At 67.6% G+C, this 52,453-nt stretch carries 48 protein-coding genes, 1 tRNA gene and 1 pseudogene; 24 read left to right on the top strand and 26 right to left on the bottom strand.

The window, feature by feature from the left end:
- Positions 1-564, top strand: a 564-nt coding sequence (locus MBTS_RS09255; RefSeq protein ID WP_192215472.1) for an extensin-like domain-containing protein, incomplete at its 5' end; no start/stop codon positions are given.
- A 77-nt stretch (positions 565-641) separates the two neighbouring features.
- Positions 642-1,943 carry a L,D-transpeptidase family protein gene (locus MBTS_RS09250; RefSeq protein WP_147833454.1) on the top strand — a complete coding sequence of 434 codons (1,302 nt, stop codon included), beginning with the start codon at positions 642-644 and terminating at the stop codon, positions 1,941-1,943.
- A 51-nt stretch (positions 1,944-1,994) separates the two neighbouring features.
- Here the strand turns inward: MBTS_RS09250 and MBTS_RS09245 are convergent, their stop codons facing one another.
- The gene (locus tag MBTS_RS09245) at positions 1,995-2,894 is read right to left on the bottom strand and encodes a LysR family transcriptional regulator (protein WP_056140402.1); all 900 of its coding nucleotides are present in this window, start codon (positions 2,892-2,894) and stop codon (positions 1,995-1,997) included.
- A gap of 96 nt (positions 2,895-2,990) precedes the next feature.
- Here MBTS_RS09245 and MBTS_RS09240 point away from each other — a divergent pair, with 96 nt between their 5' ends.
- Entirely contained in the window at positions 2,991-4,121 is a 1,131-nt protein-coding gene (locus MBTS_RS09240) for an aldo/keto reductase (protein WP_192215471.1), read from the top strand.
- A 341-nt stretch (positions 4,122-4,462) separates the two neighbouring features.
- Here MBTS_RS09240 and MBTS_RS09235 read toward each other — a convergent pair whose 3' ends face one another.
- From MBTS_RS09235 to MBTS_RS09220, 4 genes are all read right to left on the bottom strand, one after another.
- Positions 4,463-4,759 carry a hypothetical protein gene (locus MBTS_RS09235; RefSeq protein WP_147833456.1) on the bottom strand — a complete coding sequence of 99 codons (297 nt, stop codon included), beginning with the start codon at positions 4,757-4,759 and terminating at the stop codon, positions 4,463-4,465.
- 259 nt (positions 4,760-5,018) lie between these two features.
- Entirely contained in the window at positions 5,019-5,759 is a 741-nt protein-coding gene (locus MBTS_RS09230) for an ABC transporter permease (RefSeq protein ID WP_056140852.1), read from the bottom strand.
- Positions 5,756-6,913, bottom strand: coding sequence for an ABC transporter permease subunit (locus MBTS_RS09225; protein WP_192215470.1), 1,158 nt, complete (start codon positions 6,911-6,913; stop codon positions 5,756-5,758). Before MBTS_RS09225 ends, MBTS_RS09230 begins: the two co-directional genes overlap by 4 nt.
- Positions 6,914-6,936: 23 nt before the next feature.
- Complete coding sequence (locus MBTS_RS09220) at positions 6,937-7,830, bottom strand: glycine betaine ABC transporter substrate-binding protein (protein ID WP_192215469.1); 894 nt, start codon at positions 7,828-7,830, stop codon at positions 6,937-6,939.
- A gap of 262 nt (positions 7,831-8,092) precedes the next feature.
- Between MBTS_RS09220 and MBTS_RS09215 the strand changes: the two genes are divergently transcribed.
- Positions 8,093-8,482, top strand: coding sequence for a response regulator (locus MBTS_RS09215; RefSeq protein WP_018045115.1), 390 nt, complete (start codon positions 8,093-8,095; stop codon positions 8,480-8,482).
- 39 nt (positions 8,483-8,521) lie between these two features.
- Here the strand turns inward: MBTS_RS09215 and MBTS_RS09210 are convergent, their stop codons facing one another.
- Both MBTS_RS09210 and rsmI read right to left on the bottom strand, forming a co-directional pair.
- Positions 8,522-8,914, bottom strand: a complete 393-nt coding sequence (locus MBTS_RS09210) for a YraN family protein (RefSeq protein WP_192215468.1) — start codon at positions 8,912-8,914, stop codon at positions 8,522-8,524.
- Positions 8,901-9,863 (bottom strand): 16S rRNA (cytidine(1402)-2'-O)-methyltransferase, encoded by a 963-nt coding sequence (rsmI, locus tag MBTS_RS09205; RefSeq protein WP_192215467.1) that lies wholly within the window; start codon positions 9,861-9,863, stop codon positions 8,901-8,903. Before rsmI ends, MBTS_RS09210 begins: the two co-directional genes overlap by 14 nt.
- 208 nt (positions 9,864-10,071) lie before the next feature.
- Here rsmI and MBTS_RS09200 point away from each other — a divergent pair, with 208 nt between their 5' ends.
- Positions 10,072-11,244 (top strand): penicillin-binding protein activator, encoded by a 1,173-nt coding sequence (locus tag MBTS_RS09200; protein WP_238253753.1) that lies wholly within the window; start codon positions 10,072-10,074, stop codon positions 11,242-11,244.
- Positions 11,245-11,355: 111 nt separating this feature from the next.
- Here the strand turns inward: MBTS_RS09200 and MBTS_RS09195 are convergent, their stop codons facing one another.
- The 5 genes from MBTS_RS09195 to MBTS_RS09175 all read right to left on the bottom strand — a co-directional run bounded on the left by MBTS_RS09195 (position 11,356) and on the right by MBTS_RS09175 (position 14,683).
- Positions 11,356-11,583, bottom strand: coding sequence for a hypothetical protein (locus MBTS_RS09195; protein ID WP_147830412.1), 228 nt, complete (start codon positions 11,581-11,583; stop codon positions 11,356-11,358).
- A 16-nt stretch (positions 11,584-11,599) separates the two neighbouring features.
- Positions 11,600-12,778: a radical SAM family heme chaperone HemW gene (hemW, locus tag MBTS_RS09190; protein WP_147830410.1), complete on the bottom strand. Its 1,179-nt coding sequence runs from the start codon at positions 12,776-12,778 to the stop codon at positions 11,600-11,602.
- 114 nt (positions 12,779-12,892) lie between these two features.
- A complete protein-coding gene (gene rdgB / locus MBTS_RS09185; RefSeq protein ID WP_192215466.1) occupies positions 12,893-13,528 on the bottom strand; it encodes an RdgB/HAM1 family non-canonical purine NTP pyrophosphatase in 636 nt (211 codons plus the stop codon).
- Entirely contained in the window at positions 13,525-14,238 is a 714-nt protein-coding gene (rph, locus tag MBTS_RS09180) for a ribonuclease PH (RefSeq protein ID WP_018045122.1), read from the bottom strand. Before rph ends, rdgB begins: the two co-directional genes overlap by 4 nt.
- Before the next feature lie 124 nt (positions 14,239-14,362).
- Positions 14,363-14,683, bottom strand: coding sequence for a hypothetical protein (locus tag MBTS_RS09175; RefSeq protein ID WP_238253752.1), 321 nt, complete (start codon positions 14,681-14,683; stop codon positions 14,363-14,365).
- Between the two features lie 490 nt (positions 14,684-15,173).
- Here MBTS_RS09175 and MBTS_RS09170 point away from each other — a divergent pair, with 490 nt between their 5' ends.
- Positions 15,174-16,214, top strand: a complete 1,041-nt coding sequence (locus MBTS_RS09170; protein ID WP_018045125.1) for a glutamine synthetase beta-grasp domain-containing protein — start codon at positions 15,174-15,176, stop codon at positions 16,212-16,214.
- Between the two features lie 187 nt (positions 16,215-16,401).
- Here MBTS_RS09170 and MBTS_RS09165 read toward each other — a convergent pair whose 3' ends face one another.
- Positions 16,402-17,004 (bottom strand): glutathione S-transferase family protein, encoded by a 603-nt coding sequence (locus MBTS_RS09165; RefSeq protein ID WP_192215465.1) that lies wholly within the window; start codon positions 17,002-17,004, stop codon positions 16,402-16,404.
- A gap of 75 nt (positions 17,005-17,079) precedes the next feature.
- Between MBTS_RS09165 and MBTS_RS09160 the strand changes: the two genes are divergently transcribed.
- Entirely contained in the window at positions 17,080-17,784 is a 705-nt protein-coding gene (locus tag MBTS_RS09160; protein WP_192215464.1) for a helix-turn-helix transcriptional regulator, read from the top strand.
- A gap of 29 nt (positions 17,785-17,813) precedes the next feature.
- On the opposite strand, the gene MBTS_RS09155 is transcribed toward MBTS_RS09160, so the two are convergent.
- Positions 17,814-18,743 carry a glutaminase gene (locus MBTS_RS09155; protein ID WP_082473002.1) on the bottom strand — a complete coding sequence of 310 codons (930 nt, stop codon included), beginning with the start codon at positions 18,741-18,743 and terminating at the stop codon, positions 17,814-17,816.
- Between the two features lie 213 nt (positions 18,744-18,956).
- Here MBTS_RS09155 and hrcA point away from each other — a divergent pair, with 213 nt between their 5' ends.
- Positions 18,957-20,054: a heat-inducible transcriptional repressor HrcA gene (hrcA, locus tag MBTS_RS09150; RefSeq protein WP_056140363.1), complete on the top strand. Its 1,098-nt coding sequence runs from the start codon at positions 18,957-18,959 to the stop codon at positions 20,052-20,054.
- A 411-nt stretch (positions 20,055-20,465) separates the two neighbouring features.
- On the opposite strand, the gene MBTS_RS24115 is transcribed toward hrcA, so the two are convergent.
- Positions 20,466-20,843, bottom strand: a complete 378-nt coding sequence (locus MBTS_RS24115; protein WP_308444979.1) for a DUF1236 domain-containing protein — start codon at positions 20,841-20,843, stop codon at positions 20,466-20,468.
- Positions 20,840-21,277 carry a hypothetical protein gene (locus MBTS_RS24110; protein ID WP_308444978.1) on the bottom strand — a complete coding sequence of 146 codons (438 nt, stop codon included), beginning with the start codon at positions 21,275-21,277 and terminating at the stop codon, positions 20,840-20,842. Before MBTS_RS24110 ends, MBTS_RS24115 begins: the two co-directional genes overlap by 4 nt.
- A 389-nt stretch (positions 21,278-21,666) precedes the next feature.
- On the opposite strand from MBTS_RS24110, the gene MBTS_RS09140 reads away from it, so the two are divergent.
- Positions 21,667-23,028 (top strand): MFS family transporter, encoded by a 1,362-nt coding sequence (locus MBTS_RS09140; RefSeq protein ID WP_056140357.1) that lies wholly within the window; start codon positions 21,667-21,669, stop codon positions 23,026-23,028.
- A 93-nt stretch (positions 23,029-23,121) separates the two neighbouring features.
- On the opposite strand, the gene MBTS_RS09135 is transcribed toward MBTS_RS09140, so the two are convergent.
- Positions 23,122-24,954, bottom strand: coding sequence for a chloride channel protein (locus MBTS_RS09135; RefSeq protein WP_147830402.1), 1,833 nt, complete (start codon positions 24,952-24,954; stop codon positions 23,122-23,124).
- Positions 24,955-25,189: 235 nt separating this feature from the next.
- Between MBTS_RS09135 and MBTS_RS09130 the strand changes: the two genes are divergently transcribed.
- The 6 genes from MBTS_RS09130 to MBTS_RS09105 all read left to right on the top strand — a co-directional run bounded on the left by MBTS_RS09130 (position 25,190) and on the right by MBTS_RS09105 (position 30,333).
- A tRNA-His gene (locus MBTS_RS09130) sits at positions 25,190-25,266 on the top strand.
- A 317-nt stretch (positions 25,267-25,583) separates the two neighbouring features.
- Positions 25,584-26,729 (top strand): transglycosylase SLT domain-containing protein, encoded by a 1,146-nt coding sequence (locus MBTS_RS09125; protein WP_018045134.1) that lies wholly within the window; start codon positions 25,584-25,586, stop codon positions 26,727-26,729.
- Between the two features lie 207 nt (positions 26,730-26,936).
- The gene (locus MBTS_RS09120; RefSeq protein WP_018045135.1) at positions 26,937-27,548 is read left to right on the top strand and encodes a response regulator; all 612 of its coding nucleotides are present in this window, start codon (positions 26,937-26,939) and stop codon (positions 27,546-27,548) included.
- Between the two features lie 221 nt (positions 27,549-27,769).
- Positions 27,770-28,690, top strand: coding sequence for a transglutaminase family protein (locus tag MBTS_RS09115; protein WP_056140840.1), 921 nt, complete (start codon positions 27,770-27,772; stop codon positions 28,688-28,690).
- A 72-nt stretch (positions 28,691-28,762) separates the two neighbouring features.
- The gene (locus MBTS_RS09110; RefSeq protein ID WP_018045137.1) at positions 28,763-29,569 is read left to right on the top strand and encodes a transglutaminase-like domain-containing protein; all 807 of its coding nucleotides are present in this window, start codon (positions 28,763-28,765) and stop codon (positions 29,567-29,569) included.
- A gap of 110 nt (positions 29,570-29,679) precedes the next feature.
- Positions 29,680-30,333, top strand: coding sequence for a L,D-transpeptidase (locus tag MBTS_RS09105; RefSeq protein WP_026176166.1), 654 nt, complete (start codon positions 29,680-29,682; stop codon positions 30,331-30,333).
- 75 nt (positions 30,334-30,408) lie between these two features.
- Here MBTS_RS09105 and MBTS_RS09100 read toward each other — a convergent pair whose 3' ends face one another.
- The 4 genes from MBTS_RS09100 to MBTS_RS09085 form a co-directional block, all read right to left on the bottom strand.
- Complete coding sequence (locus MBTS_RS09100; protein WP_018045139.1) at positions 30,409-30,741, bottom strand: hypothetical protein; 333 nt, start codon at positions 30,739-30,741, stop codon at positions 30,409-30,411.
- A 141-nt stretch (positions 30,742-30,882) separates the two neighbouring features.
- Entirely contained in the window at positions 30,883-31,050 is a 168-nt protein-coding gene (locus MBTS_RS09095; RefSeq protein WP_187273350.1) for a hypothetical protein, read from the bottom strand.
- 215 nt (positions 31,051-31,265) lie between these two features.
- Positions 31,266-31,463 carry a DUF2798 domain-containing protein gene (locus MBTS_RS09090; protein ID WP_373321320.1) on the bottom strand — a complete coding sequence of 66 codons (198 nt, stop codon included), beginning with the start codon at positions 31,461-31,463 and terminating at the stop codon, positions 31,266-31,268.
- 332 nt (positions 31,464-31,795) lie between these two features.
- A complete protein-coding gene (locus tag MBTS_RS09085; RefSeq protein ID WP_026176167.1) occupies positions 31,796-32,284 on the bottom strand; it encodes a phasin in 489 nt (162 codons plus the stop codon).
- 328 nt (positions 32,285-32,612) lie between these two features.
- On the opposite strand from MBTS_RS09085, the gene MBTS_RS09080 reads away from it, so the two are divergent.
- The 7 genes from MBTS_RS09080 (at position 32,613) to MBTS_RS09050 (ending at position 43,704) form a co-directional block, all read left to right on the top strand.
- Entirely contained in the window at positions 32,613-35,405 is a 2,793-nt protein-coding gene (locus tag MBTS_RS09080; protein WP_192215463.1) for an ATP-binding protein, read from the top strand.
- A 141-nt stretch (positions 35,406-35,546) separates the two neighbouring features.
- Positions 35,547-36,839: an ABC transporter substrate-binding protein gene (locus MBTS_RS09075; RefSeq protein ID WP_147830398.1), complete on the top strand. Its 1,293-nt coding sequence runs from the start codon at positions 35,547-35,549 to the stop codon at positions 36,837-36,839.
- Positions 36,840-36,952: 113 nt separating this feature from the next.
- Positions 36,953-37,213 (top strand): hypothetical protein, encoded by a 261-nt coding sequence (locus MBTS_RS09070; protein ID WP_056140337.1) that lies wholly within the window; start codon positions 36,953-36,955, stop codon positions 37,211-37,213.
- 169 nt (positions 37,214-37,382) lie between these two features.
- Positions 37,383-39,332 (top strand): acetate--CoA ligase, encoded by a 1,950-nt coding sequence (gene acs, locus MBTS_RS09065; protein ID WP_147830396.1) that lies wholly within the window; start codon positions 37,383-37,385, stop codon positions 39,330-39,332.
- Between the two features lie 246 nt (positions 39,333-39,578).
- Complete coding sequence (locus MBTS_RS09060) at positions 39,579-39,887, top strand: DUF485 domain-containing protein (protein ID WP_018045146.1); 309 nt, start codon at positions 39,579-39,581, stop codon at positions 39,885-39,887.
- Positions 39,884-41,578: a cation acetate symporter gene (locus MBTS_RS09055; RefSeq protein WP_056140331.1), complete on the top strand. Its 1,695-nt coding sequence runs from the start codon at positions 39,884-39,886 to the stop codon at positions 41,576-41,578. The genes MBTS_RS09060 and MBTS_RS09055 overlap by 4 nt, the downstream gene beginning before the upstream one ends.
- 386 nt (positions 41,579-41,964) lie before the next feature.
- Positions 41,965-43,704: an MFS transporter gene (locus MBTS_RS09050; RefSeq protein ID WP_147830394.1), complete on the top strand. Its 1,740-nt coding sequence runs from the start codon at positions 41,965-41,967 to the stop codon at positions 43,702-43,704.
- A gap of 143 nt (positions 43,705-43,847) precedes the next feature.
- Here MBTS_RS09050 and MBTS_RS09045 read toward each other — a convergent pair whose 3' ends face one another.
- The 3 genes from MBTS_RS09045 to MBTS_RS09035 all read right to left on the bottom strand — a co-directional run bounded on the left by MBTS_RS09045 (position 43,848) and on the right by MBTS_RS09035 (position 48,733).
- Entirely contained in the window at positions 43,848-45,218 is a 1,371-nt protein-coding gene (locus MBTS_RS09045) for a DUF2252 domain-containing protein (RefSeq protein ID WP_192215462.1), read from the bottom strand.
- A gap of 57 nt (positions 45,219-45,275) precedes the next feature.
- Positions 45,276-46,874: a bifunctional phosphoribosylaminoimidazolecarboxamide formyltransferase/IMP cyclohydrolase gene (purH, locus tag MBTS_RS09040; RefSeq protein ID WP_056140322.1), complete on the bottom strand. Its 1,599-nt coding sequence runs from the start codon at positions 46,872-46,874 to the stop codon at positions 45,276-45,278.
- Between the two features lie 74 nt (positions 46,875-46,948).
- Positions 46,949-48,733 (bottom strand): heparinase II/III family protein, encoded by a 1,785-nt coding sequence (locus MBTS_RS09035; RefSeq protein ID WP_056140317.1) that lies wholly within the window; start codon positions 48,731-48,733, stop codon positions 46,949-46,951.
- A gap of 385 nt (positions 48,734-49,118) precedes the next feature.
- On the opposite strand from MBTS_RS09035, the gene MBTS_RS09030 reads away from it, so the two are divergent.
- Positions 49,119-49,673, top strand: a complete 555-nt coding sequence (locus tag MBTS_RS09030; RefSeq protein WP_192215461.1) for a hypothetical protein — start codon at positions 49,119-49,121, stop codon at positions 49,671-49,673.
- Positions 49,674-49,682: 9 nt separating this feature from the next.
- Here MBTS_RS09030 and MBTS_RS09025 read toward each other — a convergent pair whose 3' ends face one another.
- A complete protein-coding gene (locus MBTS_RS09025) occupies positions 49,683-50,825 on the bottom strand; it encodes a hypothetical protein (protein WP_192215460.1) in 1,143 nt (380 codons plus the stop codon).
- A gap of 8 nt (positions 50,826-50,833) precedes the next feature.
- A complete protein-coding gene (locus MBTS_RS09020) occupies positions 50,834-52,231 on the bottom strand; it encodes an RsmB/NOP family class I SAM-dependent RNA methyltransferase (RefSeq protein ID WP_192215459.1) in 1,398 nt (465 codons plus the stop codon).
- 86 nt (positions 52,232-52,317) lie between these two features.
- Here MBTS_RS09020 and MBTS_RS23750 point away from each other — a divergent pair.
- Positions 52,318-52,453, top strand: a pseudogene (locus tag MBTS_RS23750) (DUF1674 domain-containing protein); the annotation flags it as partial.

Genomic DNA, 52,453 nt, shown 5'->3' with positions numbered 1-52,453 from the left:
GCCCTCACCCTTACGGTCGCCCCCCTCGACGACACCGCCTGCCGCAAGCGCCTGGAGCGCCTGGGCGCGACCTTCGAGGCGCTGCCGCCGATCTCGAACGGTCAATGCGGCGCGGAGAAGCCGCTGAAGCTCACCCGCCTCTCCGGCGACGTGGCGCTCACGCCTCCCGCGACCCTGGTCTGCAACACGGCCGAGGCCCTGGCGCGCCTGGCGACGGAGGCGCAGGAAGCCTCCGAGCGCATCCTGAAGGCCCCCCTCAGGAGCCTGTCCATCGGCACCTCCTACGAGTGTCGCGGCCAGAACCACGATCCCGAGGCCAAGCTCAGCGAGCATAGCTTCGCCAACGGCGTCGACATCATGGGCTACGGTTTCGACGGGCGTGCACCGATCAAGGTCGGCGCCGGTCTCGACGACGCACCGGAGGCGACGTTCCAGGCCGCCATCCGGGCCAAGGCCTGCGGCTTCTTCCGCACCGTGCTCGGACCCGGATCGGATGCGGCTCACGGCAACCACCTCCATCTCGACGAGCGCGAGAGGAATGCAGGACATCGTCTCTGCCAGTAGGAGATGTGGAACGCCGAAGGGGCGCGCCGGCTTTAAGGAGCGCACCTGTCGATCCCCCGGCGAAAGTTGATCCCGAAATGGCCCATCTGCCCCTGCCGAGTGCCGTCGCGCTCATGGCCCTCGTCTGCCTGGCGACACCGGCGGCGCTAGAGGCGAAGCCGGCAGGAACCACGTCCTCCGACGCGGGCAAGACCACACCCGGCGAGGCCCTGACCGTCGAGGCGATCAACGGCGCGACCTTCACAATGCAGGAGAGCGGCGACAAGGCGGGCGGCAAGAAGGCCCGCACGAGCGCGAAGGACAAGCGACCCCAGCCGCTTCTGGTGAAGGTCCAGGTGCTCCTCGACCGGGCGCATTTCTCCCCCGGCGCCATCGACGGCCGCGACGGCGAGAACATGCGCAACGCCCTGTCGGCCTACGCGGTGGCGCAGGGGCTGCCTGCGAGCCAGACCCTGAACCAGGAGCTCTTCGACAAGCTCGCCGCCTCCAGCGCCGACCCGGTGGTGGTCTCCTACACGATCACCGAGTCCGACGCGGCGGGCCCCTTCGCGGAGAAAATCCCCGCCAAGATGGAGGAGCAGGCCGATCTCGAGGCGATGAGCTACACCAATCCGCGCGAGATGCTGGCCGAGCGGTTCCACATGTCGCGCGACCTCCTCACCGCCCTGAACCCGGACGCCGCCCTCGACAAGGCCGGCACCGGCATCCTCGTGGCGGCGGTCCCGCCCCTGGATACCGGCAAGCCGGCGAAGGACGAGACGAAGCCCAAGGGCAAGGCTGACGGCAAGGCTGGCGGCAAGTCCGACGGAAAGGCGGCCGGCAAATCCGAAGACAAGGCCCGCGATGCATCGGACGGCAAGGTCGAGGGCAAGCCGGCCGCGGACAACGGCACGGACACGTCGAAGAAGGACGATGCGTCCAAGAGCGATGAGGCGCAGAAGAAGGACGACACACCCAAGAAAGACATCGTGCGGGTCGAAGTCGACAAGGTCACGCGCCATGTCCGCGGCTTTGGCGAGGACGGCACCCTGCGGGCCTATTACCCCGCCTCCATCGGCAGCGCGGAGAAGCCGGCCCCGTCAGGCGAGGCCAAGGTGAAGGGCGTCGCCTTCGCGCCGGTCTACACCTACAACCCCAAATACGCGTTCAAGGGCGTGAAGACGAAGAAGACCTTCTCGATCCGCCCCGGCCCGAACAACCCGGTCGGCATCGTCTGGATCGACCTGTCGATCCCGTCCTACGGCATCCACGGCACGCCCGAGCCGGAGAAGGTGGGCAAGACCGAATCCCACGGCTGCATCCGCCTGACCAACTGGGACGCCCGCGACCTCGCCACCCGCATCGAGCGCGGCGCCAAGGTGGTGTTCAAGGACGAGTGAGACCTGTTGCGGCGTGGGATCGATGGTTGGGCCGCCGTCGACCCATAGGGGTCACGGTCTCACCCATCGCAAGGCGTCGATCAGAGCGCGGAGCGCTGGCGTGACCTGCCTGTTGGGATAATAGAGGTGACAGCCCGAGAAGGGCGGGCACCACGCGTCGAGCACCTGAACCAACGTTCCGGCCGCGAGATCGGCTGCGACCTCGTCCTCCAACATGTAGCCGAGCCCCGCCCCCGCGCGCACGGCCGCAGCTGCGAGGGGGCCGTCATTGACGATGAACTGTCCGCCCGCGCGCACCCGTATCTCGCGGCCCTTGTCCATGTCGGTGAACTCCCAGGGCAGGAGGCCGCCGCCACCGATCAGGCGGTAGTTCACGCAGTTATGGGCTTCCAAGTCGCTTGGAGTCGCCGGCCGAGGATGGTGGGCGAAATAGCCCGGCGTGCCGACGACGACCGTGCGCAGGTCCGGTCCGACGCGGACCGACACCATGTCCTGCTCCACCGTGTCGCCGAAGCGTATGCCGGCATCGAAGCCGGCCGTGACGACGTCGGCGAGGCGATCGTCGATCACCACCTCGACCGAGACCGCCGGGTGTTCGAGCAGGAACCGTGGCAGGGTCGGCTCGAGGATGGTGCGGGCGGCGTAGGAGAACGTCGTCAACCGGAGGGTGCCGGACGGCGCGTCGCGCCAATCGGCCAACGCCGCGAGGCCACGCTCGACCTCTTCCAACGCCGGGCCGAGCGAGCGCAACAGTCGCTCGCCGGCTGGCGTCGGGGCGACGCTACGCGTCGTGCGCGCGAGCAGGCGCACACCCAGACGCGTCTCCAAGCCTCGCATCGCATGGCTGAGGGCCGACGGGGACAGGCCGAGTTCGGCCGCGGCCCGTGTGAAGCTGCGGGTCCGTGCCACCGCCGCGAAGGCCGCGAGATCGTCGAGTGCGCCACGCCGCATTGCTGCATTCCATTCACAGACCCTTGCCGCCGGCAACGGCTAATCGAATGGGGGCGGTATCGCTACCATCCGCTGGATCATTAGCGAGGCTCAACAATGGATTTGACGCATTATCGGTCGCTGGGCCGCTCCGGACTCGCGGTGAGCCCCCTGGCGCTGGGCACCATGACGTTCGGCGCGGCGCGCTGGGGTCTCGACGAGGCCGGCAGTCGCGCGGTGTTCGATGCCTATGTCGAGCGTGGCGGCAACTTCGTCGATACGGCCGACGTCTACGCGAGTGGCGGCAGCGAGACGATGGTCGGTCGTTTCGTCGCCGAACGCGGCCTGCGCGACCGGCTCGTCCTCGCCACCAAATCGGGTTTCGCCACCGGGAGCGGACCGCATGCAGGTGGCTGTGGCGCCAAGCACGTCCACGCGGCGATCGACGGTTCGCTGCGCCGCCTGGGAACGGACTACATCGACCTGTACTGGCTGCACGTCTGGGACGGGATCACGCCGGCGGAAGAACTCCTCGAAACGATGGTCGGCCTCGTTCGTGCGGGCAAGGTTCGCTACTGGGGTCTGTCGAACACGCCGGCCTGGTATGCCGCCAAGCTCGCGACCCTCGCCGCCTCGCGCGGTCTGCCGGGTCCGATCGCGCTCCAGTATTTCTACTCGCTCGTCAATCGGGAGGTGGAGGACGAGCACATCCCGCTCGCGGCTGAATTCGGCATGGGCATGGTGCCTTGGTCACCTCTCGCCTACGGGTTGCTCACGGGCAAGTACGACCGCGCCACCGTGGAGGCGGCCGGCCCACTCGCGGGTGGCCTGCCGAAAGACGCGGCGCAGGCCGGTGAGGCGCGCCCGGCCGACGACAAGCGCCTCGACGGCGCGAATCCGTTCGGCGACCGCCTGTTCACGCCGCGCAACTGGGATATCGTGGAGGCCGTCCGCCGCGTGGCCGACGCGATCGGACAATCGCCGGCGCGTGTCGCGCTCGCTTGGGTCGTGGGCAAACCGGGCGTGGCCTCGACCCTGATGGGCGTCAGCCGCGCGGCACAGGTCGCCGACAATGTGGCGTCCCTCGGCCTCGTACTGGAACCCCAGCACCGTGCCGCCCTCGATGCGGCCAGCATGCCCGCCGAGCCGCGACTGATCTACGCCCTGGCGCAACCGCCGTTGCGGCAACAGGTCGTCTTCGGAGGTGCGCAGGTTCACGCTTCGGCAGACATCTCTCGATGCCGCTGACATCCGCCCAGCGCGGTTTGCTGTAGAACGCGCGCGGGGCAGTGCCAGACGTCTCGCACGCGAGGGACAACAGGGATCGTTGTCCCCTCGAACGTCTGATTTTACGCACCGGCTTCCACGAACCGTCCCGTCTCAAGACCACCCGGGATGGACACGGCCTCGTCATGCCGTTCTGGTCGACGACAGGCGAGCGCCGCATCCGGTCGCCTCGGACGATGTCCTGGCCACGGCACCGGCCCGACACGCCCTCGGTGGCCGTTCACGCCGTCCGGCCAATCAGGTGCCAACGCCGAGCAGGCTCGCGTCGCCGCGGATACCGAGAAAGTCTCACATCCTGTCGGCTAGATCGTTTGTTTGCGCCAATGCGGATCTTCGAGTTTTCTCCGCGCCATGTGCATCAGATCGTCCCGCACGGACTTCGTCGCGCTGAACGGGATGTCGAAGTTCAAGCTATGATAGATCAGGCCGAGGACGGTGCCGTAATCGGGATCGTCAGCGCCGCCGTCGATGAAGTCCAAGCCCCATCGGTAGACCGCTTCATGATCCGATGGAGAGGGATCGTCCCCGACGACCAGCCGGCCTCCGGTGATCCACTCGCTCCGCAATGCCGCGATGTCCTGCGCCGTCGGGTTTGTCATGCCGCCTCGTGACGTTCGAACAGGCCCGGAAACGACCGCACCGATCGCCCCAGCCGACCACCTCATCCTGAGGTGCCGAAGCGGAGCGGAGGCCTCGAAGGAGCCCTCCAGTTCGCGCAGCGGGTTCTGGAGCCCTCCTTCGAGGCCGCTGCGCGGCACCTCAGGATGAGGTTAATGCGTTGGACAAACAACTCAAACAGGCTCCAACTCGTCGCCGATTTCAGATCGCAAAATCGGTCACCGCCTTTGCGAAACCCGTTCATCCCCGCGCCCGGTCCGCCGAGGCGATGCTCGCCAGCGCCAACATGGCTGCGTCGCAGAGGAAGGCCAGGGCGGCGGTGGCCAGGGCGCCCTGGAGCATCGGCAGGACGTTCTGGTTCTGCAGTCCGGCGACGATGGGCGTGCCGAGGGTCGAGGCCCCCGCCAGCGCCCCCACCGCCGTGGTGGCGATGGCGAGGACGAGGGCCGTGCGCAGGGCATCGACGAGGCCCGGCATCGCCAGAGGCAGTTCCACGCGCAAGAGGATCTGGAGGCGCGTGAACCCCATGGCTTGCGCCGCCTCGCGTGCCTCGGGCGAGACCGCTTCCAGCGCCCCCACCGTGCCGCGCAGGACCGGCATGATGCCGTAGGCGACGAGCGCCAGCAGGGTCGGCGGACCGCCGAAGCCGAGGATGGGCAGGGCCAGGGCCACCATCACCACCGGCGGCACCGCCTGCGCGGCGGCCGCGATGCCGTCGATGCCACCGCGCAGGGATGCCGCGCCGGCGCGCGTGGCGAGGATGCCGAGGCCGAGGCCGAGCAACGCCACCAGGGCGAGCCCGGTCCCGGCGAGGGCGAGGTGATGCGTTGCCAGGGCCAGCAGGCGCTCCGCGCTCAAGCCGCGCCGCGGCGCCTCCCCGAGGCCCGAGACGATCCAGGCCGCCACGGTCGGATGGCTCATGGCGGCGAGGGCCGCCCCGACGAGACCGGTGGCGAGGGCGGTGCGCAGGCCGGGCCTCATGCGCGCCACCGCGCCCGGCAGGAGGCCTCGACGGCGCTCAGCGACCCTTCCGCCGCCAGGGACAGGAGGATGATGGGGATGGCACCCAGCAGGATCAGGTCCGGGGCGAATTGCGCCATGCCGTCGAAGACGATCCGCCCGAGGCCGCCCGCGCCGATGAGGGCGCCCAGCGTCGCCAGGCCGAGGCTCTGCACCGCCGCGACCCGCAGGGCGCCCACGAGCATCGGCGCGCCGAGGGGCAGCGTCACTCGGGCCAGGATCTGGGCCTTCGTCAGGCCCATGGCCTCGGCGGCGTCGATGGCGGCGGGATCGGCGGCGCGCAGGGCCGTGCCGATCCCGCGCCAGAGGGGCAGCAGCAGGTAGGCGGCGATGCCGAGGAGCGCGGGCCACGGCCCGAGGGCCGAGAGGCCGAGATCGCGCAGCGCCGGCACGGCGCGCAGCACTCCGCCGACGAGGGCGACGAGGGCGCCCAGCAGGGCGACGGCGGGGATCACCTGCACGCCGCTGACGAGGAGCCCGACGAGCCCCTGCGCGGAGCGCCAGAGAGAGAGGAGCACGGCCGCCGGGATGGCGAGGGCGATCGCTCCCCCCGCCAGGAGCAGGTGCTCGGCGATGGCCTCGTGCACCGCCTCCCGCCGCGCGGCATATTCCACCGCCAGGGACAGCCCGTCCAACCCGCCGCCGCGCCAGGCCGCGACCAGGAAACCCGAGGCCGCGAGGATGGCGAGCACGCCGAGCCCCCGGCCTCGAACCCGTGCGATGCTGCCTCCGGCCAGCGCCAGGAGGCAGGACGAGGCCAGCCAGAAGCCGGAGCCGAGGCTGGCCCTCGCGGCCGGCGGCATGGAGGACACGATCCGGGCGGCCTCCGCGCCGAGGCCGAGCAGGAGCACGGCCCAGGCCGACAGGAAAAATCCCAGGGCGAGAAGGCCGCCCGTCCGCCGGGCCGGCATCACACCGACGACGAGGCCGGCCAGCGACAGGAGCGAGACGAGGCCGATCGACCATTCGTGGAACGCGGACGCACGGACGGGATCGCCGGGCAGGAGACGGTTTGCCGCCACATCGAGGAGCGCCATCCCATGGAGGGACGCGACGAGAAGGCCGGCCGCGAAAAGCCCGGCCCATGGCGCTCGATGGCCCGTCGCATGGCGCATCGAAGCGGGCGGCGATGGCGCTCTCACCCGATCAGCCCGCGCTCGTTGAGGTAGCGCCGGGCGACCCGATCCGCGACCTCGCCGTCCACGGTGATTCGTCCGTTGAGGCCGCGCAGGGTCGGTGCGTCGAGGCCGGCGAAGACCCGCGCCAGGGCCGGACCGATGGCCGGGTAGCGCTCCAGCGCGGAGGCCCGGATCACCGGGGCGACCTCGTAGACGATCTGGGCCGCCTTGGGATCGCCCATGACCACGAGATCGAGGGCGGCGAGCGCCCCATCGGTGCCATAGACCATGCCCGCATTGACCCCGCTGATGCGCTGCGCCGCGGCCCGGGCCGTCACCGCCGTGTCGCCGCCGGGCAGGCTGACGATGCGGTCGAGGGGCAGGCTGAAGCCGTAGGCCGCCTCGAAGGACGGCAAAGCCGCCGGGCTCTCCACGAACTCGGTGGAGGCCGCCAGCAGGATGAGGCCGTCATTGGCGGCCCTGGCGAAATCCGCCATCGTGGCCAGATGCCGCGCCCGTGCGAAATCCCCGTTGAGGGCGATGAGCCAGGTGTTGTTGGCGGGCGCCCTGGCGAGCCAGACCAGCCCCCGTTCGGCATCCTTGCGCCGGATGGTCTCATAGGCCTCCTGCGGGATCTTCCAGGCGGGATCGGTCTCGGTGCCGGTGAAGAACGCGCCGTTGCCGGTGTATTCCGGGTAGATGTCGACCTCGCCGGAGAGGAGGGCCTCGCGGACGATCAGGGTGGGGCCGAGGCCGAGCTTGCGGACCACCGGCACGCCGAGATGCTCGAGCACGAGGGCGATCATCGCCCCCGTGAGCGCGCCTTCGGTGTCGCTCTTCGAGGCCACGACGAGGGGTCGCTCCGCCCGCGCGGACGTGCCCGCTGCGACGATCCCGGCAGCCAGCAGCGCCATCGCGCCGCGCCGGTTCGTCGCTCCGGGCGCCACAGGTCCCGCCGATCTGCGTGAAAATGTATCGTCCGATAACATTAACCCGATCCTGAACCTCCGCGGCCGCTTCCTGCGCCTTGACACGCCAAGCGGAACGGGCGACGGCTCGACCGTTGCCGCAGGCGCTAAACGTCATTCTCGCCAACCTCACGGATGGCAAGCCTGTAAGGCTCCGGATGACGGCACCGTTCCAGGCCGGAACGAATCGAAGGGAAGAATCCCCAGCGTGAGTGCTGAACAGAACGACACTCTCCTCGACGGCGCCAGGGTTCTGGTGGTGGAGGACGAAGCCGCCATTTCCATGCTGCTCGAAGACATGCTGCTCGATTTCGGGTGCACCGTCGTCGGGCCCGCGGCTCGTCTCGCGACGGCCCTGGAAATGGCACGGAGCGAGACCTTCGAGGTCGCCATCCTCGACGTGAACGTCGCTGGCGAACCCATCTATCCGGTGGCCGAGGCGATCACGGAACGCAACCTGCCCATCGTTTTCTCGACGGGGTATGGCGGCGCGGGAATCCGCGAGCCGTTCCGCGACCGTCCCGTGGTCCAGAAGCCGTTCAGCCAGGCCGATCTTAAGCGCACGCTGATCGCCGCCCTCGCCGCAGCGAGGAAGTAAGCGGCGACCTTCGATGTGCAGTACGGCCGTCGCGCCGCCTCACATGCCCTCGATCGCGAAGGCATCGGGCAGGTGGCGAGGCCAGGTGCGCGGTGCCACGAAGACGGCATCCGCACGCAACGTCATGGTGGCATAGCGCGGATTGCGCGCCATCCAAGTGCGCACCGCGCGCGAAAAACGGGCGCGCTTCTTCGCATCGATGGCGGTCCGGGCCGTGTCGAGGGTCGCCCTCGCCTTCACCTCCACGAAAGCGATCGTGTCGCCCCGGCGCAGGATGAGGTCGATTTCCCCGCCGCTCGCGCTGAAGCGCCGGGCGAGCGGGCGATACCCCTTGATCATCATGGCGAGGAGGGCGAGGGTCTCGCCCGAATGGCCGCGCAGGTAGGTGGCGCGCCGCCGCTCTTTCGCGTCGATGAGCTTAGACGTCCGCATCGGAGCGCCGGGCGAGGACGAGGGCGCGGGCATAGACCACGCGACGGGGCTGGCCGGTGGCATCGGCCACGAGGGCGGCGGCGTCCTTGATCGAGTGGCGGGACAGCGCCGCTTCGATCGCCGCATCGAGACCGGCCTCGACCTCCTCCTCCGGCGGTTCTTCCGGGTTGGTCCCGATCACCACCACCACCTCGCCCTTGGGAGCCCCCTCCTCGGTGAAGGTCTCCGCCAGGGTCGCGAGGGTGCCGCGCCGGATTGTCTCGTAGAGCTTGGTGAGTTCGCGGGCGACTGCCGCGGGCCGGCTCCCTCCGAGGATCGCGGCGGCATCCACCAGCATCTCGGGCAGGCGGTGGGGTGATTCGAACAGGACCAGCGTTCCGGGGATCTGCCCGAGCGCCGCAAGGCGATTGCGCCGGGCACCGGATTTCTGCGGCAGGAAGCCTTCGAAAAAGAAGCGGTCGGTGGGCAGGCCCGCCGCGACGATGGCGGTCATCACCGCGGATGGACCGGGGATAGGCGTCACCGCAATGCCCGCCTCGATCGCAGCCTGGACGAGCTTGAAACCGGGGTCGGAAACCAACGGCGTTCCGGCATCCGAGACCAGGGCCAAGGCCTCGCCGTTCTGCATCCGTGCGATCATACGCTCACGCACCGCCGCGTTCGAATGCTCGTGATAGGCGACCAGCGGCGTCGTGATGCCGTAATGCATCAGGAGGGTGCGAGTGACGCGGGTGTCTTCGGCGAGCACGGTATCGGCCGCCGCCAAGGTCGCCAGCGCACGGAACGAGACGTCCTTGAGGTTGCCGATCGGGGTCGCCACCACGTGCAGTCCGGGGTCGAGCGGTTCGGCCTCCGCCGCAAGGCCGAAAGCGGTGAAGGTGGAGACGGGCTTGGCCGGATCGTGGACTGCCTTGGAGCGGCGCGTCCGATTGTCGATTCTCTGAGTCATGAGGCGGACTTTGCCACGGGGACACGGGCCGGAGGAATGCCCGCGCCGGGGGTGTCGGCACATTTACTTTTGTCGTCCAGGCTTTAACCGTGCGCGGATCGGGCGGGCGATGCAGATGAGCGACGGGGAGTACCGTGCAATGGGGAAAAGCCTTGCAAGGGGCCACGGTCCCGCCACGGTCGGTTGGGCAAGGGCCGCGGCGATCCTCATGCTCGTCGGGGGGCTTGGCGGCTGCATCGGCGGCCCCGATGGCGGCCCGCGCGCCACGAAAGCCGCGCCTAACCCGGATATGGCCGCCGCGGGCGATCCGCAGGCGACGTCATTGGGTGCAACGAAGATCGGCACCGGGTCGGTGAAGATCGCTCTCATCCTGCCCCTCTCCGGTCCGGGTTCGGCAGTCGGCGCGGCACTGCGCAATGCCGCAGAACTCGCCGTGGAGGATTTCCAGAAGCCCGACCTGCAGATCCTGGTGAAGGATGACCGCGGCTCGCCCGATGGCGCGCGCGAAGCGGCCCAGGCCGCCCTCGCCGAGGGCGCCGAGCTGGTGCTCGGACCGCTTTTCGCGGCCAATGTCCAGGCGGCGGCTGGGGTCACGCGTGGGGCCGGCAAGCCGATCATCGCCTTTTCCACCGATGCGAGCGTCGCGGCGCGCAGCGTCTATCTTCTCAGCTTCCTGCCGCAGGCCGAGGTGGACCGCGTGGTCGACGAAGCGGTTGCAGCCGGACGCCGCTCCTTCGCCGCTCTGATCCCCGAGAGCAGCTACGGCAATGCCGTAGAGGCGCAGTTCCGCGAGGCGGTGGCGAGGAAGGGCGCCCGCCTGGTGGGAATCGAGCGCTACGCGCCGGGCGCGCCCGCCCCCGCCATCTCGCGCCTCGCCGGCCTGATCAACGGTCCCGGCGCCCAGGCCGATGCCCTGTTCCTGCCGGAAAGCCCGGAGGGCTTGGCCGTCGTCGCACCCGCGCTCACCAAGGCGGGGTTTTCTCCCGGCCGGGTCAGACCCATTGGCACGGCGGTGTGGAACGATCCACGCGTCTTTGCCCTCCCCGCCCTGCAGGGCGGCTGGTTCGCAGCGGCGGATGCCAATGGGTTCAACGGTTTCTCGCAGCGTTATCAGGCGCGTTTCGGCTCCGTGCCACCACGCGTGGCGACGTTGGCCTATGACGCCGTCTCGCTCATGGCGGCGCTGACGCGGCAGTACGGATCGCAGCGCTTCGCCGACGTCACCCTGACGACGCAGGCAGGCTTCTCTGGGATCGACGGCACCTTCCGCTTCCGGCCGGAGGGGTTGAGCGACAGGGCACTGGCCATCTACGAGATCCGTAGCGGCGCACCGACCATCGTCAGCCCGGCACCGCGCACGCTCGGCCCCTCCGGCACATGATCCGCCGTGCGCGTCAGGTGTGGCCGATGAGGGCTGCATGGAGGGCGACCATGGCCGGCGATGAACCCCAGGCGATCGGCTAGGTCTGGCCGAGATCGCCCCTGCGATCGGTCACCGGCAGCAGAGCGTTTTAGGCGATGTGGAGGAGGCCGCCGCGTAGGGCCAGCTCGACAGGTTCGGCAGGCCGAATGCGATGAGGCCCGCGAGGCCGAGCCCGCCGACGGCGAGGTTCATCACGCTCATCGACCAGAGCCGGTCCGTGCCGCCACGCAGTAATATGTTCCAGGCGGCGTGGAGGAAGGCCGCGACGAGCACGAGGGCGACGACCGACGCGGTCATGGCCGGCGCTCCGGCATCAGGCAGCGAGTTCCGCCACCACCGCGTTCAGAACCGGCGCACCGCGCGGGGTCGCGGCGATACGGCCTCCGTCCAGACGGGCGACGAGCCCATCGCCGATCAGGGCCTCGACCCGGACCGGATCGAGGGGGCGACCCTTGAGCATCGCATAGCGGCCCGGATCGACGCCCTCCCTCAAACGCAGGCCCATCATCAGGAACTCGTCGCCCTGGTCTGCGGCCGAGAGGGTTTCGGTCTCGACGATGCCGTGGCCGTCGCGCTCGACCCGGGCGAGCCAGGCTTCCGGAGCCCGTTCGGTGACCGTACCGATTCGCCCTTCGCCGGTCACCAGCCGGCCATGCGCGCCGGGACCGATGCCGGCATATTCGCCATAACGCCAGTACAGCAGGTTGTGCCGCGATTGCGCACCGGGGCGGGAATGGTTGGAAATCTCGTAGGAAGAGAGCCCGGCCGCGTCACAGACCTCCTGCGTCACGTCGTAGAGCGCTCTCGCCATATCGTTGTCCGGTGGGACGAGCTTGCCGGCGGCGTGAAGTCCGAAGAACGGCGTCCCCGGCTCGATGGTCAGTTGATAGAGCGACAGGTGCTCGGCCGCCCTGGCGATGGCCTCCCTGAGCTCGGCACGCCAGGCGGACGCGCTCTGGTTCGGCCGCGCATAGATGAGATCGAAGGAGTAGCGCTGGAAATGCGCGGCTGCCGTCTCGACCGCCGCCATCGCCTCTGCGGCCGTGTGGAGCCGCCCGAGGGCCTTCAGGGAGGCGTCGTCCATGGCCTGGACCCCGAGGGAAACGCGGTTCACTCCGGCGGCCCGATAACCGCGAAAACGGCCGGCCTCGACGCTGGTCGGGTTCGCTTCCAGCGTCACCTCGATATCGGGCGCCGCGCCCCAGGCATCGTCGATGGCCTCGAGCAACCCCGCGACGGTGCTCGGCTGCATCAATGACGGGGTGCCGCCGCCGAGGAAGATGCTCGACACGGTGCGGCCCGGAATTCGCGCCGCCACATTGGCGATCTCGGCCCGAAACGCAGAGAGGAAACGACCCTCATCCACTGGTGCATGGCGGACATGGCTGTTGAAGTCGCAATAGGGGCACTTCGAGGCACAGAAGGGCCAATGGACATAGACGCCGAACCCGGCATCGCGGGTCGGGTGGTCCGGGCCTGAACGATCGGTCATCGGGCGGATGTGCGCGCGGCTGGGGATTTTGGCAATGGTGCCGGGACGATCCAAGGTGACCGCCTCACCTCCGCATGCGGCCGAGGTGAGGCGTAAAGAAGCTCGCCCGCCCGTTCAGCCGGGCCGACGCAGGCAGCTGCCGGCCAGAAGCACGAACGCGCGGGCGCGGTGCGACAGGGCGTTCCCGCTCTGCCAGTCGACGCCATGCTTCTCCTCCGAGGAGATCTCGCCGAAGGTGCGATCGTAGCCGTCCGGCAAGAACATCGGGTCGTAGCCGAAGCCCTGTGAGCCGCGCGGCTCCACGAGATCGCCGAACACCCGACCCTCGAACGTTTCGGTATGGCCATCCGGCCAGGCGATGACGAGGGCAGAGACGAAGTGAGCTCGGCGGGTCGCGGCGCCACGCTTGTCGAGTTCGGCCGCAATGCGGGCCATGGCGCCGGAGAAGTCCTTGTTCGGACCAGCCCAGCGGGCGGAGAACAGGCCGGGTGCACCGTCGAGGGCATTGACGCAGAGGCCGGAATCGTCGGCGAAGGCGGGCAAGCCCGAGGCCTGGGCTGCGGCAACGGCCTTGATCGCCGCATTCTCGGAGAACATCGTACCGGTCTCATCGGGCTCGGGCAGACCGAGTTCGCCCGCCGAGACGGCCTCCACGCCGAACGGCGCCAGTAGCTCGCGCATCTCCACGAGCTTGCCGGGATTGTGGGTGGCGATGACCAGCCGCCCTGTGAGAATGCGCGGCTCGCTCATGCGATCGCCTGCTTCTGAAGGGAAACGAGCTGCTCGACTCCGCCACGGGCCAGCCGCAGCAATTCGATGAGTTCGGCCTCCGAAAAGGGCTTGCCCTCGGCGGTGCCCTGCACCTCCACGAGGCCGCCGGAGCCGGTCATGACGAAATTCGCATCGGTCTCGGCGGCCGAATCCTCCGCGTATTCGAGATCGAGCACCGGGGTGCCCTTGTAGATGCCGCAGGAAATCGCGGCGACATGCTCGCGCAGGGGGTCGACCGAGATGATGGAGCGCCCGCGCATCCAGGTGAAACAATCGTGCAGTGCAATCCAGGCTCCGGTAATCGCAGCGGTGCGGGTACCGCCATCCGCCTGAATCACATCGCAATCCACGGTGATCTGTCGCTCGCCGATGGCGGGAAGATTGGTGACGGCACGGAGCGAGCGGCCGATCAGCCGCTGAATCTCCTGCGTCCGCCCGGAGGGCTTGCCGGAATTCACCTCGCGGCGAGTGCGCTCGTGGGTTGCGCGGGGGAGCATGGAATACTCGGCGGTGACCCAGCCCTTGCCCGAGCCGCGCAGCCATGGCGGGCCGCGCTCTTCGAGGGAGGCCGTGCAGAGCACTTTCGTCTGGCCGAAGGTGACGAGGCAGGAACCCTCGGCATAGCGGGCGACGGCGCGCTCCAGGGTGACGGTGCGCAGTTCGTCGTTCGCGCGCTTCGAGGGCCGCATGGGCACTCTCCTTGGTCGAGTTCCGGATTGATCGTCCGGGCTCTTAGGCCCCGGTTTGTCCACCGGCAAGCGCGGCCAGAATGAAGAGGAGCGCGCCCACGGGGACGCGCCCCCAACTCACGCCTCAGTAGCGGTAGTGGCGACGATGATGATGACCGAAACGGCGGTGATGGTGGTGGTGGCCGAATCGACGGCCGTAGTGATGGCCGAAGTGGCGACCGCGATGGTGACCGAAGTGACGGCGATGATGCCGGCCGTGATGGCGCCAGTGACCACCACCGTACTGGACCTGCGTGGCGGCCACGTTGACCGAGCCGGCGACTTGGCTGGACACCGCCATCGGTGCGGCTTGGGCGCCGCGCGGAGTACCGAGGATCATCGCGCCCACCAGGGCGACCACAATGGCGAGGGTCTTCGCCATGGCGGACAGGGTTGGGTTCTTCATCAGGACGGACTCCGTTCCGTGAGTTACTCGTATCGCCGACCGTATTGGTGCGGATGCGATGGAACGCGTGCTCGCCTGGAAAGGCAGCATGCGCTGCTCCGAATTTATATTTTTTGTTTCGGGATTAAGCAGAAGGCGCGCTTCCACCGGACAATGTTCCTAGCCACACGACCACGCTGCGTCGTCGCTTGCTAAGCAAATGGGCAAGGCAACGATGGCGAACAGAATATGAGCATTCGCTCGAGCACTTCCCGGATGCCCATTTAGGGGTGCCTACTCGGTAGGCAGAATCATTCCCGCGAGACGGATTCTCTATCCCTGTGAGTAAAGGGTCCGCCTCGTTGCGGCCGGATCCCGCCGTCGATGGCACCTCGCCCCACGACCATGGCTGGCACACGTTATGCTAGCGGCGATTCCGGCTACGAACGGCCGCGAACGATGTGAGGGGGAGACCCGGCCGTCGGATCGCTTGAGGGACGAGAGGCTCGAAATGACGAAATATAAGCTCGAGTATCTATGGCTCGACGGATACACGCCGGTGCCGAACCTGCGTGGCAAGACCCAGATCAAGGAATTCGACGGCTTCCCGACCCTCGAGCAGCTTCCGCTTTGGGGCTTCGACGGCAGCTCGACGATGCAGGCCGAGGGCGGCAGCTCCGACTGCATGCTCAAGCCCGTGCGCCACTTCCCCGACAGCACACGCAAGAACGGCGTGCTGGTGATGTGCGAAGTGATGATGCCGGACGGCGTGACGCCGCATGCCTCCAACAAGCGCGCCACGATCCTCGACGACGACGGCGCCTGGTTCGGCTTCGAGCAGGAGTATTTCTTCTACAAGGACGGTCGTCCGCTCGGCTTCCCCGCCAGCGGCTACCCGGCCCCCCAGGGCCCGTATTACTGCGGCGTCGGCTACAAGGAGGTCGGCTCGATCGCACGCAAGATCGTCGAAGAGCATCTGGACTTGTGCCTGGACGCCGGCATCAACCACGAGGGCATCAACGCCGAGGTGGCAAAGGGCCAGTGGGAGTTCCAGATCTTCGGCAAGGGCTCCAAGAAGGCCGCCGACGAGATGTGGGTCGCCCGCTACATCCTGCAGCGCCTGTGCGAGAAGTATGAGATCGACATCGAATACCATTGCAAGCCACTCGGTGCGACCGATTGGAACGGCTCGGGCATGCACGCCAACTTCTCGACGGAGCACCTCCGCACGGTGGGCGGCAAAGCCTATTTCGAGGCGCTCATGGCGGCGTTCAAGGAGAACCTGGACGATCATATCGCCGTCTACGGCCCGGACAATCACATGCGTCTGACCGGCAAGCACGAGACCGCGGCGATCGACCAGTTCAGCTACGGCATCGCCGATCGCGGCGCCTCGATCCGCGTGCCGCATAGCTTCGTCAACAATGAGTACAAGGGCTATCTGGAAGACCGCCGTCCCAACAGCCAGGGGGACCCCTACCAGATCGCTTCGCAGATCCTGAAGACCGTCGCCTCGGTTCCGACTTCCGAGGAAGCGAAGGCAGCAGCCTGACACAACATCCGCCACGGCGCTCCTCGGCGCCGTGGCGATTTTCATTCTCCATGACTGCTTCATGAGCCGAATGGCGTCTTTTTAGGCACAATGCCCGATATCGACGCTGCGCGGACGATAGTCGAGACATTAGCTCAGAACCGCCGCGCTTCACCCATGCTGAGATGGAGTGCCCTGCTGAGACCGCTCATTTCAGTGGGTGCAGGAGGTCGAACTCCGTGGCGAAAGCCGCCCCAGGACGGGCCATGCAGCGCTCGATCCACGCATCGAGGACCGGATCGCCCGGTTTGCCGAACCAGGCATAAGGCGAGTGAAGCAGTAGGTCCGCCGCCGTGAAGCGCTCGCCGAAGAGATAGGGCCCCTTGGCGAGTGCTGCAGCGAGCCGCTGTCGCACCTCCACACCCCCGCGAAAAGTCGAAGCGATGGCGGGATGCGTGAGCCCGACCGCTTCCAGCAGCATCACCGGCTCGACCACACCCGAATACCACGCGAACCAGCTGAGATAGGCCCCCCGCTGCGGATGACCCGGCGGGATACTCAGGCCAGCTTTCGGGTAGAGGTCGGCGAGGTAGAGCATGATCGCGCTGCTCTCCCAGATCGTTACGCCGTCATGAACGAGGAGCGGCACCTTTCCCTCGGGATGGGGATTGCTGGGATCGCACTGGCCGGAGCCGTCCTGGCGCGCGATGGCGACGATTTCCACCGACACCTCGTCGAGGGCGCCGAGCTCGTGCAGCAGCGCGATGATGCGGGTCGAGCGGCTTTTGGGCGAATGAAAGAGGGTCAGCATCGGGGTACTCGTGTTGGCGGGGTCGACACCGATGCCTATAAGCGAGCGCTACTGCCACTCTGCGTCAGTTGAACTTTGGCTCGCACGGACCGCCTCTTCCGACTGCTTCAGGCTCTGCGCATGCTGCCTGCGCCGGTGACGGCGGCCCGGCTGGCGGAGGAGACGGGCGTCTCCCTCCGCTCGCTCTACCGCGACATCGATAGCCTTCGCGCAGCCGGCGCCCATATCGAGGGTGAGCGCGGCTACGGCTACCGACTGATCGAGGACGGGGCTCTGCCGCCACAGATCTTCGATCGAATCGAGATCGAAGCGCTGGTGCTCGGCTTGTCCGAGGTCCGGCACATGGGAGATCCGGCGCTGGCGAGGGCCGCCGCCGCAGTGCTCGCCAAGGTGGCGGCGACCCTCCCCGATACCGGCCAACAGCACCTGCTCCACGCGGTCTCGCAGGTCCGGCGCTCCGAGGAGCGCTTCGCCCCCTCCCCCGCCACGGCGGTGATCCGCGAAGGGTGCTGGCGCGAAGAGGCGGTGACGATCCGCTACGCGGACGGTGAGGCGCGGATCACGGAACGGACGATCTGGCCGCTTGCGATCGTCTATCTCGACCGCAAGTTGGTGGTCCTCACTTGGTGCTGTCTGCGCGAGGCGCACCGGATGTTCAGAGTGGACCGGATCGCCGCTGCCGAACTCGCGGGCGCGAGCTTCCGGCCGAAACGCGTGGGGCTCCTGCGGGACTACCTCGCTGTGTTGAAGAGAAAGGCCGCGGACGCGCCGGAGGGCTGAGGACCGGAAAGGCGCCCGGGCGAGCGCGATCAAGCGCCGAAGATCGACCAGCCGAGGCGCTTGGTCAGCTGTTCGAGGGCGATCCGGCCAAGATGGGAATTGCCGGATGCGTCGAGGCCCGGCGACCAGACCGCGATCGAAGCCTTTTCCGGTGCCACGGCGATGATCCCGCCGCCGACTCCGCTCTTGCCCGGCAGGCCGACCCGATACGCGAACTCACCCGAGCCGTCGTAGTGACCGCAGGTAAGCATCACCGCATTGATACGCCGGGCTCGCTCAGCCGAGACCACGGAATAACCGGTCATCGGGTTGCGCCCGGAATGCGCCAGGAAACGGGTGGCGTTGGCGAGCTGCCGGCATGACATGGCGATGGCGCAGTGGTGAAAATAGACGCCGAGGGTAAAATCCACCGGATTGTCGAGAACGCCGAAGGATTTCATGTAGTTGGCGAGCGCGATGTTGCGAAAGCCCGTGCGCAGTTCAGAGGCCGCCACCGCCTCGTCGATGATGATCGTGGGATCCTGCGCCAGGAACTGCATGAAACGCAGGATCTCGCCCAGGGCCTCCCTCGGCTGATGGCCCGACAGGATCACGTCGGTGACCGCAATGGCACCGGCATTGATGAAGGGATTGCGCGGAATGCCGCGCTCGCGCTCCAGCTGGACGATGGAGTTGAAGGGACTGCCCGAGGGCTCGCGTCCCACCCGGCGCCAGAGACGGTCGCCGGCCATGCCGAGTGCCAGGGTGAGGGTGAAAACCTTCGAGATGCTCTGGATCGAGAACGGCGTGTCGCTGTCGCCTCCCGCCGCCACGTGACCGTCCGCATCGATGACGACGAGACCGAACGCCTTCGGGTCGACCCGGGCGAGTTCCGGTATGTATGTGGCGACCTCCCCCCGGTCCGGCCTGTCCGCCATCTCCTCGGCGATCTCTTTGACGACGGTGTCGAGGTCGGGCACGGCGGCGTGTTCCTCCGAACGGACGGGAGCTGCGGGTCCTTCAACCAGACCCGCCGGCCACGGCGAGCAGGCTCGCGAGGGCGGCGACGCAACGCAAAGGCCGTTCCGTTCGGGCGGCAAACGGATTAGCAGACCACAGGGCGGCTATGCCTCACCGGTAAAGGTTGTGCCCGGGCTCCGGGCCGGACACAATCGGCGGTCAGGAAACACCCAGTGACCGAACGCGCGCATCCCTATTCGTCCTCGCAGCAACTTCAGGCCCTCTCGGCCCTGAATGAGCGGACGCGTGAGATCTTCCGGCAGATCGTCGAGAGCTATCTCACGACGGGCGAACCGGTGGGGTCGCGCAACCTCGCGCGGATCCTGCCGATGGCCTTGTCCCCGGCCTCGATCCGAAACGTCATGGCGGATCTGGAGCATTCCGGGCTCATCTTCGCGCCCCACACCTCCGCCGGGCGCCTGCCGACGGAACTCGGCCTGCGCTTCTTCGTCGACGCCATGTTGGAGATCGGCGATGTCGGCCGCGAGGAGCAGGAGCGGATCGAGGCGCAGATGCGCGCCGCCGCCTCGGGCCACACCTTCGAGAGCGCCCTCGCCGAGGCCTCGTCGATGCTGTCGGGCATTTCGCGGGGGGCGGGCGTTGTCGTCACCACCAAGAGCAACGTCCATCTCAAGCACATCGAGTTCGTCAGGCTCGATCCCGCCCGCGCCCTCGTCGTCCTCGTCTCCGATGACGGCTCGGTGGAGAACCGCCTCCTCGACCTGCCGCCCGGCCTTCCGGCGGGCGCCCTGCAGGAGGCCTCGAACTACCTCAATGCCCGCTTGCAGGGGCGGACCCTCGGAGGCTTGAGAGCGGAAATCGAGGCTGGCCGCGAGGCGATGAAGCGCGAACTCGACGTCATCACCGAGCGGCTGGTCGATGCCGGTCTCGCCACCACGGTCGGGCCGTCAGAGGCCCGCCAACTGATCGTACGCGGCCAGGCGAACCTGCTCGACGACCTGCGCGCGGTGGAGGATCTCGAACGGATCCGCCTGCTGTTCAACGATCTCGAGACGCAGAAGGACGTCATCGAACTCCTCTCCCGCGCCGAGGGCGGCGAGGGCGTCCGCATCTTCATCGGCTCGGAGAACAAGCTGTTCTCGCTCTCGGGCTCATCGATGATCGCGGCGCCGTTCCGGGACGGTTCGCAGAAGATCGTCGGTGTCGTCGGCGTGATCGGTCCGACCAGGCTCAACTACGCACGGATCGTTCCGATGGTGGATTACACCGCCAGGGTGGTCTCGCGGATGCTGGATCGAGGCGGCCGCTGAGGGAAACCAGGCACCGTGAGGGCCGGCCCGCCCGAGCCGAGTGGGCCGCGCGAAGGCGCCCCCCGTTTCTGCCTTTGAGAACCTGTGACACGCCGAAGGCCCGAACGACCAAGCGGTGCCGGCGGCGGAAACCACGAACCGAGAGACGAAGACGACAAAATAGGATCACAGACCTTCGCTGGCTACGGATATGCCTTTCGCAGCGAGCGACAGATCGGTGGAAAAGCTGAGACGTAGAGGCTCCGGATCGGTGATGACAACCGATCCGGAGCCTCTGGACTTACTTTCGCATCATCACGTCGCGGCTGTTGAGCACCAGCATCGCTATGGCCGGCATCGCGGCTACGGACGACAAAGGAAGATGCTTCGCCCTGCGGCGGCTCCCCTCTCGGGGAAACCGCCGATCCGAGATCAGCCGCGAATGACGTCCACGATTTCGTAGGTATCGGGATCGACGATGACGATGTCATCATCGACGAGGACGTAGCGGTAGTCTTCGTATTCCGGCACGATCCGAACGATATCCGGCGGGAGGTCGTAAAGGGTGTAATTGCGAGCAATGGCGGTCCCCACCGTCAGGGCGAAGGCACCGGCGGCGAGGCGTGGAATGCCGCGACGCAGCACGTTCTGGCGAAACTCCGTCCGCTGCGGAGCACCAAGCCGGCCATAGGCTCCACGCACGGCGCCACTGTCGCCTCGTCCGCCTCGATCTCCACGCCCGCCCCTGTCACCGCGATCACCCTTCTCGCGATCCATCCGCTCGCCACGGTCCGCCTTGCCGTCCTTCATGTCGCGATCGGCCTTGCCGCCTCGCTCCATGCGCTCGCCCCGGTCCGGCTTATCATCGCGTTCAGCCTTGCCGTCACGATCGGCCTTGCCGTCACGATCTGGCCGGCCGGCGTCCGTCCTTCCGCCGGCACCCGGGCGTTCACCCTGCTCCATGCGGCCATTCCGGTCGCTACCGCCCCGTTCCATCCCGGCCGCTCCGCCGCGCTCGCCCGCCGGACCACCACGTTCCCCCGGAGAACCGCCACGCTCCGAACCGCCTGCCGCTCCACCACGTTCCGCTCCGGCGCCACCGCCGCCACGCATTCCGGCGCCACCGGCCGATCCCGCACCACCCGCGCCGCCACCACCCGGCGCACCGGCTCCTGCCGCGCCGCCGCCCGCACCGCCTCCACCGCCGGCTCCAGGCCCACCTTGGGCGAAAGCAGTCGCCGCACCGACGACCAGAACGGCAGCCGTCATCGTACTCCGCAAGATCTTGCTCATGTCGATCAGTCCATTCTCATGTGGAACTCAGACGCCGACAGGCGCCGATGCGAAGCCGAAACAGAAAGACCGGCAAAACCGTTCCTCATTTTTGTAACATGACGCCTCTCATCATGGAGACCGCTACGCTCAAGCTTGAATGATGCGCCTTTCATTGGACGGGCGCGCTCGCCTATCCTTTGGCTCTGAACAGCCAACCGTCCCGGCGCGAAGAACGGCTGACATTTCAAGCGCGCTGTAGAAAAGCCGCGCTTAAGCCCTTGTGAATCTTGGACCGGTGCTTAACGTCGCCGCCCAAGAGACCTACTCCGAAGGTCCTGCTCGAAGTCTGGGAGTCCACATGTCCGATGCTATCGCGATCGATCCTTCGCGGCCCGACGATCCGGAAGATCGCCGTCGCCGCATCTTCGCCATCGTCGGCTCGTCGTCGGGCAACCTGGTCGAGTGGTTCGATTTTTATTGCTACGCCTTCTTCGCCCTCTACTTCGCGCCGGTTTTCTTCCCAGAGGGTGACGATACCAGCCAGCTCCTGAAATCCGCGGCCGTGTTCGCCGTGGGGTTCTTCATGCGCCCCATCGGCGGCTGGTTGTTCGGCCGCATCGCCGACCGTCTCGGCCGCAAGACCTCGATGATGATCTCGGTGCTGATGATGTGCGGCGGATCGCTGATGATCGCCGTGTTGCCGACCTATGCCAGCGTCGGGCACTGGGCTCCCGCCCTGCTGCTGCTCGCGCGCATGATCCAGGGCCTGTCCGTGGGCGGCGAGTACGGCACCAGCGCGACCTACATGAGCGAGGTCGCCCTGAAGGGTCAGCGCGGGTTCTTCGCCTCGTTCCAGTACGTCACCCTGATCGGCGGCCAGCTCCTCGCCTCGCTGGTGCTGATCATCCTGCAGAGCGTCCTCACCGCCCAGCAACTCACCGCCTGGGGCTGGCGCATCCCGTTCTTGATCGGCGCGATGGCGGCTGTGGTCGCCCTGTTCCTGCGCTCGTCGCTCGCGGAAACCGCCACGAAAGAGGACATGGCCTCGAAGGAATCCGGCACCTTCGCCGCCCTCTTCAAGCATTGGCGGGCGTTCTGCGTGGTGCTCGCCTACACCGCCGGCGGCTCCCTGAGCTTCTACACCTTCACCACCTACATGCCGAAGTATCTCTTCAACACGGCGCATATCGACAAGATCACTGCCTCGCAGATCTCCACGGCGGCGCTTCTGGTCTACATGGTGATCCAGCCCTTCTTCGGCTGGTTGTCGGACCGGATCGGCCGCAAGACCAACATGCTTCTCTATAGCGGGCTCGGCACGTTGATGGTGGTGCCGCTGATGACCGCCATCGGCGCCACGACCAACCCGTACCTCTCGTTCGGCCTGATCATGATCGGCCTCACGGTGATCAGTTTCTACACCGGCATCAGCGGCATCGTGAAAGCCGAACTGTTCCCGACCCAGGTCCGCGCGCTCGGCGTCGGCCTCTCCTACGCGGTCGCGAACTCCATCTTCGGTGGCACGGCGGAGATGGTGGCCCTGTATCTGAAGCAGATCGGCTCTGAGAGCAGCTTCTTCTGGTACGTCACGGCGATGCTCGCCATCGCCTTCATCGGCTCGCTGATCATGCCGAACCCCAAGCGTCACGGCTATCTCGACGGCGACGGCACCGTGGAAGAGGCGCTGATGCGCAAGTCGCGCCGGGTGGTGCCGGCCTGAAACGACCAATCCCATCCGCCCTTCCCGGGCGGATGGGGCGATGGCGAAACCAGCTCCCGGGTCCGGCACAGAAAATCGCGAAGCGTCCTGTGCTTATCCAGACTCGCCCATGATCGCCCGCCTCTGCCGGTCGAGTTCCTCGGTGTAGCGCTTCAGCGTGTGGCTCTCGGTGAGCAGGCCGACCACCCGGCGCGAGGCCAGATCGTCCACCACCGCCAACGCCTCGCTCTCGGCTCCATCGAAGGCAGTGGCCGCCTGCTTGGCGTTCATGTCGGCAGTGAGGAACACGTCGGCATAACGCATGGCCTCGGCGAGAGCGGCCTCGCCATCGACGGTAGCGAGGGCATGGGCCTCGGGCACCAGCACGATCCCCGCATAGCGCCCTTCCCCGTCGACCAGCACCACGCGCGAGGGCGAGCCGAGGGGATGGGCTTTCAGGAAATCCCGCAGCGTCATGTCGACCGGTGTGGTTTCGACCTCGCGGCGCATCAACGCCCCCACGGTGAGCGACCGGATCCAGCCGATATCGTGCGCGCTGCGGATGCTTTCGCCGCGAAGGTGGAAGCGCCAGGTGGCGAAGGAATAGCCGAAGGTCTTCCGCACGGTCATCGACGAGGCGATCACGGCCACGAGGACGAGGCCGGTTATGGGAAAGCTGCCGGTGAGTTCGAGGGCGAGGAACGTCATCGTCAGCGGGCCGCCGATGACGGCCACCGCTAGCGCGCTCATGCCGATCACCGCATAGGCGAGCGGCGTGAGGCCGAACATTGTGAGGCTCTCCAGACCGGACAATCCGTGAAGGCCTGACAGGCCGGGGATCGTCTCCGCCACCAACGCGGCGAAGAGTTTCCCCGCAAGGGCGCCGAGGAAGAGGGAAGCGAAGAACAGCCCGCCGCGAAAGCCCGATCCGATGGAGATCGCCGAGGCCGAAGCTTTGGCCACGAACAGCAGCGCCAGGGCACCGATCCCCATGGCGGGCATGTCGACATCGAGGTGGAGATGGAGCGCGCCATGACCGCCGGAGAGAATCTGCGGCGAGACCGCGAGAGCCAGGGCGCCGACGCAGAGACCGCCGAGGGCCGGCGCGAGGAAGGACGGCAGACCGGTCGCCCGCACCCCCTGCTCCACCAGGGTGACGCCGCGCATGATCAGGATGCCGAGCCCGGCGCAGGCAAGACCGAGGGCGAGGCTCGGCAGGGTGTCGATTCCCGTAATCGCCCGGGTCGTCAGGGCCTCGAACCCATTGGCGCTGACGAGGGGGCTTTGCGTCACCAGCGCCTTGGCCACGAGGCTGCCGCACAGGGCCGCCACCACGACCGGTGTCAGTGTGGCAATGGAATAGGTGCCGATGATGAGTTCGAACGCATAGAACGCCCCCGTGAGCGGCGCGCCGAAGGCGGCCGCGATGGCAGCGGCCGACCCGCAGCCCACCAGGGTCCGTAGATCGGAGCGGCGCATTTCGAAGGCGACGCCGAGACGGGAGGCGAGGCTGGCGCAGATCTGGGTGAAGCCGGCCTCGAGGCCGACCGAGGCACCGCTGCCGTTCGAAATCACGTTCTGGGCCGCCACGGCGACGGACCCCTTCACCGAGAGCCGCCCCCCATGCAGGGCATTGGCCTCGATGGGATCGACGATGGGCCGTTGCGGGCCGCCGCGACAGCGCGCGAGCCCGAAAGCGATGAGGCCGATAGCCAAGCCGCCGATGGCCGGGCCGAACAGGATGAGGAGCGGATCCACATCCGTCGATGCGCTGAGGCGCGCGCCGTGCGGCAGGCGATAGAGGATTTCCCGCAGGCCCTGAGTCGTGAGGCTCATGGCCGAGACGGCGATCCCGGCGATGGTTCCAACGCAGGCGGCCAGGATCACGAGGCCGAACTCGCTGCCGCGCACCAGGGCGCGCAATCGGCCGGGCACGTGAACCAGCATCTGGCCGGCGGGAAATCCACGGCGCGGCACGCTTCTTGGCTTCATCGACCGCTGGGAAAGAGTGAGACGAAAGGGGTGGGAAACAGCCGCCACCTTAGGGGGCAAAGGCCGGAGGCGTCGACCGGTTTCCGGTGCGAGCCCGCCTGCGCGCGACAATGAGTTTTCCCCATTCTGCATTCCCTGCGCCGCAGGCGCTTGAAATGCCCGCGGCCTCGGGATACATCGCAGCCCGAGTGCCGCTGTAGCTCAGTTGGTTAGAGCGCTTGATTGTGGATCAAGAGGTCCCCCGTTCGAGCCGGGGCAGTGGTACCATTCGACCTTCCGGGCGCGTATGACGACGCCCGGCAAGGCATCGGGCACGGGTTCGCGTCACGGACTTCCATGAGGTCCGACGGCCGAGACGCCATCCCTCCATCGAAAGTCTGGAATCGGCGATGCCGTAAGTGTCCGATGGACACGGAGCGGGTCCGATCGAGCGCGCGATAGCGCGGCCGTTGCCTCGACTTACGGCCAAGCTGCCTCAAAGCGGCCATCGACGCCACGGGATGAGCACAAGCCTAGCCGTTTTGTCGCCACAACTGTCCTCGTAAATGCCGATGTGCGCCACCACACGGAGACGAGTCGATCAGATGCGGGTTCAGAAGGTCGGATCATCACGGATTTCCCCTCCCTCGCGCCGCTTCGGCGCTGGCGGTGACGTTGCGACATCGTCCGATGCTCTGACCCTCAAGAATCGCGTCGGCCGCGATCATGGCAGCCGCCCCGCGCTCACGCGCTCCGTTATCGCGATGATGCTGGTCGCCGGCGGCCTCAGCGCCGTCGTCCTCAACGGCACGGGCACGAGCGGCTTTGGCGCCGTGGTGCAGTCGGCTCAGGCGATGACCGAGCCGTCGATGCCCAAGCCCAGGATTCAATCGTCGGTACCGGCGGTCCTCGATGCGGCGCCCACCGTGCTCACGGCGTCCTCGGCCTTCGCTGCCGTACACGACCTCGACACCGAGATCGGCTCCAATGCGGTCGACCGGGTGTCTTACGATTATCTGCTCACCGAAAGCGCCGTCGGCGACCCGAACGACATCCTCGAATTCGGGCCGATGAAGATCCGGCGCCACCTCGTTCAGAAGATCGTCCGTGCGGCCCAGGCCGTCCAGACCGACCCTGTCCTGCTGATGGCGGTGGCCGACAAGGAATCGAGCTTCATCACCGAAGTGCAGGCCAAGACCTCCTCGGCCACCGGTCTGTTCCAGTTCATCGAGCGGACCTGGCTCGGCGTCGTGCGCGATTTCGGACCGAAATACGGGCTGACGCAGGAAGCGGCCCTCGTGGTCTCCGGCGACAATGGCAAGCCGAGCGTCGCCGATGCCGCCGAGCGGACCCGCATCCTCGAATTGCGGCGCGATCCCTACCTCGCCGCCCTGATGGCGGGCGAGATGCTCAAGCGCGACGCGGCGCGAATCTCCCTGCGCATCGGCCGCGAACTCACCCTCGGCGAGGTCTACCTCGCGCACTTCCTCGGGCCGGACGATGCCGAGGAATTCCTCGCCAGCGTGGTCGACAAGCCGAAATCCGCCGCGGCACAGATGCTGCCCGGCCCGGCACGCGCCAACCGCACCATCTTCTTCGCGGCGCAGCGCGGTCGTCGCAAGGCCGCAAGCCTGTCGGTGGCCGAGGTTCACGAGAAGTTCGAGACCATGATGAGCACCCGCGGCGCCCGCTACCGCGATGTCCGCTCGCTTTCGGGCGTGATGGCCTATGCCGACGCGTCGGCCGAGTAGGCGCACGACACCGATTTCCATCTTCATGCTGTCCGTCGCCGGCACGGATCACGCGCCTTGCGGCCGCGTTCGCCGCATGCCGGCCCCTCTTGTTGTCCATTGGGGCAACTGACGCCGAACTCCCGACGTTGAGCTTGCAGTCGCGCATGTCGTGCGGGGGCGGATTACGAAAGTCGGAGGGATGACGTGCTCGATCCAAAAGGCCCGTTGAAGGATCGGTCCCCCACGCCGTTCAAGGCCGCTCCCGCCAAGCGCGCCGGTCACGATACGCTCGCGCCCAGCCTCGCTCTGGATCAGATCGGCGAAGCGCTCGCTTCCTTCTATGACGACCTGATCGCCGAGGGCATCCCCGAGAATCTGGCCGCCCTCGTTCGTCAGGTACCTTCGCCGGACGCTGCGGCCGAGCCGGAGCCCGTCGTCTCCGCACCGGTGCGCAAGTCCGGTCGCCTCGCTTTGGTGGTGGAAGACGACGCGTCGACGCAAGGTCTGGCGGTCGCCCTTCTCGATGAGACCGAACTCGACACGATCGGCTGCAGCTCGGCGGAAGAGGCGCTCGCCGTGATGCGGGATCGGGGTGGGGACGTCGCTCTCGTCTTTGCCGATATCCAGCTTTCCGGTGTCATGGACGGCCTGCAGCTCGCACGGGCCGTGGCCATGCTGTGGCCCACGGCCCGCATGGTCGTCACCTCCGGCCGGCGCGCCCCGCGACCGGATGCGTTACCCGAGAGAGTGGTGTTCATCCCTAAACCCTGGCGACCGCAGGACGTTCTGGTGGAGGCCGAGCACGCCACGAGCAATCCTCCGCCGGCCGTACCCTGATCGACGGCTGCGCACCGAGACATCGACTCGGGCCGCACGGTCCTTCATCCAAAAACATCCCTGTCGAGCAGGCTCGCCGACCATTGCCCCGGCGATGATATCCAGGACAATGCTGCGCAGGCGTGGCAGCGGAATCCTGCTCCGCCACGGAGTTGGGCGCACCTCTTGCATTGCGTCGATCCAAGAGAGTGGTACCGACCGGTGCCGCGGAGCCCGTCAACGTGCCGATACTGTCCGTCCGACACATCACCACGTACCGCTACCGCCAGCCCGTCGGGTTGGGCGAGCATCGAATCATGTTCCGGCCTCGCGACAGCTACGACCAGCGCTTGCTCGCCGCGACGTTGAAGATCACGCCGGAGCCCTCGTCCCTGCGCTGGCTTCACGACGTGTTCGGCAATTGCGTCGCGGTGGCCACCTTTCAGGGGCGGGCCTCGTCCCTCATCTTCGATTGCTCGATCACCCTCGACCACACGCCTGAACTGGCGCCGGAATTCCCCATCGCGCCGCATGCGGCCTTCTACCCCTTCGGCTACGGCGCCGACGACATGCCCGATCTCAGCCGTTCCATCGAGCGCGAGCATCGCGACCCGAAGAACGAGGTCGATGCCTGGGCGCGCAGCTTCGTCCCGCCCGCCGGCCGCGTCGGCACGCAGGAATTGCTGGCCGACATGACGCGCCATGTCCGACGCAATTTCGCTTATCTCGCCCGCTCGGAAAAAGGCGTTCAGGATCCCGTCACCACCCTGCGCCTCAAGCGCGGAAGCTGCCGCGATTTCGCGGTGCTGATGATCGAGGCCGTGCGCGCTCTCGGAATGGCCGCCCGCTTCGTCTCCGGCTACCTCTACAACCCGCGCGGGGACCGCAACCGCCATGTGGGCGGCGGCTCGACCCATGCCTGGGTCCAGGTCTACCTGCCGGGCGCGGGCTGGATCGAGTTCGACCCCACCAACGGCATCGTCGGCAACCGCGACCTCATCCGCGTCGCCGTCGCGCGCGACCCGCGCCAGGCGGTGCCGTTGCACGGCTCCTTCTTCGGGTTTCCCGCGGACGATCTCGGCATGTCGGTGAGTGTCGAGGTCGACGAAGTCGAACCGGGTTCCATCGAGCAGCGCACACCGGATCCGATCCTCGTGCGTTGACGACGATCACGCCCCTGTCGTCGGACGACGACCGGGTTCAGACCAGATTTTTACAGACATGGGGCCATTACGATGAAGATCAGGACTGGGTTCGACATCGCCTTCGAATCGGTTCAGCCGACGCCCATGATCCTCGAACTGAGCGTGCACCCGTCACGCATGCCGGATGTGATGACCCCGCACGTCATCAGCTTCAATCCGCCCATCCCCTTCCAGGAATACCGGGACGTCTACGACAACATCTGCACCCGCATCGTCACGCCGGTGGGGCGTCTCGACATCTCGGCCGACTTCACTGTCTATGACACGGGAATGCCGGACGAATACGCTCCCTACGCACAGCAGATCGATGTCCAGAACCTGCCGAGCGACGTGCTGGTCTACCTTCTCGGCAGCCGCTACTGCGACACCGACAAGCTGTCGGAGACCGCCTGGTCGCTGTTCGGCGGGACGATGCCGGGCTGGTCACGGGTCCAGGCGATCTGCGACTACGTCCATGACCGCATCCGCTTCGACTACATGCTCGCCGACGCCACGCGCACCGCATGGGACGGCTTCATGCAGCGGCAGGGCGTGTGCCGCGATTTCGCGCATCTCGCCGTCGCCTTTTGCCGCTGCATGAACATTCCCGCGCGTTACTGCACCGGCTATCTCGGCGATATCGGCATCCCGCCCGTCCCCGACCCGATGGATTTCTCGGCCTGGTTCGAAGTCTATCTCGACGGGCGCTGGTACACGTTCGACGCCCGCCACAACACGCCGCGCATCGGCCGCATCGTCATGGCGCGGGGTCGCGACGCCACCGACGTCGCGATCACTACCAACTTCGGATACTCGCACCTCGCCCGCTTCGACGTGCATACCGACGAGGTGTACTGATTTTGGAAGCTCACGTTAACGAGATGTGAAATCTGCATCGGGGGGTGGAACCACCGGCCTACGCTTACGCTTGTATAGCAAAGGTTACCGTACAGCCAAGGCATCTGACCATGAAGACGTTGGCGACCGCTCTTGCAGGCATCATGGGTGCTTGCATCCTCGCTTCCACCCCCGTCCTCGCCGCCTCCTCCTACGATCCGTTCGGAACGGGTGGCGACGATTACTACCCCGAGACCGAGTACGCTCAGCCCTCCTACGATCCCTATGGCTATCAGGGCACCGTCGGTCAGGGCGCTCAGGCCGCTCCCCAGGCCCAGGTCGCGCCGATCCCGCGCGAGATCGTCGGCTTCAACGGCGCATACAAGCCGGGAACGATCGTCGTCTCGACCGCCGAGCGGCGTCTCTACTTCGTCCTGCCGAACGGCGAAGCCATCCGCTACGGCGTCGGTGTCGGCCGCCCAGGCTTCACCTGGTCGGGCACCAAGACCGTCACCGCCAAGCGCGAGTGGCCGTCATGGACTCCCCCGGCCGCGATGATCGCTCGTCGCCCCGACCTGCCGCGCTACATGGCCGGTGGTGTAGAGAACCCGCTCGGCGCCCGTGCCATGTATATCGGCAACACCGAGTACCGGATCCACGGCTCGAACGAGCCCGACACGATCGGTCAGGCCGTTTCCTCCGGCTGCATCCGCATGACCAACGACGACGTCACCGATCTCTACGAGCGTGTGAAGGTCGGCGCCAAGGTCGTCGTCCTCAACTGAACGACATCCGGCACAAGATACAACGCCGCGTCATCGCTGGATGGCGCGGCGTTCTTCGTCGTTGGCTCGAGACCCTTACGGGACGACGCGCCCCACTGCCGTCTGAGGTGCGCTGAAGGACGCGATTGGCATGTCGCAGAAGCAGCGGGCGCCGAGCGGACGCGGCCCCGGCAGGGGACAGGAATAAGGCTGCGGCCCGGTGATGCCCGATTGAACCGCATCGCAGTTCAGGCCCACGGCCCGGCGGGGCGGGGGGCCGCGATCGTCGTAGTAATCACGGCGCGGCGGCGGACGGTAATAGCCCTCGTCATCGTATTGCGCGCTGGCGGCGCCAGCGGAGAGCACACCAGCCAGAGTGAGGGCCAACAGGCCGAAACGCTGGGCGGAGCGCGAAAAACCAGGTCGCATGGAGGATCGCCCTCTTCGACGAGCCCGAAATCCGGGCGGGGCGCCAGGGTTAGGAGACCGCTCGCCGCCGTGCAAGCGCCGTGTCGCACGTCGTTCGCTGCCGTCGCCGACGGGACTACGGCACCGGCGATCGCGCGCCTTTCAAAGAACCGTGAGGGAGGCGATCGGCAGCCACGCTTCCAGTTCGTCGCCGTCGACGTCGCCATCCACGAACCAGCGGCACAGGGCCTTGTCGTCCACGATCTCGACGACGGTCATGGTCGCCTCGTTGTCGTCCGACCCTACGTAATCACCCGGCTTGATGGTCATCGATCCCCATTCCCCCGATCTGCGCCGCCTGTCGATCCTGAGCTTTAGTCTCGAGGCTCTCGAGCAAGGCTCCCGCACCGCACCGGGCATGGCCTCGGGAGCGATGCGGGAGTTTCTTATGCCGTGCCGGCTTGTCTGAGAACCTGCCTCAGCCCTCTCTGGCTTGGTCCAGATCGTCCTTCCGGACATCTGATGTTTGTAGGCCGGGGCGGGCGTCAGGCTGATCTAACCAGGAACCCGACGATCCGGCGGACCAGGGGCAGAACCAGGAGAAGCGTCGGGAACGCCACCACCCAGGACAAAGCCCAGGCCGGCGGCCAATGGTCGAGGAAAGCCGCGTCGGCCCCCAAGGTCTTGTAGGTGGAGATCGCCGAGACGACGAGCGTCATCAGCAGCGAAAGTACCAGCGGCATGATGAGCCACTGACTGCTCTGTGGCAGGCATCCGCGGAGACGGAACGATTGCAGGCGGTTCATGATAACCCGACGTCTGGACCGTAATCCGGGGCAGCACTGACACCGACCGGATGACGGATCGGAAAATGCGTTGCTTGACGTCAGACGCTTACGGCACGCGCTCGGCGCGGCGAAACTTGACTAGGACAGCTTGGCCGGGACCGTCAACAACCGAATATCGAGCCGGATCATCGAGCCCGTCTTCCGAAAAACAGCGAGGCCCGCCTCACCGTGCGGGCGGGGCGGGCCTCTATCGTCGGACGGATCAGATCCGTCGCATTTCGAAACTATCAGGAATTGGCGTTGCGAATGGCCTGCTCGGCATCGGCGCCGGCCTTGCGAGCGGCTTCCGTACCCTGTTCCATCGCCTTGCGGGTGTTCTCGGCAGTCTCCTGCATAGCGGCCTTGGCCTTCTCAGCACCCTGCTGCATGGCGCTCTGCGCCAAGCCACCGAACTCCTTGGCCTGCGCCTGGATCGCAGCGAACTGGCTGCGGACGAACTCGGCCTGATGCTGCATGGCCTCCTGCAGGTCGCGCGAGCGAACCAGCTTCTGGGCGAGGTCGAAGGCGGCATTCACGTTCTGCTCGGCGAACTCGAAGCCGCGAGCGGAGACGTCATGCGCGCTCGTGCGGGCCGTATCGGCCGAGCCATGAACCGTGTCGGCGGTGCGGCGGGCCGCACCGATGAACGAATCGAAAGCCTTGCGGGCCTGATCGACGCTCTTTTCGGCAAAATCGCGCATTTCAGCAGGCACTTCATAGTTCGGGGTGTTGCTCATGTCCGTCTCCTCTGAACTTGCTTGTTGATCGTTTGTTGTGCGCTGCACAATAACACATCGCCTGCCCTATGCCACCCTCGTGCGTGGCATTAAGGATGACAAAAGGTAAACGCGCACCGGCAGCGCTTGGTGTCTATATCGGCGGCGCGTTGCGGGTAAAAAAGGGCGCGAATCACTTACATGCCAGGCGAAACGGGTACGGATGTTCGAAAAAGGGGCTGAAGAACCGACGTCCGGCCCCGAACCGGACCTCGGCGACCTCGTCAGACACTGGAGTGGTGATTCGCGGTTCGGGCTTCGCCTGAGCGCCCCGGATGCCGTTTGGCTCGTGCTGGACGGGACAGCGGAGCGAGTCCTGCTGGCTTCGACGGCGGCGGACGGCCTCGGCCGCGCGATCGGCACCGACGAATCGGGCCGGGTCGATGCAATTCGCCTGTGCGACCAGGTTCGCCCGCGCCGTCTCCCGTTGGATCGGCCGACGCTGATGAAGCTTCGGTTCGAAACGCGCCGTCTCGGAGCGGCCACAACGTGCCTCGTATTGCGGACGAAGGACAAGTCGGGGCGCAACCTGCTGATCGTGGCGCTTCTCGACCGCTTGCCGAACCACCGCGCATCGCCACAGAAAGCCATCGTGGAGCCCGCCCTCCCGCAGGCCGAGGAGGCGCCAGAGCCCGCGGGCCTGTCCCCGGTCGCGGAAGGCGTGCCTTCGCCGCAGGACACTCCTTCGATGCAGACCGGCCGCCTGGTATGGCGCAGCGATGCCGACGACAGGCTCACCGACATTTCCGGCGCTGCCGCCGCGTCGGTCAAACCGGCGATGCTCGGCCGGACATGGTCCGCCCTGTCACAGACCCGTACGCTCCTCGATGCGGAGGGGCTCCTGCTCGCCCTCGCCCAGCGCCGCACCTTCCGGGCGATCTCCGTCACCCTGCAGCCGGACGGGGCGCCGGATGCGATGGATCTCGACATCTCCGGTACGCCGACCCGGCGCGCCGGAGACGAGTTCTCCGGATTCAACGGCTTCGCCATGGTCCGCCCCTCCGTGTCCCCCTCGGCACAGGATGTCGTGGCGAGCACGGACGATGCGGAAGCGTCCCCCGATCAGTCTCCGAGCGAGCGACCCGTCCCGGAGGCGGCAGGCGGCATCGGCACCGTTTCCGATCCGGCCGAGGTGACGGCCCCCGTCACCTCTCTGTCCAAGAGTACCGGATCGCCCGTTTCCTCCGGGGTTCCGGCAATCGATGCGGCGGCGCTCCCGCCCGTCGCCGAACCCTCCCCCTTTCTCATCGCAGACGCGGCGAGCCCGGTGGTGGAGGCGGATGCTCCCCCTGCCCCGCCGCCGCTCGTTTCGGAGTCCGACGCGCCGCCCGAACAGGTCGAGTTCGCCACCGAGCCTTCGTCCGACGCCCAGAGCGGTTGGTCGACGCTCCAGGACTCTCATCTGTCCAGCCACGAGCATGCGGCGTTCCGCGAGATCGCCCGCGCCCTGGGCGCGCGCTTTGCCGGCGATTCCGAATCCGATGATGAGGTCACGACGGACGACGAACGCCCGGCCAGCGGATCGGTGACCCCGTTCCCCTCCGCGATGGCGCGCAATGTAGAACCGGCTCCGGAAGGCCCGAACGCCGCCGTGGCGGCGACGCTCGAACGGTTGCCCGGCGGCGTGATGATCTATCGCGACGACAGCGTCCTGTTCGCCAATGGTCGCCTGCTGACAATGGCCGGGTTCGCCGATCTCGCCGAGCTCACCGCGTCGGGTGGCCTCGACAGGCTGTTCGGAGGGCTCATCCCACACGAGCGGTCGGCGGACGGCGCGCCCGCTCTGCTCACCACCAGGACCGGCGACCGCCTGAGCGTCGATATCCAGGCGTCCGAAGTCGACTGGACCGGCGCGCCGGCCCAGCTGCTCCTCGTCCGCGATGCGGTCGCGGGGGAGCCGGCCCGCGAGCGCGCGGCGATGCAGATCGCCGACGCCTTCGCCGGTGCCCGCGCCGCCGACGCGCAGGCCGTGCTCGACAGCCTGGAAGACGGCGTCGTCACCCTCGACCGGAATGCCCGGATCATCGGGCTCAACCGCAGCGCGGCGGCAACGTTCGGTCTCGACCCGCGCGAGGTCGTCGGTGCCGGTATTCTCAGCCTGTTCGCGCCGGAAAGCGCCGTGGCCGTGCTCGCCAGCGTCCATGGCATCGCCGGCCCGGCACAGGCGGCTCAGTCGCAACCGGTGCCCGATGTCATCGCCCGGGCGGCCGCCGGCATGCTGCCGATGCTGATCCATGTGGCGCCTCTCGCCGGGCGGGACGACGGCCGCATGGTGATGACCGTCCGGGACGTGCGCGCCACCAGAAGCGTCGAAGCCGAGTCCTCGAACGCGCGGCGCGCGGCAGAATATGCAAGCGCGCGCAAGTCGGATTTCCTCGCCCGGATCAGTCATGAGATCCGGACGCCAATGAACGGCATCCTCGGCTTTGCCGACATGATGCTGGCCGAGCCGTTCGGCCCCATCGGCCATGAGCGCTACCGCGACTATCTCGGCGATATCCACGCCTCGGGCACCCACGTCCTCAGCCTCGTCAACGACCTGCTCGACCTCGCAAAGATCGAGGCCGGGCGCCTCGACCTGACCTTCGAGGAGGTGCCCCTCAACGACGTCGTCACCCATTGCGTGGCGATGCTGCAGCCGCAGGCGATGCGCGACCGGATCGTCCTGCGCACGAGCTTCTCCCACGACCTGCCGCCCCTGGTCGCCGACGAGCGCTCGTTGCGGCAGGCCGCCCTCAACATCATCGCCAACGCCATCGCCTTCACCGAGGCCGGCGGGCAGGTCATCGTCTCCACCACCCTGGCGGACCGGGGCGAGATCGCCCTCCGCGTGCGCGACACCGGGATCGGGATGAGCCCGGACGAGGTGGAGACCGCCCTCGAACCGTTCCGGCAGATCGCCGTGGCGGCCTCGCCCAAGGGGCGGGCGGATGGGCGAAGCACCGGCACCGGCCTCGGCCTGCCGCTCACGAAGGCCCTGGTGGAGGCCAATCACGGAAGCTTCCGCATCGAGAGCCGGAAGGACGAGGGCACATTGGTGGAAATGCTGTTCCCGCCCCAGGCGGCGGTCAGGACCGCCTGACCGTCGAGGCGGGCGCGGACTCGTCTCACGGCCGGGCATCTGCCATCATCGGCGGGCCATGCGGCGTGCCTCGCGCCTGCGACGCGCGGCCTGCGGAGGACCGGGCCCCATGCACTCTCCATGACGAGACGCCTGCCTCCGATGGCCGTGACGGCCCTGATCCTGGCGCTCTGCCTGTCGGCCGAAGCCGCCGAGCCCGTCCGCATGACCCTCCTCACCAACCGCACGGGTCCCGGCGCCGCCATCGGCGCGCGGGTGGCCAACGGCGTTCACGATTACCTGGAGATGCTGAACCAGCGCGATGGCGGGATTGGCGGCGTGCCCTTGCAGGTGGAGGAATGCGAGGTCGCCTCGGAGGTCGAGCGCGCCCGGGCCTGCTACGCCGCCGCGCAGGCGTCCGGAACGGTCCTGATCACGACGCCGGACCGGGGCATCACCCAGGACCTGCTGGAACCGGCCGCGCGCGACCGGATCCCGATCCTGTCCCTCGCCGACGGCTTCCCGGCCGGAACGCGCGGCGACCTGCTTCCATGGGTGTTCAACCCCTCCTCCACCGTGCTCGGCGGCATCACCATCGCGATCCGGTATCTCGCCAATAGGCTCGGCGGCCTGTCCGAACTGCAGGGCCTCTCCATCGGCCTCGTCTACAGCCATGCGGGCGCCGACCCGTCCGCCCTCCTCATCCTGCAAGAACTCGGCGCCCGCTACGGATTCTCGACACCGCTCTTCGCCGACGACGAGACTGAGGCCAGCAAGGCCGCCCTGTGGACACGCATCGCCGCCGCGCGCCCGGACCATGTCATCCTTCTCGGCCAGGGCACGCGGAGTGGAGCTTCCATCGAGGAGGCCCTGAAGGTCGGCTTCCCGCCCGACCGAATGATCGCCCTGCGCTGGCCCGATCAGGACGGCATCCGCCGCACCGGCTCGGCGAGCCGCGGCTTCAAGGAGGTGAGCCGCCACGCTTTCGGCGATGCTTTCCCCGCCTTCGATGCCATCGACACCTTCGTCGCCGATCGCGGATTGTCCTCGACGCCGAAGGACGGTTCGGGGGAGACCCATTACAACCGGGGCGTCTACAACGCGGTGCTCGCCGCCGAAGCCATCGCGGAGGCCCAGAGAGCGCGGCGCGGCGCACCGTTGCGCGGCGCGGACGTGCGCCTCGCCTTCGAGGGCCTCTCGATCGACGACAGCCGCTGGAAAGGACTCGGGCTGGCGGGCTTTGCCCATTCCCTCACCTTCACCTGCCGCGATCACGGCGGACGGCCTTCCGGCTTCGTGCAGGTCTGGGATGGCGCCAAATGGCTCCGGGTGGCCGAGGGGGTTCCGCAGATGAGCGACATCGTGGATGCGCGCCTCGATGCGGTCGTCGCCGAGTTCCGGACGGCCAACCCGTCGCTGCCGGCCCGCGCCGAGCCCTGCGGGTCGCTTCCCTGACCCGCCCTGGCGTGGCCTACCCGTGCCGACACAGTGTTCGACGACGCCGCTCTTCGGCCGTAAGCAACCCCGGCGCACCCCATCCGTTCTTCCGCGACAGATGGAGAAGCGCGATGCGTACAACCCTGAGACTTCTGGCCGCCGGACTTTTCATGGCCGGAGCGACCGGCGTCCTGGCCCAGACGGCCGGCACCTCGACGACCGGGCAGAACCTCGACTCGGCCGGCGCCTTCCGCAACATCACCCCCACCGGCGTCACCAAGCCCCCCGGCGCCGCGGCCGCGCCCGACACGCCGGTGAAGCGTGACGACGGCGGCAAGCGGCCCAAACCGGAAGGTTCGGGCATCAAGGGGATCTGTATCGGCTGCAACTGACCTGCAGGCCACCGCTGGCGAGGAGTATTCCCCCAATTGGGGGGTGCCGGCGCTGTTGGATCATGCCCCTTCGCGCTTGCGGTAAATCTGCTCCTGCGCATAAGAACAAGGTGGAAGTCCCGGCTGCGCGGTTTTCGCGATACGATCGGGCACCAGCAGGGAAAACGTCATGGACGAGAAGGTGGTCGACGTCCGCGCGGCCTGGATCGACGGCGCGCATGTGGACGATGCCGGGTATCAGGCGATGTACAAGGCCTCGGTCGACGATCCGGCCGCGTTCTGGGGCGAGCACGGCAAGCGGATCGACTGGTCGACGCCGTACTCCACCGTGAAGAACACGAGCTTTGCTCCGGGCAACGTCTCGATCAAATGGTTCGAGGACGGCAAGACCAACGTCGCTTACAATTGCATCGACCGCCACCTCGCCACCCGTGGCGATCAGGTCGCGATCATCTGGGAAGGTGACGACCCCAACGAATCCAAGCACATCACCTACCGCCAGCTTCACGCGGAAGTCTGCCGGATGGCGAACGTGCTGCGCAACCGCGGCGTCGGCAAGGGTGACCGCGTCACCCTCTACCTGCCGATGATCCCGGAAGCGGCCTATGCCATGCTGGCCTGCGCCCGGCTCGGCGCGATCCACTCCATCGTCTTCGGCGGCTTCTCGCCGGATTCCCTGGCAGGCCGCATCGAAGGCTGCGCCTCGAAGCTCGTCATCACCGCCGACGAGGGTCTGCGCGGCGGGCGCAAGGTCGCGTTGAAGGCCAATGTCGACGCCGCCATCGCGCGGCTCGGCAAGGATGCGGTGGACCATGTGATCGTCGTGCGCCGCACCGGCACTGCCGTGCCGATGGAGCCCGGCCGCGACGTCTATTACGACGAGGCCGCCGCCCAGGTCACCGATGATTGCCCGGCCGTGGCCGTAGAGGCGGAGCACCCACTCTTCATCCTCTACACATCAGGCTCGACGGGCCAGCCCAAGGGCGTGGTCCACACCACCGGCGGCTATCTCGTCTACGCCGCCATGACGCATCAATACGTCTTCGATTACCGCGAGGGCGAAGTCTATTGGTGCACGGCCGATGTGGGCTGGGTCACGGGCCACAGCTATATCGTCTACGGGCCGCTGGCCAATGGCGCCACGACCCTGATGTTCGAGGGTATCCCGACTTATCCGTCGACGTCGCGGTTCTGGGACGTGGTGGACAAGCACAAGGTCAACATCTTCTACACCGCTCCCACGGCGATCCGCTCGCTCATGGGCGGCGGCGAGGGCCCGGTTAAGAAGACCTCGCGGGCCAGCTTGCGCGTCCTCGGCTCGGTGGGCGAGCCGATCAACCCGGAAGCCTGGGACTGGTACTACCGCGTGGTCGGCGACAGCCGTTGCCCCATCGTCGACACCTGGTGGCAGACCGAGACCGGCGGCATCCTCATCACCCCGCTTCCCGGCGCCACCAAGCTGAAGCCCGGCTCGGCCACCCGCCCGTTCTTCGGCGTGCAACCGCTGATCGTCGACGCCGAGGGCAAGGAACTCGACGGCCCCTGCGAGGGCAACCTCTGCATCAAGGATTCCTGGCCGGGCCAGATGCGCACGGTCTATGGCGACCACGAGCGGTTCGAGCAGACCTACTTCTCCACTTATCCGAACCTCTACTTCACCGGCGACGGCTGCCGCCGGGACGCGGACGGCTATTACTGGATCACCGGTCGCGTCGACGACGTCATCAACGTCTCGGGCCACCGCATGGGCACGGCAGAGGTCGAATCCTCCCTCGTCGCCCATCCGAAGGTGTCGGAAGCGGCCGTCGTCGGCTACCCGCATTCCATGAAGGGACAGGGCATCTACGCCTACGTCACCCTGATGGAGGGCGAGGACGGTTCGGACGAGTTGCGCAAGGAGCTGGTGGCCTGGGTCCGCAAGGATATCGGCCCCATCGCCTCGCCGGACCTGATCCAGTTCGCCCCCGGCCTGCCCAAGACCCGCTCCGGCAAGATCATGCGCCGCATCCTGCGCAAGATCGCCGAGGACGAGTTCTCGTCGCTGGGCGACACCTCGACCCTCGCCGAGCCGGCCGTGGTCAACGACCTGATCGAGAACCGGCAGAACCGCGCGGACTGATCGTCAAACTCCCGCAACGAAGCGGCGCATCTCGAAGGAGATGCGCCGATCGCGTCCTGGCCGGATCCCGAGCCGTCGCTTCCGTTCGACCTGACGATATCGTGACCCTGCGACGCTTGCGCTGACGCGCCTCGGGACATGAGACAAGATCGGCAGACTTAAGCGCGCCCGCTCCTTCATCGCTACAGTATTCGTCGAGACCGAGACCCCGTTCAGAAGGGTCGACGCTCCAGGGAAAGGTACGCCATGTCCGATATCGAGACTGCGCGGATTGCGCAGAACCCGCGGTTCAAGGAGCTCGTGCACGAACGCACCCGCTTCGGCTGGACGCTGACCATCCTGATGCTGCTGGTCTATTTCGGCTTCATCGGCCTCATCGCCTTCGACAAGTCTTTGCTCGCCCTGAAGATCGGGAGCGCCACGACGTCCCTGGGCCTGATCCTCGGTGTCGCCGTGATCGTCTTCGCCTTCATCCTCACCGGCATCTACGTCCAGCGCGCCAATGGCCGCTTCGACGAACTGACCGCCGCGCTCAAGCGGGACCTCGGCCGATGATCCGCTCCGCCCACCCCATCGCCCTCGGCACCACCCTCGCGGTCATTCTCGCGGGTGCCGCCTATGCGGCCGGCCCGGATATCGGCGCCGTCACGAAGGCCCAGACGAACTGGCCGGCCATCGGCATGTTCGCGTTCTTCGTGCTCTTCACCCTCGGCATCACCTACAAGGCGGCCAAGGGCACCAAGTCGGCTTCCGACTTCTACGCCGCAGGCGGCGGCATCTCGGCCGGCACCAACTCGCTGGCCATCGCCGGCGACTACATGTCGGCCGCCTCGTTCCTCGGTATCTCCGGCCTCGTCTACACCTCCGGCTTCGACGGGCTGATCTACTCCACCGGCTTCCTCGTGGGCTGGCCGATCGTGCTGTTCCTCATCGCCGAGCGCCTGCGCAACCTCGGCAAGTTCACCTTCGCCGACGTGGCGAGCTTCCGCCTCGACCAGACCTCGATCCGCATCATCTCGGCGGTGGGCACCCTCGTCGTCGTGGCCTTCTACCTGATCGCCCAGATGGTCGGTGCGGGAAAGCTGATCCAACTCCTGTTCGGGCTCGAATACCTCTACGCCGTGGTCATCGTCGGCGTGCTGATGATCGTCTACGTGGCCTTCGGCGGCATGAAGGCGACGACCTGGGTCCAGGTGATCAAGGCCTGCCTGCTGCTGGGCGGCGCCACCTTCATGGCCGGCGCGGTCCTCTACAAATACGGCTTCAACCCGGAGGCCCTGTTCTCGGCGGCCGTCGCCACGCACCCGAAGGGCGACGCCATCATGGCGCCCGGCGGCCTCGTCTCGAACCCGATCGAGGCGATTTCCCTCGGCGTCGGCCTGATGTTCGGCACCGCCGGCCTGCCGCATATCCTGATGCGGTTCTTCACGGTCTCCGACGCCCAGGCCGCCCGCAAGTCGGTGTTCTATGCCACCGGCCTGATCGGCTACTTCTACATTCTCACCTTCATCATCGGCTTCGGCGGCATCGCCCTGCTGATGTCCGACCCGGCCTATTTCAAACTCGATCCGGCCGGCGCCTTCGACAAGCTCAAGGGCATGGTCGGCGGCACCAACATGGTCGCCGTGAACCTCGCCAATGCCGTGGGCGGACCGTACTTCCTCGGCTTCATCTCGGCGGTGGCCTTCGCCACGATCCTCGCGGTGGTGGCCGGCCTGACCCTCGCCGGCGCATCGGCGGTGAGCCACGACCTTTACGCCAGCGTCATCGCCCGCGGGCGCAGCAACGAGACCTCCGAGGTCCGGCTCTCGAAGATCTCGGCGGTCGTCATCGGCATCGTGGCGATCTATCTCGGCTACGTCTTCGAGAACCAGAACGTCGCCTTCATGGTGGGCCTCGCCTTCTCGGTGGCGGCGAGCTGCAACTTCCCGATCCTCACCATGTCGATCCTGTGGCGGGGCACGACCACCTGGGGTGCCCTCATCGGCGGCTTCGTCGGCCTTTTCGCGGCGGTCGGCATGGTGATCCTGTCGAAGGCGGTGTGGGTGACGACCTTCGGCAATCCGGTGGCGATCTTCCCCTACGACAACCCGGCCCTGTTCTCGATGCCGCTCGCTTTCCTCACGATCTATGTGGTGTCGAAGCTCGACAATACTGCAAGGGCCAAGCGCGAGCGCGCATTGTTCGAACAGCAGTTCGTGCGCTCGGAGACCGGGATCGGAGCCGACGGCGCTCACGCTCACTGACGGTTTCAAGATCATTCGACAAATGCTTGAAAGGGCGCGGCGGAAGCCGCGCCCTTTCTCATTCATGGCATCCCGCCGGGCGGCGGCCCGATCAATCGGCACCAAAGTGACACGTTTGCATAAAAACGTGAGTATCCTTGTGCCGTACAGCTTTTTCACTCTTGGGCGAAATCATGGCGTGAGGTAGCGTCGATCGCTCTCTTTTCCGTGAGCGGTCAGACCAGCGCGCGCCAGGACTAGGGCGACTGCGAACGCCGACGCAGTGCCCAAGTCTCTGAAGTGTTGAAAGCCAGGCCTGCAAAAGCCTGGAAGTATAAAAAATTTTGGAGGTTCCCCCCATGTCTGCAACGTCAGCGGTCTCATTACCAAAGGATGCCGCACGGCCCATGAGTGCCGGCGAGAAGAAGGTCATCCTGGCCTCCTCGCTCGGCACCGTGTTCGAGTGGTATGATTTCTATCTCTACGGATCGCTCGCCGCGATCATCGGCGCACAGTTCTTTTCGGCCTACCCGGAAGCCACGCGCAACATCTTCGCCCTGATGGCCTTTGCCGCCGGCTTCCTGGTCCGCCCCTTCGGTGCGCTGGTGTTCGGTCGTCTCGGCGACCTGGTGGGCCGCAAGTATACCTTCCTCGTCACTATCCTGATCATGGGCATCTCGACCTTCGTGGTCGGCCTGCTGCCGTCCTACGCCACGATGAACGAGTACGGCGTCGGCTGGGTCGCACCCGTGGCGCTGCTGGCGTTGCGCATGCTCCAGGGCCTCGCCCTCGGCGGTGAGTACGGCGGCGCGGCGGTCTACGTGGCCGAGCACGCTCCCCCCGGGCGTCGCGGCTTCTACACCGCCTTCATCCAGACCACGGCGACCCTCGGGCTGCTGTTGTCGCTGATGGTGATCCTGTTCACCCAGATCTACGTCAACGCGAACTACGCGCCCGTCGCCACCACCCTCGCCGATGGTTCGGCCGGGACGATCACGCCCTTCGCCGCCTGGGGCTGGCGCATTCCGTTCCTGGTCTCGATCGTGCTGCTCGGTGTCTCGGTCTGGATCCGTCTGCAGATGCAGGAGAGCCCGGCCTTCAAGAAGATGAAGGACGAGGGCACCGGCTCGAAGGCACCGTTGTCCGAGGCGTTCGGCCAGTGGCGCAACGCCAAATGGGCGCTCCTCGCGCTCCTCGGCCTCACCGCCGGCCAGGCCGTGGTCTGGTACACCGGCCAGTTCTACGCGCTGTTCTTCCTCCAGACGATCCTGAAGGTCGATCAGTTCACGGCCAACGTGCTCATCGCCTGGTCGCTCATCCTCGGCACCGGCGGGTTCCTGTTCTTCGGCGCACTCTCCGACAAGATCGGCCGCAAGCCGATCATCCTCGGCGGTTGCGTGATCGCGGCACTGACCTTCTTCCCGCTGTTCAAGGCGCTGACCGCGGCCGCCAACCCGGCCCTGCACGCGGCCCAGCAGAGCACGCAGGTGGTGGTCAAGGCCGATCCGGCGGATTGCTCGTTCCAGTTCAATCCGGTGGGAACGGCCAAGTTCACGAATTCCTGCGACATCGCCAAGGCGCTGCTCGCGCGCTCGGCCGTGAACTACACCACCGAGCCCGCCGCTCCCGGCACCAAGGCCACCGTCACCGTCGCCGGCAAGGAGTTCGCCGCCGCCGATCCGACCTTCGCCAAGGATATCGGCGCGGCCCTCACCGCCTCCGGCTACCCCACCGCCACCAACCCGAGCATCGTGAAGATCGCCATCGAACCGAAGGACGGCCTGTCGAACTTCGCCAAGATGATCGATATCTTCTCGGTCCAGAAGCTGACGATCATCGGTATCCTGACGATCCTCGTCCTCTACGTGACGATGGTCTACGGCCCGATCGCGGCGGCCCTCGTCGAACTGTTCCCGACGCGTATCCGCTACACCTCGATGTCGCTGCCCTACCATATCGGCAACGGCTGGTTCGGCGGCCTTCTGCCGGCCACCGCCTTCGCCATGGTGGCCCAGACCGGCGACATCTATTTCGGCCTCTGGTACCCGATCGTCATCGCCCTCGCGACGGCCGTCATCGGTGCCCTGTTCATCCCCGAGACCAAGGACAGGGACATCTTCACCTGGGACGACCGCCCGGCGCGGTAGTCCTCGAACGGGGGCGTCGGACCGGGCTCTCCGCCACGGTCCGACGCCGGACGTGAAGCGCCCGATGTTCCGCCATGAAATAAGGGCCCCGGATCGCTCCGGGGCCCTTTCTCGTGTCGTCCGCGCGCGGAGCCCGTGTGCCGTCAAGCAGCCTCGACGGTCTCCGCATGGGCCGCCTGCAGGGCGTGATGATCGGCTATCGTCTGCCAGGCATAGCGCATGGCGAACTCGGCCACCGCCTCGTCGAAGGCGTCGCCCTTGCCGAGATAGCCGGCGATCATCGCCGCGTCCCCGGAGCGGGCATGGGCACGGGCGAGCGTGGTGCCGCAGAGCCGCGCATAGGCTTTGGGGCCGCTCTCGGCGAGGATCTCGGCGACGGCCGAGAGCTTCTTGTTCTTGAGCTGGCGCACGTAATAGGAGCGCCCGCTCACCTCGGAATGAGCGGTGCCGAGGAACATGTCGCTGGCCGCCTGCATGATGCGCTGGCCGTCGATCACCCGCTGACCCTCGGATGCGAGGAAGAACGGGCTCAGGGCGAGCTGACCCAGGACAGAAGGCCGGGCTTCCTTGATCTGCAGGAAGAGCGGCGCGCCATCCGAGTCGGAGTAGAGCCCCACGGCGCAGACCGTGCCCACCGAGCCGATGCCCACCACCTTGAAGGCGACGTCGCGCTGCATGTAGCGCAGGGTCAACAGGTTGCGGTCGGCCTGCAGGCTCTGCGGATAGGCGAGCAACGCGGCGGCCGCTTCCTGCACCGCCTCGGTCAGGCCGTTCGGCCCTTCGTGGAAGATCGTCGGGTCCTTGTCGGCGATGCGCCACTGGGCCGGGTCTGAATGGAAGGTCGCCGGGTCGAGGTCCGGGGCGTCGCCATGGCTCAGACCGTCGGCGGTCTCGGAGGCCGCATCGGCCAGGAGGCGCCGGCACAGGTCCCCATCGCCGAGGCGGCCGATCTCTTCATCGAGGTCGATGCGGCTGTGCCAGATCGCCAGGGGCGAGAGATAGGACAACTCGCGAATGTGCTCGCGATAGGCGCAGACGCTGGCGCGAGCCGCGCGATACGCCTTGTCCTCACCCTGGGCGAAGGCGGCGACGGCGACGCTGGCGGCGAGGCGCTTCACGTCGATGGTGAAATCGACGTTCCAGAGCGTCTCGTCGAAGTCGTTGATGTCGAACAGGGTCTGGCCTTCGGCGCTGCGATACACGCCGAAATTGCCGATGTGGCAATCGCCGCAGGCCTGGACCGGGATGCCCGGAACCGGAACGCCGGCGAGATCGGAGGCCATCACGGCGGCGGCCCCGCGCAGGAAGGCGAACGGACTGGCCCGCATCCGCTCGTGGCGCAGGGGGATCAGCTCGAGCAGCCGGCCCGCATCGTTCGCCCGCAAGACAGCCAGCGGATCGCGGTTTTCGGCCGGGTACCAATCGGCATGCGACTCCCGGGGGACCGAATCGCGCAGGCGCTTGCCGGCCGCCCGGCGCTCCGCGCGATTGGAGGAAAGATACGTGTTGGTCATGGAAGATAGCCTCGACAGGGCGATGCGCGCAGGCCGTTCGCCGCACACCGCGCGGCATCAGTGCCGGAAGTGGCGATGTCCTGTAAACACCATGGCGAGCCCGGCCTCGTCGGCGGCCTTGATCACGTCGGCGTCCCGCATCGATCCGCCGGGCTGAATCACCGCCGTGGCGCCGGCTTCCGCCGCCGCGATCAGGCCGTCGGCGAAGGGGAAGAAAGCGTCCGAGGCCACCACCGAGCCCTTGGCGAGGCTCTCCGCCGCGCCGATGCGCTTGGCGCCCTCCGCCGCCTTCCAGGCGGCGATGCGCGAGGAATCCACCCGCGACATCTGCCCGGCGCCGATCCCAACCGTGGCGCCGTTCCGGGCGTAGACGATGGCATTCGACTTGACGTGCTTGGCGACGCGGTAGGCGAAGCGCAGGTCGGCATATTCCTGCGCCGTGGGCTCGCGCTTCGTCACCACCTTCAGCGTCATGTCGTCGACCACGGCCGCGTCGCGGCCCTGGACCAGGATGCCGCCGGCGAGGTTGCGCATGGAAAAGCCCTTGGCGCGCGGGTCGGGCAGGCCGCCTGTGAGGAGAAGGCGCAGGTTCTTCTTGGTGGCGACGAGGGCGATCGCCTCCTCGGTGGCGTCCGGCGCGATGATCACCTCCGTGAAGATCTCGACGATCCGCGCGGCCGATTCGGCATCCAGCGTGCGGTTGAGGGCGACGATGCCGCCGAAGGCCGAAGTGGGGTCGCAAGCCAGCGCCCGCTCGTAGGCCTCCGCCAGGGTGTCGCCTTCGGCGACGCCGCACGGGTTGGCGTGCTTGATGATCGCCACCGCGGCGGCGCGGGCCGGGTCGAACTCGGCGACGCATTCATAGGCCGCGTCGGTATCGTTGAGGTTGTTGAAGGACAGTTCCTTGCCCTGGAGCTGGCGGGCGCTGGCCACACCGGGCCGAACGAGGCCGGGCGTCCGGTAGAAGGCCGCCGATTGGTGCGGGTTCTCGCCGTAGCGCAGTGATTGGGCGAGGGTGCCGCCGAAGGCGCGGAAGGCGGGAGCCGCCTCCATCTCCACATGGTCGGCGAGCCAGGAGGCGATGGCGGAATCGTAGGAAGCGGTGCGGGCGAAGGCCTTCTGCGCCAGCCGCCTGCGGGTCGCGGCCCCCAGCGTGCCGTTGCCGGCTTCGAGCTCCGAGAGGATCGCGCCGTAATCGGCCACATCCACCACCACCGCCACGTCGGCATGGTTCTTGGCCGCCGCGCGGATCATCGCCGGGCCGCCCACATCGATGTTCTCGACCGCGTCGTCATAAGCGCAGGGTTTCGCGATCGTCGCCTCGAACGGATAGAGATTGACCACGAGCAGGTCGATGGCGCCGATGCCGTGGGCGGCCAGCGCCGCCTGATGCTCGGGATCGTCGCGCACGGCGAGGAGGCCGCCATGCACCGCCGGGTGCAGGGTCTTCACCCGCCCGTCCATCATCTCGGGAAAGCCGGTGATCTCGGCGACTTCCGTGACCGGCAGTCCCGCCTCGCTCAAGGCCCGGTGCGTGCCGCCGGTGGAGACCAGGGCGACGCCGCGCTCGGACAGCGCGCGGGCGAAATCCACGAGGCCCGTCTTGTCGGAGACGGAAAGGAGTGCGCGGGCAACCCGCGCCTGATCATGCGACATCGTCGAGAACCGTCCGGCACAGGGCAGAATCTGCCCCTGAAACGCGGCGGGTACCACAGATGCCGCCCTATCGGCTACCGCGCCGCCTCATCGGCCACCGGCGCCTCGCTCCGGGCGGGATCGTTCCGCCCCGGCGCCTGCGCGAGGTGCAGGAAGCGCCATCGCACCCGCGTGCCCTCCCCCGCTGTCACGTAGAGGACGATCTGGTCGGTCCGCCGCGCACCCGTCAGCCCCGCGAAATACACGCTCTCCTCCAGGGCCAGGGCCGCGCCGTCGGCCTCGAACCGCCAGACCTCTCCCAGGGGCGAGGCCAGGTCGACCCCTCCGCCCTCGGCCGCATTGGCCGCGATGGCGGGATGGAGGTGGAAGCGGATCGCCGCCTCCGGCGGGCGCAGCCGGATGCGATTTCCCTTGTGGGCCACCGACACGAAGGCATCCTCGCCTTCGAGCCCGGCGCCGTCCGGGAGGAGGCACCAGCGCCGCTCGTGGACGATCCCGAATTCCGCGGCATAGCCGTCATGGCGGCCGGCGAGGATCAGCGAGCCGCCATCGGTCGTCCGCTCGGATTTGACCGCGCGCGGGCCGCGCACCAGCACGGGTCCGATCCGCCCGATGAGCCAGTCCGACGCCCAGCGACTTCCCACCCCCTCGCTGGCGCCGAGGAAGCGGCAGGACGAGGAATCTCCCACCGTCGCGGTGGAATGGGCGGCGGTGCTGCGGGCAAGGCGCCGCAGCTCCGGGCCGCTCGCCGGCAGGCCGCAATTGATCACCACCCGCTGGGGGCCGCTCGACATCTCGAAGGAAAGGCAGCCGGCCCCGGCATTCATCGAGAAGGGCAGCGGCGGCGGCGCACCCACATCGGCGACCACGACGACCCGGCCGCTCTCCAGCCGCTCATAGCCGGAATTCGGCGCGTGCATCATCGGCTGCGCCAGGGCGCCGTCATAGACCAGCAAGGTGGCGAGATGGTCCGCCGCCGTGGCGCCCATGCCGTTGAAATGGCTCAGGGACGCATCGCCGTGGCGCAGGAGGCGCAGCAGGGGCAGCATGCGGTCGATGGCATGGAGCAAGGCCACCGGCGGATCGAGGCTGCGGCTGAGGAAGCTCTGGCGCAGGGGCAGAAGGTCGAGGAGGAGCTCCATGGCGAAGCGCGGGTCGCGGCTACGAGGGCCGCCGTCCGCCATGATCTGCCGGTCGAGCTCGCGCGACAGGATGCGCGTGGCCCGGCGCAGGATCGGTTGAATGCCCTCGCAGCACAATCCGGCATAGCACAGGGCCACCACCGCCAGGAGCCGCGATTGCGGTGGCAGGCCCCGGCGCAGGGAGCGTTCGAGGTCTCTAGCGCCGCGCCCCACCGCCTTGAGGAAGGCCTGGTAGAAGGCGTGGTCCGCCCCTTCCAGCACGAGGGGCGACTGGCACAGGAAGGAGATCAGCCGCCGTGCCGCCACGGGCACGGGCGCAGCCAGGGCCTCGTCGCCACGGCCGGCGATGAAATCCGCCACGAAGGCGCGGGCATTGGCGCGCGCCAGCGCCGTGTCGGCGGCGCGCAGGTGGCGCAGCCAGCCGAAGCCGTAGAACGCATCCGCCCATTCCGGCGAGGGCGGCGCGTAATCGAAGGGCGAGCGGCCGCTCACCGAGAGCGAGCGTCCCGCAAAGACGAACAGGCCGGCATAGATGTCGTCGGCGAAGGTGGCGTCGCTGGTGCGCAGATCGTGCGGGGCGATCACCAGAGCGCTGACACGGGCGCGCGCGAGCAGGTCCGGGCTCGCGGTGAGGCGTGCGGAGACGCCCCGCGCCGAGCGCGCGATCTCACGCCCGACGAGCCGATAGAAACGCCAACGATCAGCCCCCCAACCCACGCACGCCTTTCCTCCAGCACCGCGACCCGGATGGCCATCGTGCCGGATGTCGTCCCATCTGGAAGCTAAGCCGTGCCTATTAACCAACAATTAAGGATGCCGATACTCATCGCGCCGCCTCGTGGCCTCTCCGCTCCGGATTTCCCCCTCCGGAGTGGCGCCGCGCCCAGGGGAAAGGTTGGGCACCGCCACGGCCCGGCAAACTGTATTTTTTGGCGAACTCGGCCGGAACGGTTGAATGCTGCACAGGTTATACACAGCGCCAGCGAGTTTCGTTCCTGCAGCCTCCAGCAATGGCAGTGTGCCTGTGACTGTCATCCCCGTCTTCAAGCGCGCCGGTCTCTTGATGTCCGCCGCGGCGTTATTGTGCACGTCTGGCGCTGCGATGGCCCAGAACGCTCAAGACCGTGGCCTCGGCGGCCTGTTCGACGCGTTGTTCTCTCCGTCCCGCCCAGCGGTGGAAGCGCAGCAGCCCGCTCCCGCGATCGAGTCGCCGCAAAGGTCCCTGACGATCCGGCGCGAGGCGAACCGCCCGCGCCCGAAGATCCGTTACGCCGCCCTGCCGAAGAGCGAGCCGCTGCAGCTGCAGATCGGCGACCGCCAGACGCCGATCCCGCTCTCCTCCGGGCCGATGGCCGCCCTCCTCAAGGATCCGACCCTGCGCCCCGGCGACATCGTCGTGCTGAAGGACGGCGCCCGCGTCTTCACCGGCAACGAGGACAAGACCCATACCGCGCGGGATTTCGAGCCGGTGAGCCGCTCCGCTTCGGTCGATCGCAAGACCAAGGCGCTCCTGTCCATGATGATCGCCCCGGTGGGCGCATTGCCGCCCGACGAGGTGCGCAAGTTCATGGCCCGGCTGAAAAAGGCGGCGCCCGCGAGCGACGTGAACGGCGCGGCGCAGATTCAGACGGTCTCCATGCGGGTGATCACGCCGTAGGGCGGGCGCCTACCGAAGATACGTCACGCTATACAAAGTCCGTCGCAACTCGCTCTCCGTCACCCAGATGCGACCATTGTCGCAGCGCTCGCGGATGCCGTCGCGCATGCGGCCGCAATATTCACCGGTATTGTCCTGGATTCGATACTGGCAAACATCGCCCGCCTTGCGGCGGCCGATGACCGGGCTCGCATGGTCGGCGAACAGGTCGGGATCCTTCGGGTCGCGGTCCTCCAGGAGATACCAGCTGTAGCCCACGGTCGGCACGCGGCCATGGTCGAGGGCGTAATCCACCATGGCCAGGATGCGGTCGAGCTTCGGCCTGCTCGGATGGCGGCCGGATTCGATCATGTCGGCGAAATCGGCCTGGCTCGCCGCCACGCGGTAGGAGACCGGCAGGAGCGGCACCGGCAGCGGCGTCCGGCGGCAAGCCGTCTCCACATGGGCGAACCAGGCCGCGTTGAACGGATCGGCCCATCGCCCGCGCAGATGGGTCGCGGTGGCGGCTACAGCGCGAAAGCTCTGGCGCGTCGGGCGAAGCTTCGTCCGGTAACGCAGCGCGCGTAACGCCGGCATCACGTAGCGATAGCCGTCGTTGGACGGCAGGTCGCGGTCCTCGCAATACCCGCCGATATTGTAGAGGAGCGCTGCCGTATCCTCCTCGCCGCCCTCGATCTTGTCGAAATACGGTTCCAGGCTCGGATTACCGTCCTTGGTCACCTCCGCATTGTTGCGGCTCCAGGCGATGTCGGCCCGGTAGGCAGTGTGCGCGCGAAGATGGCGTTTCAGATGCGGGTCCGCGATCGCCTCCAGGCGCGCAGGGTCGGCGAAGTAGAATTTCGTCGCCACGTCGAGGGGCGAGACCGATTTGCCGACTCGGTGCGAGATCATGTCCGCCGTGGCGTAGGCAAAGCAGATCGCGCTCTCGCCCTGGTTCAGGGGCAGGTCTTTCGGCGAGGGCGAAATCCCCACGTCGCGGGTGCCGGTATGGATCTCGAACGGGATCGTCAGCGAGACAGGGGCGCAGGCGGGATTGCGGGCATAGGCCGGCGCCACCGGTAGGATGCGGCGGTCGGTCCCGTCGGCCCCGGCCTGTCCGACGAGAGGCAAGACCGCGAACAGTCCGGCAATGGCATGGCGGAAGCCCCGCACCGTGCGCCTTAGGCTTTCCGAACCAGACGGCTCGCGAAGAACCCGTCGATCCCGCCACGGACCACCGCAGGGGCACCTTCGCCATCGACCCTATCGCCGGACAGATGCGAGGGCAGCGTTCGAAGGTCACCGTCGCCGTTGATGAGCTCGCCGAGGCCGCCGACCTCTTCGGGGCGGATCGCGAGCCGTTCGAAAGCCGGATTGCGGGCGAGGAAGGCGGCGACCTGCCCCTCGCCTTCCTCGGGCTCCAGCGAGCAGGTGCAGTAGACGAGACGCCCTCCCGGCTTCACCAGGGTGGCGGCGCGGTCGAGGAGGCGGCGCTGCAGCCCGCCGAGGCGCCCGACATCCCCGCCGGCCTTGGTCCAGGCGACGTCGGGATGGCGGCGGATGGTGCCGGTGGCCGAACAGGGCGCGTCGAGGAGCACGGCGTCGAACGTGCCGGCGTCGGTCTCGGGCAATTGGGTGGCATCGCCGACGCGGATCTCGGCCTTCAGCCCGAGGCGGGCGAGGTTCTCGGACAGACGTTCGAGGCGCGGGGCCGAACGGTCCACGGCCACCACCTCCGCCCCCGTGGCGGCGAGCTGGGCGGTCTTGCCGCCGGGCGCGGCGCAGAGATCGGCCACGCGCTGCCCCGGCCCGGCCGCGAGCAGGCGGGCGGGGATGGCGGCGGCGGCGTCCTGCACCCACCACGCGCCCTCGCCGTAGCCGGGCAGGTCCGAGACCGCCGAGCGGACCTCGTGCAGGCGGATGCTGCCGGTGGGCAGGGCGACGCCGCCGAGGCGCTCGGCCCATTCCGTCGCGCTGCCGCGCGGCGTGATGTCGAGGGCCGCGCCCGAGAGATGGGCCGCGGCGATGGCCCGGGCCGTGTCGGGTCCATAAGCGGCGCTCCAGCGGGCGGCGAGCCAGTCCGGGGTGTTCTGCGCCAGGGGATCGGACGCCTCGGCCGCGATGGCGTCCCGCTCACGGATGACCCGGCGCAGGATGGCGTTCACGAGGCCGGGCGTGTGCTGCAGGTAGGGATCGCCCTTGGCGAGGCGGACCGAGAGATCCACGGCGGCATGGTCCGGCACGTTGAGATCGAGGATCTGCACGGCGCCGGTGACGAGGAGGGCCACCAGCCTCGGCTGGTCCGGCGGCAGGCCCTGAGTCATGCGGGCGGTCAGCATCCGCCGCAGGAAGCCGAGGCGGCGGAAGGTGGCGGTGGCGATGGCCCGCGCCAGCGATGCGTCGGCAGCGTCGAGTCCGGCGTCGACGCCCGCCTTGGCCAGGGCATCCTCGAGGGCGAAGGCGCGGCCCTGCACGAGGAGATCGGACACGGCGGCATGGGCCACCTGCCGGGCGGCGAGGCCCGGAACCGTGCGGTCGATCGTCGTCGTCGGCCCATCCGCGTTGCGGCGTGTCGCCATGAATGCCACTTTCCGTGTCCGAGGCCCGGTCACCCGGAGCCAATCCCAACGGATGCCCTCCCATCCGGCCCACCGAGATGCAAGCCATGACGACGCCCGACGACGCGGAAAGTGCCGAGATCCCGCCCCGCCCCGCCTTGACGCCCGCCGCAGAGCGGGCTCTGGCCGAGGCCGCCGACCGACGCGCTGCCATCGACGCGAAGGCGGCGGAGATCTCCGCCG

This window comes from Methylobacterium bullatum (assembly GCF_014845095.1).
GTDB classification, from domain to species: domain Bacteria; phylum Pseudomonadota; class Alphaproteobacteria; order Rhizobiales; family Beijerinckiaceae; genus Methylobacterium; species Methylobacterium bullatum.
The sequence above is the reverse complement of the archived record's forward strand: the minus strand, read 5'-3'. Positions and strand labels throughout refer to the sequence as shown.

Excerpts from the sequence above, each read along its gene's own strand:
- MBTS_RS09045 (WP_192215462.1), bottom strand. The coding sequence starts at position 45,218 with ATGACCAACACGTATCTTTCCTCCAATCGCGCGGAGCGCCGGGCGGCC.
- MBTS_RS09095 (WP_187273350.1), bottom strand. The coding sequence starts at position 31,050 with ATGACCATCAAGCCGGGTGATTACGTAGGGTCGGACGACAACGAGGCG.
- MBTS_RS09195 (WP_147830412.1), bottom strand. The coding sequence starts at position 11,583 with ATGACCGCGTCGGTCGTCGCCCTCGTGCTCGTCGCGGCCTTCCTCCAC.
- MBTS_RS09175 (WP_238253752.1), bottom strand. The coding sequence starts at position 14,683 with ATGAAGAACCCAACCCTGTCCGCCATGGCGAAGACCCTCGCCATTGTG.
- MBTS_RS09230 (WP_056140852.1), bottom strand. The coding sequence starts at position 5,759 with ATGAGGCCCGGCCTGCGCACCGCCCTCGCCACCGGTCTCGTCGGGGCG.
- MBTS_RS09240 (WP_192215471.1), top strand. The coding sequence starts at position 2,991 with ATGGATTTGACGCATTATCGGTCGCTGGGCCGCTCCGGACTCGCGGTG.
- MBTS_RS09245 (WP_056140402.1), bottom strand. The coding sequence starts at position 2,894 with ATGCGGCGTGGCGCACTCGACGATCTCGCGGCCTTCGCGGCGGTGGCA.
- MBTS_RS09200 (WP_238253753.1), top strand. The coding sequence starts at position 10,072 with ATGCTCGTCGGGGGGCTTGGCGGCTGCATCGGCGGCCCCGATGGCGGC.
- MBTS_RS09235 (WP_147833456.1), bottom strand. The coding sequence starts at position 4,759 with ATGACAAACCCGACGGCGCAGGACATCGCGGCATTGCGGAGCGAGTGG.
- rdgB (WP_192215466.1), bottom strand. The coding sequence starts at position 13,528 with ATGAGCGAGCCGCGCATTCTCACAGGGCGGCTGGTCATCGCCACCCAC.
- rph (WP_018045122.1), bottom strand. The coding sequence starts at position 14,238 with ATGCGGCCCTCGAAGCGCGCGAACGACGAACTGCGCACCGTCACCCTG.
- MBTS_RS09060 (WP_018045146.1), top strand. The coding sequence starts at position 39,579 with ATGTCCGATATCGAGACTGCGCGGATTGCGCAGAACCCGCGGTTCAAG.
- MBTS_RS09220 (WP_192215469.1), bottom strand. The coding sequence starts at position 7,830 with ATGGCGCTGCTGGCTGCCGGGATCGTCGCAGCGGGCACGTCCGCGCGG.
- MBTS_RS09165 (WP_192215465.1), bottom strand. The coding sequence starts at position 17,004 with ATGCTGACCCTCTTTCATTCGCCCAAAAGCCGCTCGACCCGCATCATC.
- rsmI (WP_192215467.1), bottom strand. The coding sequence starts at position 9,863 with ATGACTCAGAGAATCGACAATCGGACGCGCCGCTCCAAGGCAGTCCAC.
- MBTS_RS09135 (WP_147830402.1), bottom strand. The coding sequence starts at position 24,954 with ATGCTGGTTCACGTGCCCGGCCGATTGCGCGCCCTGGTGCGCGGCAGC.
- MBTS_RS09055 (WP_056140331.1), top strand. The coding sequence starts at position 39,884 with ATGATCCGCTCCGCCCACCCCATCGCCCTCGGCACCACCCTCGCGGTC.
- acs (WP_147830396.1), top strand. The coding sequence starts at position 37,383 with ATGGACGAGAAGGTGGTCGACGTCCGCGCGGCCTGGATCGACGGCGCG.
- MBTS_RS09225 (WP_192215470.1), bottom strand. The coding sequence starts at position 6,913 with ATGCGCCATGCGACGGGCCATCGAGCGCCATGGGCCGGGCTTTTCGCG.
- MBTS_RS09075 (WP_147830398.1), top strand. The coding sequence starts at position 35,547 with ATGGCCGTGACGGCCCTGATCCTGGCGCTCTGCCTGTCGGCCGAAGCC.
- MBTS_RS09110 (WP_018045137.1), top strand. The coding sequence starts at position 28,763 with ATGAAGATCAGGACTGGGTTCGACATCGCCTTCGAATCGGTTCAGCCG.
- MBTS_RS09170 (WP_018045125.1), top strand. The coding sequence starts at position 15,174 with ATGACGAAATATAAGCTCGAGTATCTATGGCTCGACGGATACACGCCG.
- MBTS_RS24115 (WP_308444979.1), bottom strand. The coding sequence starts at position 20,843 with ATGAAGGACGGCAAGGCGGACCGTGGCGAGCGGATGGATCGCGAGAAG.
- hemW (WP_147830410.1), bottom strand. The coding sequence starts at position 12,778 with ATGACCGATCGTTCAGGCCCGGACCACCCGACCCGCGATGCCGGGTTC.
- MBTS_RS09085 (WP_026176167.1), bottom strand. The coding sequence starts at position 32,284 with ATGAGCAACACCCCGAACTATGAAGTGCCTGCTGAAATGCGCGATTTT.
- MBTS_RS09020 (WP_192215459.1), bottom strand. The coding sequence starts at position 52,231 with ATGGCGACACGCCGCAACGCGGATGGGCCGACGACGACGATCGACCGC.
- MBTS_RS09100 (WP_018045139.1), bottom strand. The coding sequence starts at position 30,741 with ATGCGACCTGGTTTTTCGCGCTCCGCCCAGCGTTTCGGCCTGTTGGCC.
- MBTS_RS09070 (WP_056140337.1), top strand. The coding sequence starts at position 36,953 with ATGCGTACAACCCTGAGACTTCTGGCCGCCGGACTTTTCATGGCCGGA.
- MBTS_RS09050 (WP_147830394.1), top strand. The coding sequence starts at position 41,965 with ATGAGTGCCGGCGAGAAGAAGGTCATCCTGGCCTCCTCGCTCGGCACC.
- MBTS_RS09250 (WP_147833454.1), top strand. The coding sequence starts at position 642 with ATGGCCCATCTGCCCCTGCCGAGTGCCGTCGCGCTCATGGCCCTCGTC.
- MBTS_RS09090 (WP_373321320.1), bottom strand. The coding sequence starts at position 31,463 with ATGCCGCTGGTACTTTCGCTGCTGATGACGCTCGTCGTCTCGGCGATC.
- purH (WP_056140322.1), bottom strand. The coding sequence starts at position 46,874 with ATGTCGCATGATCAGGCGCGGGTTGCCCGCGCACTCCTTTCCGTCTCC.
- MBTS_RS09105 (WP_026176166.1), top strand. The coding sequence starts at position 29,680 with ATGAAGACGTTGGCGACCGCTCTTGCAGGCATCATGGGTGCTTGCATC.
- MBTS_RS09210 (WP_192215468.1), bottom strand. The coding sequence starts at position 8,914 with ATGCGGACGTCTAAGCTCATCGACGCGAAAGAGCGGCGGCGCGCCACC.
- MBTS_RS09125 (WP_018045134.1), top strand. The coding sequence starts at position 25,584 with ATGCGGGTTCAGAAGGTCGGATCATCACGGATTTCCCCTCCCTCGCGC.
- MBTS_RS09140 (WP_056140357.1), top strand. The coding sequence starts at position 21,667 with ATGTCCGATGCTATCGCGATCGATCCTTCGCGGCCCGACGATCCGGAA.
- MBTS_RS09030 (WP_192215461.1), top strand. The coding sequence starts at position 49,119 with ATGGCCCAGAACGCTCAAGACCGTGGCCTCGGCGGCCTGTTCGACGCG.